Below are 54,409 nucleotides of genomic sequence, written 5' to 3'. Positions count from 1 at the left end.
CGCGATGCCTCCGTAGCTCAGGGGATAGAGCACTGGTTTCCGGTACCAGGTGCCGCAGGTTCGAATCCTGCCGGAGGCGCATCCGAAGGGCCCCGCCCGCCGATGTCGGCGAGCGGGGCCCTTCCGTTTCCCCGCGCCCGTGGCAGGGTGGTCCCCCACCGGCAGCTCGGCCCCGGGAGGACCGATGGCGTTCGATCGCACGCTCTGGGAGCACCACGCGGCCGCATTCGGCGTGCTCGGCCGCCTGCACCGGGAGCCGCCGTCGGACGAGGCGCTGACCGCGATCGGCGCGCTGCTCGACGAGTGGCCGCTCCCGGACGGTCCGGACGCGGCGGCCGGGCTGGCGCGCCTGCGCTGCTCCCGCGACGCGGGCGAGGACGCCGCCCGGGTCCGCGCCGACCACGACCGCCTGTACGGCGTCTCCGCCGTGGCGCTGGTCGCGCCGTACGAGTCGGTGCACCGCGGCGAGGACCGCCTGGTCTTCGACACGGCCACGCTGGAGGTGCGCGAGGCCTACCGCGCGCTCGGGCTCCAGGCCCCCCAGCTCAACCTGGAGCCCGACGACCACATCGGGCTGGAGCTCGACTTCATGGCCCAGGCGCTGCTGCGGGCCGTCGGCGCGCCGGACGACGCCCTCGCGGAGGCCGCGCTGGCGCCGGCACGCGCCTTCCTGGCCGACCACCTGCTGCCCTGGGCCCCGGCGGTGCTCGCGCGGGTGGAGGAGGCGGCCCGGACCGACTTCATGGCGGGCGTCGCACTGCTCACCCGGGGCGCCCTCGACTCGTGCCGCTCGGCACTCGGGTTGCCCGAGAGCGACGCCGCCCGACGCTGAGTCCCCCGCGGTTCCTCCCCCGAGGGGCTAGCGCCGTCCCGCCGCCGGTGTTACACAAGATGAGCGATCTATGGCCGTCCTACTCGGAGGACCCACCATGACGATCAACACCGACGCCCCGGACGAGCCCGGCACGACGGGCAGCGACCGGCGCACGTTCCTGAAGTGGTCGGCCGCCGTCGGCGGCACCGCGGCGCTCGTCCCGACCGCGACCCAGCTCGGCATGCCGGGGCGCGCCTCCTCGGCGCCCGCCGAGGAGGACACGACCGTCTACTGGTCGGCCTGCACGGTCAACTGCGGGTCGCGCTGCCCGGTGCGGCTCGAGGTCAAGGACGGCACGGTGGTCCGCGTCCTGCCCGACAACACCGGGACCAACGAGCTCGGCAGCCAGCAGGTGCGGGCCTGCGTCCGCGGCCGGTCCATCCGGCACCGGATCTACAACCCGGACCGGCTGAAGAAGCCGATGAAGCGCAAGGCGGGGACGAAGCGCGGCGACGAGGAGTGGGAGACCATCTCCTGGGACCAGGCGCTCGACGAGATCGCCGAGAAGATGGAGGACATCAAGGCCCGGTTCGGCAACGAGGCCATCTACATCAACTACGGCACCGGGACCCTCGGCTCGGTGATGGCGAAGTCCTGGCCGCCCGACCAGAGCCCGTTCGCCCGGCTGATGAACACCTGGGGCGGCTACCTCGACCACTACGCCGACTACTCGACCACCGAGATCACGGCCGCCTACCCGTACTTCTACGGCACCTGGGTCGACGGGAACACCTTCGACGACGTCAAGAACTCCGAGCTGCAGGTGATGTTCGGCAACAACCCGCTCGAGACCCGGATGTCGGGCGGCGGCCAGCTGCTGGTCTCCCAGCAGACCAGGAAGGAGCACGGGGTGCGCACGATCATCGTGGACCCCCGCTACTCCGAGACCGCGGCCCTGCTCGGCGACGAGTGGGTCCCCCTGCGGCCGGGCACCGACGCCGCGCTCATCGCGGGGATGATCCACGTGATGGTCACCGAGGACCTCCACGACCAGGAGTTCCTCGACAAGTACTGCGTCGGGTTCGACGAGAAGACCCTGCCGAAGGGCGCGCCGAAGAACTCCTCCTACCGCAGCTACCTGCTGGGCAAGGGCCCGGACACGACCGAGAAGACGCCGGAGTGGGCCGCCGACATCACCGGGATCCCGGCCGTCAAGATCCGCCAGCTGGCCCGGGAGATCGCCGGCGCCAAGCCGTGCGCGATCACCCAGGGCTGGGGCCCGCAGCGGCACGCCAACGGCGAGAACTCGGCGCGGGCGATCTTCCTGCTGGCCGCCGCCACCGGCAACGTCGGCATCCCCGGCGGCGGGACGGGCGCCCGCGAGGGGGCCCAGTACCTCTCCATCGTCGAGCCGTTCAACACCGAGCTGATCAACCCGTCGGAGAAGATCATCTCGGTGTTCGGCTGGCTCGATGCCATCCAGTACGGCGAGCAGATGGACACCTTCAACGCCGGCGTCCTGAAGAAGCCGGCACCGGGGGTCCGCGACGGCGAGGTGCCGGTCGACGAGAAGGGCAACGCGACCAACACCCGGCTCGAGGTGCCGATCAAGATGGTCTGGCAGTACTCGGGCAACTCGATCGTCAACCAGACCGGCGACAACAACGCCTCGATCAAGATCCTCCAGGACGACACGATGTGCGAGCTGATCGTCGTCTGCGACATCCAGTACACGGTCTCCGCCCGGTACGCCGACTACATCCTGCCCGGGACCTCCACCGCCGAGGAGGACGACATCCACCCCGGCGAGAACGGCGGCCCGATGGCGTACGGGATCATCTCCAGCCAGGCGATCGAGCCGCTCTACGAGTGCCGCAGCATCTTCGACATCTGCACCGACCTGGCCGAGCGCCTCGGCACCAAGGACGAGTTCACCGGCGGGAAGACCCGCGAGGAGTGGCTGCGCGAGGCGATCAGGCAGAGCCGCGAGGTCGATCCGACGCTCCCCGACTACGACGAGTGGAAGGAGATGGGCATCTACCGCCGCGACCTCGGTCCGGGGGTCTCGCTCGCCGACTTCCGCAAGAACCCGAAGGCCAACCCCCTGCCCACGCCGTCCGGCAAGATCGAGATCTACTCCGACCGGCTCGCCGCCATGGCGGAGAAGTGGGTGTTCGGCGTCTTCCACCCGGAGCAGGCCGGCGACCGCCTGGTCCCGCTGCCGGAGTACGTGGAGACCTGGGAGGGGCCGCTGGAGACCCGGGCGTCGGACGAGTACCCCTTCCAGGTCATCGGCCACCACTTCAAGGGGCGCACGCACTCCTCCTACGGCAACGTCGACTGGCTGAAGCAGGCGCACCACCAGACGGCGTGGATCAACACCGTCGACGCCCAGGACCGCGACATCGAGAACGGCGACCTGGTCTTCGTCTACAACGACCGGGGCACGATCCGGCTGGAGGCCCGCGTCACCGAACGGGTGATGCCGGGAGTGATCTCGGTCCCGCAGGGCGCGTGGTTCGACCCGAAGGGCGCCGACGAGGTCGAGCCACCTCCCGAGGCCAACCCCGACCACCCGGTGGACGTCGGCGGGAACACCAACTCGCTGACCTCGCTGCATCCCTCGGCGCTGGCGAAGGGGAACGCCCCCCACACCACCGCCGCCAACGTCGTCAAGGCATGACCGGCAGGGCCTGACCGTCCGAGGAGCACGACATGACCGAGACCCCGAGCCCGACCCCGACCACCGGCCCCAGCGAGTCCGTCAGCGGGACCGGGACCATCACGAGGAGCGGGAGCGGGACCGACGCGGGCGCCGACTACGGCTTCTACTTCGACCAGTCGCTGTGCACGGGCTGCAAGGCCTGCGGGATCGCGTGCAACGACAAGCACGACCTGCCGGTCGGCATCATGTGGCGCCGCGTCGTGGAGTACTCCGGCGGGTCGTGGTTGCTCAACGAGGACAACACCGTCACCCAGGACGTCTTCACCTACTACACCTCGATCGCCTGCAACCACTGCGAGGACCCGATCTGCGTGGAGGTGTGCCCGACCACCGCGATGACCAAGCGCGAGGACGGCACGGTCTACGTCGACGACGACAAGTGCGTCGGGTGTCGCTACTGCGAGTGGGCGTGCCCCTACAGCGCGCCGCAGTTCAACGCCGAGATCGGGCACATGACGAAGTGCGACCTGTGCTTCGACTACCGCTCGGAGGGGCTGACCCCGGCCTGCGTCGCGGCCTGCCCGTCCCGGGCGCTCGACTGGGGCCCGATCGACGACATCCGGGCGATGTACGGCGACCAGAGCGGCCTCGCGCCGCTGCCCGACCCGAGCCTCACCGACCCGCACCTGGTGATCACACCGCACCGCGACTCCGAGCGCTGGGACCACGCGTCGGGCCGCATCGCCAACCCCGACGAGATCTGACGGAGGAGCACAGATGAGCCTGCACGACCTCCCGATGGTGCTGTTCACGGTCTTCACGCAGATGGCCGTCGGCACCTTCCTCGCGCTCGGCGTGGTGTACCTGGCCACCCTCGGCAAGGCGCAGCCCGACCGGGTCGTCGACCCGGTGCTCTACGCGATCGGCCCGGCCATGGTCTTCGGCCTGGCGGTGTCGACCCTGCACATGCATGACATCACCCACACCCTCAACGTGATCCGGCACTGGGACTCCTCCTGGCTGACCCGGGAGATCCTCTTCGGCGTGGCGTTCGCCGGCGCCGGCTTCCTCTTCGCGTTCCTGGCCTGGTTCCAGATCGGCAGCCGGGCGATGCGGCAGGTCGTGGCGTTCGTCGCCGCGCTGCTCGGGATCGGGCTGGTCTGGGCGCAGTCGATGGTCTACTACTCGCTGCGCACGGTCCCCGCCTGGAACACATGGGAGGTCCCGTTCTTCTTCTTCGCCACGACCGTCCTCCTCGGGGCGCTCGCGGTGGGCGCGGCGATCATGGTGACGACCGGCGTCCGCGCCTGGCACGCGTCCCGGGGCGCTGCCGAGGAGGCCGACGAGGACGCGGACGGAGGAACCGCCCCGGAGACCGACGCGGAGGCCGACACGGGTGCCGAGGCCGGCGGCGCCAAGGGCGGGCTCGCGGTCCAGACCCGCGCCCGCGTCGCGGAGATCAACGCCCCCACCACCGAGGAGGAGTGGCAGCTGACCGTGCGGATCACCCGGGCGATCGCGGCCGTCGGCGCCGCGACCTGCGTGGCGATCCTGGTGGTCTACTCGATCTACCTCGCCCGGCTCGGCCAGGGCGACGCGGCGGCGCAGGCCACGCTCGCGGAGATGACCGACGGCCCGATGCTGTGGATCCGCCTGGTGCTGCTCGGCCTCACCGCGGTCGTCCTCGGCGTCTTCGTGTACCGGATGGCCGAGACGACCCCGCTGACCCAGGCGAGGTCGCTGGCCATGATGGTGCTGCTCTGCTTCGCGCTGGCACTCGCCAGCGAGCTGCTCGGCCGCACGCTCCACTACACGACCCAGCTCCGGGTCGGGATCTGACGAGCGGGCGGGACGGACCGGGTGGACGCCGGAGTCGCCGTCGCGGCCGCGGGATTCGCGGTCGCCCGACTGCTGATCACGCCGCCCGACGAAGCGTTCCTGGGGCGGCTCGCGGACCCGGCCGGCCGGCAGTCCTGGCCGATCCGCAACCCCACCACCCTGCTCGGGCTGCGATCCCTCGGGGAGCCGTTCGAGGTCGCCGCCGTCCGCGCCGACTGGGCCCGGCTCCGCGACCCGGCCGATCCGGTTCCCCTCCGCGAGTCCGACTGGGTCGACGTCCCCGACGGCGTCGACGGGCTCGTGGCCGCGCTCGAGGCGCGCTACGCCGCCGGCGGCGTGCTGCGGGCGCACGTCGGCACCTGCCCGGCGGACCACTTCTCCCGGGAGCTGATGTACCTCTCCCACCTCGCCGCGCGGATCGGGCGGGAGCCGCCGGGACCGGTGCGACCCGAGGACGAGATCCTCGACTTCGCGAGCTCGCACATCGACCAGTTCGCCTCGCCGATGCTGGAGGCGATCCGGGCGCGCGCCTCGACGCCGCCGATGCGCGCGCTCCCGGACCTCGCGCTCGGGGTGCTGGACTCCCTGGCGGCGCTGGTCGCGACGTCCGCGGCCGGGGGCCGGTGAGCGTGCCCGGGTCGGGCCCCGACCCGGCGCCCGACCACAGCCTGGCCCTGGTGCGGTGGCTGCTCGGCTCGGGGGCGCCACCGCTGGCGGTGCTGGCGTGCCGCCACGCGCCGGCGCCCCGGGTCCCGGCGGACGCGGTCGGCGTGGTGCTGCCCGGGTGCCTCGACGACCTGGACGTCGGGCTGCCGGCCCAGCTCCTGGCGTGCGGCGTGCGGGAGGTGCGGGTGGCGCCGTGCCCCGAGCACCCCGCGGCGGCCGAGGGGCTCGCTCGGCGCTGGTCACGCACGCTGGACGGCGTCACCCACGGCGACGTCGGCGCCGCCGGACGGCCGCGGCGCTCCGGCACCGTCGTCGCCCTCGAGGACGGCCCGCCCGTCCGCGCCTCCGTCTCCCGTCGCGGGCTGCTCGGTCTGGCGCGCGGGGGCGAGCCACCGTTCGACCTCTCCCTCGACGAGCCGGGCCGCGGGATCGCGGCCCTCGCGGCGCTGCGCCGGGAGGGTCGTGCGCGGGCGTCGGCGCCGTCCCCGGACACGGGGCCGTCGGGGCTGCCCGCGCCCGACGGGGAGGCGCCCGTGGCCACCCTGCTGGTCGCCTCCGGCTGCATCGCGTGCGGCGTCTGCGTGCGGGGCTGCCCGCACGACGCGCTGCACCTGACCGAGCCCGGCACGCGCGCGGGATTCGCCGTCCTGCGGCACCGGCGGGCGGACTGCCGCGGGGAGCAGGAGTGCATCCGGCTCTGCCCGGAGGACGCGCTCGCCTCGATCGGGTCCCTGTCCCTGCTCGACCTCGCCGCCTCCGGGGACGTCGAGCTGACCCGGGTCGAGACGCGGGCCTGCGCCCGGTGCTCCACACCGCACCCCGCCGGCGAGGGCGACCTGTGCCCGACCTGCGCCTACCGGCGGGCGCACCCGTTCGGCTCGGTCGTCCGCGCCGGCCCGCGCCCCGACCCGCCGCCGACCTGACCGCGGCGTCCGCGCGTCACCGGTGCTGGTCCGGGCGGTGCTCGGCCTCCCAGGCGCGGGCCTCCGGAACGATCGGCTCCGGAGGGTCGAGCGGCAGCAGCGCGGCGGGCGTGACCTCGTGCTTCCGCCGGGCCAGCCGGTGTCCCGCGAGGGAGAGCGTGACCTCGACGGTGCACCGGCCGCTGCGCACCCCGACCAGGTAGCCGTTGCGGAACGCCGCCTCCGCCGAGGAGACGGCGAACCCGGCGGTCAGGTCGAAGGTGAACGTGCGCACCGGCACCCCGTCCACCAGCAGGTTCACCCGCGGGTGCCGGGTCGCGACGACGTCGTGGGAGACCAGCACGACGTCCTTCTCCTTGCCGGGCTGCTCCCACGACTCCCGGGCCGCCCGCATCACCGCCCACCAGTCGCGCCAGCCGTCGACCAGCATCGAGCCGAGGTCGTGCTCGAGCTGGTTCACCGCGGCGGCCGCGACCCGGTCGTCCGCGGCGCGCGCGGAGGTGCTCGACACCCGGTGGTGCGACTGCCGCAGCGCCGAGGCCGCGATCCCGTGCCGGTGCAGCTCGTGCCCCAGGTCCCGGGCCGCCATCGGCCCGGGATGGTCCGGGTACAGGAACGACCGCGCGGTGATCCCGCCGACCGGTGTGCCCGCCGTGCCCGGCCTCATCGGTCCCCCTCGACGAGCACGTGGGTCTCGACCTCCACCGCGCCCGGCGGTGGCCGCCCCGGGACCGCCGTGACGTGCTCGAGCACCCAACGGCGCTGCCTCCGCACGCGGAGCACCCGGTCCACCCCGGTGGCGACGGCGGCGAGGGCGAGCAGGGCGACGACCACGAGGACCGAGCGCCACCACGGCGCCGAGACCGTGTCGACGGGCTCCGGGGACGTCGCGTCGGTCGGGGGCGCGGTGGTCACCTCCGGCGGGAGCACCGTGGTCGCCTCGGTCGGCACCGTGGTCACCTCCGTCGGCGGCGTGGTCACCTCGGTCGTGGGCGTGGTCACATCGGACGGGGTCGTGGTGGTCTCCCCCTCGCCGGCCGGCGTGACCTCGAAACGGGTGCCCGCGTCCACGAACTCCTCGTCCGCGCAGGTCACGACCACCTCGTGCACCCCCGGCGAGGCGTCCGCGGGAACGACGAGCACCACCTCGGCCCGGCCGCCGTCCAGGACCACCCGAAACTCCTCCCGGCCGTCCCAGAGGACCACCAGGGTGCCGGTCCCGGCCCCGCAGACCTCGAAGCCGGTGGCCTCCGCTCGGACCGTGCTCCCCGCGGGGCCCGAGGGGGGATCGAGGGTCAGGCCGGGGGTGGCCGCCGCCGGCTGCGGGGGCCCGAGCACCAGCAACACCGACGTGACCACGAGCCCCACGAGCCCCGCGAGCAGCGTGGCCCCCCGCCCCCAGGTCCATCGCGCCCCTCGCGGCGTGTTGCCTCCGCTGGTGTCCACCACCGCCTCGCTCCCAGCGACCCCTCGACAAGCACCACCGTCGTTCCGGATGCGGAGCCGGTCAAGGGCCGTTCGGCCCGGGGCGTCAGCAGAAGTCGAGCATCTCCCCCAGCGCCGCCACCTCGCTGGCGTCGGCGGCCAGGCCCCAGCGGTACTTGGTGGTCACCCAGCGGACGGCGTACTCGCACTGGTAGCCCTTGCGCGGGCGCCAGGCGGCCGGGTCGTCAGCACCCTTGGCCGCGTTGGTCGGTCCGTCGACCGCGAGCAGCACGCCCAGGTCGTTGGCGTAGGCCTTGCGGCGCTCGTCGCTCCACGCGGCCGCGCCGGAGATCCACGCCTCGGCCAGCGGCACCACGTGGTCGATCTGGATCGCCTGGGCCTGGCGAGGGTCCTTGAGGTCGTCGAAGGTCAGCGTGGCACCCGTGTAGGGGTCGATCCAGGTGCCGGCCAGCACGTCGTGGTCGCACGAGCCCTGCTGCTGCACCGTGGTCGACTCCGGCACCGAGTCGCGCAGCAGCACGTCGTCGCGCTGGTTGCAGCCGTCGCCGTCGGTGTCGGCCCAGGCCGTGCCGAACGCGTCGCGCCGGTACGCCGGCACGCCGGCCGGGTGCCGGTCGACCCGGCCGAGCGCCTCGAGGTGCCGGCGGGCGGTGCGGACGGTCGCCCGGTCGAGCGGCTCCGCGGCCGCCTCCGCGCCGACCGAGGTCCCCTCGCCCGTCGGGTCGCTCGCCGGGTCGTCCGTGCAGCCGACGACGGAGGTGGCGACCGCGCACCCGAGCCCCACCGCGACGAGGATCACCCGGACCGACCTGCGCGACACCATGGGGCGACCCTCGCACGAGGGCACGGCACTACTATCCGCAGGTGCCTGTCTCACCCGCCGACGCCGCCGCCGACACCCCCGACCCGACCGCCGAGGAGCTGGTCGTCACCGTCTACACCGACGGGGCCTGCCTCGGGAACCCCGGCCCCGGCGGCTGGGGCGCGGTGCTCACCTACGGCGCCCACGAGCGAGAGCTCTACGGGGGCGAGCCGGCCACCACGAACAACCGGATGGAGCTGATGGCGGCCATCCAGGCACTGGAGACGCTCAACCGCCCCTCGCGGGTGGAGCTGTTCACCGACAGCAGCTACGTCCGCAACGGGATCCTGTCGTGGGTCGCCAAGTGGAAGGCGAACGGCTGGCGGACCGCGTCGAAGCAGCCGGTCAAGAACGAGGACCTGTGGCGCCGCCTCGACGAGGCGGCGGCGCGCCACGACGTGACCTGGAACTGGGTCAAGGGGCACGCCGGGGACCCCGGCAACGAGCGCGCGGACGAGCTCGCCGGCCGGGGGGCCCGCGAGGTCAGCAGCTCGTGATGACCGCGTCGTCGCGCGCGTCGTCGCCGTAGGCGCGCGCCGTCGACGTGCTCGGGATGACCACGCTGGCGCCGCCGACGTTGCCGATCCCACCCGGGACCACGCAGCCCGTGATCTTGCCCGGGTCGACCTGGGCCACCGCCTGGGCGAGCTTGAACAGCTCCGCGGGACCGAGGTCGGTGTCCAGGTGCTGGAGGACGCTGAGCACGCCCTCCTCGATGAAGCCGGGCTCGTCGGCGCGCCCGGCGACCTGGGCCTGGATGCCCCTGAGCACGCGCTGCTGGTTGGCCGAGCGGTCGAAGTCGCCGCCGGGCAGGGACTTGCGGATCCGACCGAACGCGGTCGCGCCGTGCCCGTTGAGGCGCAGCGTCCCCTCCCGGAACCCCTGGGGCCACAGGTAGACGTCGGAGAACGCCCTCGGGTTCTGGACCGTGATCCCGCCGATGTCGTTGACCATGTCCCGCAGGCCCCAGAACGTGGTCACCATGACGTAGTCGGGGTCGATGCCGATCAGGTCGCCGACCGTGTCGCCGAGCAGCTGCGGTCCGCCGTAGTAGAGCGCCGCGTTCACCCGGTTCGATCCGTAGCCGGGGATCGACACCCAGCTGTCCCGCGGGATCCCGATCGACGTCGCGGCGCCGGTCCTCGTGTTCATCCCGACCAGCTGCAGGGCGTCGCCGCGGGAGCGCAGCGGGTTCTCCCCCATCCGGGCGTCGGAGCCGACGGCGAGGATCCACACGGTGTCGGGGTCGACGTCCACGCCCTCGGCGTGGTCGATCTTGACCAGGGTGAACGCGGTCGGCGCCGGGCTGCCGTCCGGCACCAGCAGCACCGTGAGGGCCAGCACCATCGCCAGTACGGCGGACTTCAGGATGCGCATCACTCCTGGCCCTTCTTGCCCGCGTCGTCCTTGCTCGCGTCGTCCTTGCTCGCGTCGTCCTTGCCCGCGGCCTTGGCCGGGGCGGCGCCGCGGTCCACGGAGTAGCCGAAGACCTGCCAGCCGCGCTTGACCGGGGTCAGCATCAGCCGGCCGCTGACCAGCTCACCGCGCTTCCTGTCGGCGGTGTCGAAGGCGATGCGGAACCGCGCGGTGGCGCCGGCGACCTCCCCGCCGGGGGCGAGCACGTCGACCTTCACGGTGGCCCGCCGGGGCACCACGTCGCCGGCACCCCGCAGCGCCGCGTTGCTCAGCAGCGACCGATCGCGCCTGGCCTGCGCCGCGGCGTCGTCGGAGAAGCGGGCGAGCGCGGCGTCCAGGTCCACCTGCTTGCCGGCGCTCAGGTACGAGGCCTCCATCCAGTCGCCGACGACGCGGCCGACGTCCTTGACGACCTCGCGACGCTCCGAGCGGCCGACCCGGCCCGTGATCTTGCCCACATCGGAACGGACGACGAACTCGACCGGCTCCGCCGTCGGGCTCGCCGACGCGGCGGCCGGCTCGAGGGGCTCGTCGTCGCCGGAACACCCGGCAGCGAGCGGGCTGAGCGCCGTGATCAGGGCCGCGGCGAACGCGGTGCCGCGGCGCGGGAGTCGGGTCATGGGGATACCTCCTGAAAGCGCAGACTCTGTCACTTCCCCGACACCGAGTCCGAACGGGGGGCACGCCTGCGGCTTTTGCTGGGCCATGGGACTAGCCTTGAGTGCCGGCACCGCTCGGTCCTGAAGGACGCGCGCGGGCAGCGGTCAGAGGCACGGGTCAGTTCATTCGGAAGAGGCGAAGCAGGTCGTGACGCAGTCGTCGGAGAAGTCCACCCCCACCACCCAGGGCACGGTCGAGCCCGCGGGCGGCGACTTCGGGGCCAACGAGTGGCTCGTCGAGGAGATGCGGGCGCGGTTCGACGCCGACCCCGGAAGCGTCGACGAGGCCTGGGCGCGCTACTTCGGCGGCAAGCCCGCCGCATCGCCCGCGAGCGGCTCCAACGGCGCCGGGCCGGCCACGAGCACCGCCCCCCAGCCCGCGCCCGCCGCCAAGCCCGCGCAGGCCACCAGGCCCGCCCCGGCCGCCACGCCCACGCCCGCCGCGAAGCAGGCCTCGGCCACGCCCGCCGCCCCGGCCGCCAAGCCCGTACCCAAGGCGACCCCGGCCCCGCGCGTGAGCCCGGCCTCGGCCACCACCCCGAAGTCCTCGGCGGCCAAGCCGACCCCGAAGGACGCCCCGCGCCCCGCCCCCGTCGCCGCGAGCGACGAGCCGAAGGTGACGGTGCTCCGCGGCATCCCGGCGGCCACCGCCAAGAACATGGACGTCTCCCTCGGCGTCCCGACCGCGACCTCGGTCCGCGAGATGCCGGTCAAGCTGCTGTGGGACAACCGGATCGTCATCAACAGCCACCTCGCCCGCGCCCGCGGCGGCAAGGTCTCGTTCACCCACATCATCGGCTACGCCCTGGTCCGGGCGCTGCGCTCGATGCCGGAGATGAACAACTCCTTCACCGAGGTCGACGGCAAGCCCGCGATGGTGACCCCGGCGCACGTCAACCTCGGCCTCGCCATCGACCAGCGCAAGCCCGACGGCACCCGTCAGCTCGTCGCGCCCTCGATCAAGGGCTGCGAGAACATGGACTTCGCGGGCTTCTGGACCGCCTACGAGGACATGATCCGCAAGGCGCGCGACAACAAGCTGACGATGGAGGACTACTCCGGCACGACGGTCAGCCTGACCAACGTCGGCGGTCTCGGCACCGTCCACTCCGTCCCCCGGCTGATGGCCGGCCAGGCCGCGATCATCGGCGTCGGCGCGATGGAGTACCCGGCCGCCTGGCAGGGCGCCTCGGAGGAGGCGATCGCCAAGAACGGCATCAGCAAGGTGATGACCATCACCTCGACGTACGACCACCGCGTCATCCAGGGCGCGCAGTCGGGCGAGTTCCTCAAGCGGGTGCACCAGCTGCTGCTGGGCGAGGACGGGTTCTACGACGAGATCTTCCGCTCGCTCCGGATCCCCTACGAGCCGATCCGCTGGAACGCCGACATCGCGACGTCCCACGACGACGAGATCGACAAGCAGGCGCGGATCCTCGAGCTGATCCACGCCTACCGGGTCCGCGGCCACCTGATGGCCGACACCGACCCGCTGGAGTACAAGCAGCGCAGCCACCCCGACCTGCGGATCGAGTCCCACGGCCTGACCCTGTGGGACCTGGACCGCGAGTTCCCGACCGGCTCCTTCGGCGGCGCGCACCGGCGCTTCATGAAGCTGCGCCACATCCTCGGCATCCTGCGCGACTCCTACTGCCGCACCACCGGCATCGAGTACATGCACATCATGGATCCCGAGCAGCGCCAGTGGATCCAGGAGCGGGTCGAGCAGCCGCACACCAAGCTGCCCCGCGAGGAGCAGCTGCGGATCCTGCTGAAGCTCAACCAGGCCGAGGCCTTCGAGACCTTCCTGCAGACGAAGTTCGTCGGCCAGAAGCGGTTCTCCCTGGAGGGCGGCGAGACCACGATCCCGGTCGTCGACGAGATCGCCGAGGCCGCCGCCAACGCGGGCCTGGACGAGGTCGCCATCGGCATGGCGCACCGCGGCCGCCTCAACGTGCTGGCCAACATCGTCGGCAAGTCCTACAACCAGATCTTCCGCGAGTTCGAGGGCAACATCGACCCGCGCACGGTCCAGGGCTCCGGCGACGTGAAGTACCACCTGGGCGCCGAGGGCGCGTTCAGCGCGGAGACCGGCGAGACCATCAAGGTCTCGGTCGCCGCGAACCCCTCGCACCTGGAGACCGTGGACCCGGTGCTCGAGGGCATCGCCCGCGCCAAGCAGGACGTGCTCAACCAGGGCGAGGCGTTCCCGGTGCTGCCGCTGCTGCTGCACGGCGACGCCGCGTTCGCCGGCCAGGGCGTGGTCGCCGAGACGCTCAACCTCTCGCAGCTGCGGGGCTACCGCACCGGCGGCACGATCCACCTGGTCATCAACAACCAGGTCGGCTTCACCACCTCCCCGGGCTCGTCCCGCTCCTCGCTCTACGCCACCGACGTGGCCCGGATGGTGCAGGCGCCGATCTTCCACGTCAACGGCGACGACCCGGAGGCGTGCATCCGCGTCGCCCGGCTCGCGTTCGAGTACCGCCAGGCGTTCCACAAGGACGTCGTGATCGACCTCGTCTGCTACCGCCGCCGCGGCCACAACGAGGGCGACGACCCGTCGTACACCCAGCCGCTGATGTACGACCTGATCGAGCAGAAGCGCTCGGTGCGCAAGCTCTACACCGAGTCGCTGATCGGCCGTGGTGACATCACCATCGGCGAGGCCGAGCAGGTCCTGCGCGACTACCAGCAGCAGCTGGAGCGGGTGTTCACCGAGGTCCGCGAGGCGACCGCCGCGCCGTCGGAGTGGACCACGGTGCCGGAGTACCCGGAGAAGCCCGCGGGCGAGACCGAGACCGCCGTGACCGACGAGACCCTCAAGGTCATCGCGGACGCCTACGTCTCCCCGCCCGAGGGCTTCACCGTGCACCCGAAGGTGATGCCGCAGCTGCAGCGCCGCGCCAACGCCATCGTCAACGGCCCGATCGACTGGGGCACCGGCGAGATCCTGGCCTTCGGCTCGCTGCTGATGGACGGTCGCCCGGTGCGCCTGGCCGGCCAGGACAGCCGCCGCGGCACCTTCGTGCAGCGCTTCGCGACGATCATCGACCGGACCAACGCCGACGAGTGGACGCCGCTGTCGCACCTGTCCGAGGACCAGTCGAAGTTCTTCGTCTACGACAGCCTGCTCTCGGAGTACGCCGCGCTCGGGTTCGAGTACGGCTACTCGGTCGCCCGCCCCGACGCCCTCGTCCTGTGGGAGGCGCAGTTCGGCGACTTCGTCAACGGCGCCCAGACCGTGATCGACGAGTACATCAGCTCCGGCAAGACCAAGTGGGGCCAGGACTCGGGCGTCGTGCTGCTGCTGCCGCACGGCTACGAGGGCCAGGGCCCGGACCACTCCTCCGCCCGGATCGAGCGGTTCATGACGCTGTGCGCCGACGAGGCGTTCGTGGTCGCCCAGCCGTCCACCCCGGCCTCGCACTTCCACCTGCTGCGCCGCCACTCGCTGGGCGACGAGCACAAGCCGCTGATCATCTTCACCCCGAAGTCGATGCTCAAGCGCAAGGAGGCCGCGTCGCAGCCGGCGGACTTCACCGAGGGCACGTTCCAGCCGCTGATCCCCGACACCACCGCGGACCCGGCCAAGGTCGAGACGCTGCTGCTCTGCTCGGGCCGGATCACCTGGGACCTGATGGTGGAGCGCGGCAAGCGCGAGAACGGCGAGTCGTTCGCGATCGCCCGTGTCGAGCAGCTCTACCCCGAGCCCGCCGCCGAGCTGGCCGCCGAGATGGCGAAGTACCCGAACCTGAAGTCGGTGCGCTGGATCCAGGACGAGCCGGCGAACATGGGCCCGTGGCCCTACTACGGCCTCAACGTCTTCCCGAAGCAGGAGCACACGGTCGAGCTGGTCAGCCGCGCCCCGTCGTCCTCGCCGTCGGTGGGTGCCGCCAAGCGCCACCTGGAGGAGCAGAAGGACCTGCTCGGCCGGGCGTTCGCCTGAGGCCCGAGGAGGACCGGATGTACTTCACCGATCGAGGGATCGAGGAGCTAGAGAAGCGCCGGGGTGACGAGGAGGTCACCCTCGCGTGGCTCGCCGAGCGCCTGCAGGAGTTCACCGACACCCATCCGGAGTTCGAGAACGCCGTGGAGCGGTTCGCTACCTGGCTGGCTCGGCTGGACGATCCCGAGGACTGATCGGCCCGAAGGCGCCGACAAGCAGCACCGACGACGAGGCCTGACCCGCGCGGGTCAGGCCTCGTCGTCGTCCCGGTCCTGGTCGGCCGCGGCCCGGCGGACGTCGTCGCCGATCGCGAACAGCTCGGTGGCCAGGCCGCCGACCGCCTGGGCGACCTCGCCCACCGCACGGGTCACGATGGTGGCGACCTCGCCGACGGTGTGCGCGCCCGCCTGCGCGCCCGCCTGGAGGGCGTCCTTGGCGATCTCGCCCTTGCTGAGGTGGTCGCGGCCACCGCCGATGCCGTCGCTCATGCGGCCAGTCTCCCCCGTCCGGGCTCAGGCCGCCACCGGGTCGGCACCGGCCGTCGGCACGGGGTCGGGCCGCCGGCGTACCGGACCGGGGAGGGCGTAGCGGCAGATCTTCTTCGCGACGCTGAGCAGCTGGCGGTGCAGCGGACCCGTGTTGTAGGCGAGCCCGTAGCGCTCGCAGATCTCGCGCACCTCGGCCGCGACCTCGGGGTAGCGGCGGGCGGGCAGGTCCGGGAACAGGTGGTGCTCGATCTGGTGGGAGAGGTTGCCCGACATCAGGTGCAGCAACGGCCCGCCGGAGATGTTGGCCGACCCCAGCAGCTGGCGCAGGTACCACTGGCCGCGGGTCTCCTCCTCGGTCTCCTCGACGGAGAACGAGGCGACGCCGGCCGGGAAGTGGCCGCAGAAGATGATGTTGAACGCCCACACGTTGCGGACCAGGTTCGCGGTCGCGTTGCCGGCCAGGGTGAGCGGAGCCAGCGGGCCGGTCAGCGCCGGGAAGAGCAGGTAGTCCTTCACGGCCTGGCGCCGGATCTTGCGCAGCAGCCCCGGGTAGAGCGGCTTGTTGTCGGCCAGCGACCGGCGCCCGGCGACGATGTTCTCCACCTCGAGGTCGTGGAGCGCGACGCCCCACTCGAAGAGGAGCATCAGCGCGAGCGCGTAGACGGGGTTGCCCAGGTAGTACGGGTGCCACTTCTGCGCGGGGTCCATCCGCAGGATGCCGTAGCCCACGTCGCGGTCCTTGCCGACGATGTTGGTGAAGGTGTGGTGGATGTAGTTGTGGCTGTACTTCCACTGCTCGCCCGGGCAGACGTTGTCCCAGTCGAACATCCGGCTGTTGAGGCCGGGGTCGCCCATCCAGTCGTACTGGCCGTGCAGCACGTTGTGGCCGATCTCCATGTTGTCGAGGATCTTGGAGATGCTGAGGCTGGCCACGGCGAGCGGCCAGGCGGGCGGCAGGTAGAAGAGGGCGCGGCCGGCGACCTCGAACCGGCGCTGGGCCCGCACGACGCCGCGGATGTACGCCGCGTCCTCCTCGCCGAGGTCGGCCAGGATGCGGCGCCGGATGGCGTCCAGCTCGCCGCCGAACGCCTCGAGCTGCTCGGGGGTGAGCCCGGCGCGCTCGGCGATCCGGGAGTGGGCTGTGGTCTCGTCGGGCGTGGTGGTCATGTTCGCCTCCGGGATGGGTGCGGGGAAAGCGCGAGTCGGCACGGGCCTTCTGCCGGCTCGCGGGTGGTCAGAGATCGACGTGGCAGTCGCCGACGGGCCGGTTGACGCAGATCCGGATCTGCTCGTCCGGCAGCGACGACTCCTCGCCGGTGAGGATGTTGCGGACCGTGCCGGCCGCCTTGGTCGAGGTGCAGGAGAGGCAGATGCCCATCCGGCAGCCCGACTCGGGGCGCAGGCCCGCCGCCTCGGCCTGCTCCAGCAGGCTGGCGGCGGTGGCCGGCGCCGCGACGCCGGAGCGGGTGAAGGAGACGGTGCCCGCGACCCGCTCCTCGGCACCGCCGGCCGCGCGCGCGACCGCCGGCTTGAAGAACTCGGTGCGCAGGCGCGGCGAGCCGCGGTAGGCGTCGGTGACCAGCTCGACGAGGCCCGCCGGGCCGCAGAGCCAGGTGTCGGCCTCGACGAAGCGCGGCACCAGCCGCCGCAGCTCGAGCTCGCTGAAGCGGGCGTCGCCGTGGCGCAGGTGCACGGCGACGCCGTTGTCGCCGGACGCGATCTCGTCCAGCTCGGCGGCGAAGATCTGGTCCGCCTCGCTGCGGGCGTAGTGCAGGAACGTCACCCGGCGGCCCGCGTGGCCGTCATAGCCGTCGCGCAGGAGCGTGCGCAGCATCGACATCGCGGGCGTGATGCCGGAGCCGCCGGTGAGGAACACGAGGTGGTTGTTGGTGGGGGTCGCGGGGCTCTCCTCCAGGCAGAACGACCCCTGCGCCTGGCCCAGGTGCAGCACGTCCCCCGGCCGGGCGTCCTCGACCAGGTGCCGGGAGACCTGCCCCTCGGGATGGGCGCGCACGGTGAGCGTGATCCGCTCCCCCGGCGCCGAGGCGGCCGAGGAGATCGAGAAGGCGCGGGTCAGCCGGCGGGCCGAGCCGGGCAGGTCGACGCCGACGAGGACGTGCTGGCCGGCCCGGTGCCCGCGCCAGGTCGCGGTCGGCTGCAGGGTGAGGGTGGCGACCGGCGGGCCCACCGCGTCGGGGCGGGTCTCGCGGGTGACGTCGAGGACGCGGGCGCGCACCTCGTGCGCGGCCCACATCGGGTTGACCTGCTCCAGGTAGCGGTCGACGCCGTGGGGCGCGGCCAGCGCGGCGAGCAGGCGGGAGCGAAGCACCCGGCCGAGCGGGTCCCGGCCACGGGTGAGGTGCGGAGCAAGGAGCGACACGGCGCCTCCAGGGCTGCGGATGTCGGATCGTCACATTTCAGTGAACACTCGTACACCCACCAGACTGCGGGCGACGCGGCGATGCGTCAACCACCCCGGGAGTGAAAGAGCACACATGTGCACTGTCCTACGATGCGTCCGTGACCGAGCCAGCCGCCTCCCGCGCCGAGCAGAAGGAGCGCACCCGACGCGCGATCCTGGACGCCGCGCTCGAGCTGTGCGACGACACACCCCTGGCCGCGCTCTCCCTGCGCCAGGTCGCCAAGCAGGTGGGCATCGTGCCGACGGGCTTCTACCGCCACTTCGCCTCGATCGAGGACCTCGGGCTCGCCCTCGTCCAGGAGTCGCTGGTCAGCCTGAGGGCGGTCCTGCGCGACGTCCGCCAGGGCGGCGAGCCCGAGTACCGGGCGATCATCGATCGCTCCGTCGGCGTGCTGGTCGACCACGTGCGAGGCCGGCGGGGCCACTTCGCGTTCATCGCCCGCGAGCGGACGGCCGGGCCCGAGCCGGTGCGCGAGGCGATCGCGGACGGGCTCGCGCTGTTCGAGGCGGAGCTGGCCGCCGACCTGGCCCGGCTGCCCGGGACGTCCCCGTGGTCCGCGGCGGACCTGCGGATCCTGTCGAACCTGATCGTCTCGGCGATGGTCGCCACGGCCGAGCGCCTGCTCTCGGTCGAGCCGGACTCCCCCGCCGAGACGCAGATCGCCCACGAGGCGCGCACCCAGCTCCGCATGCTGATGGTCGGTGCCACCCGCTGGCGCTCGACCTGACCCGCGACCCGGCGTCAGTGGGGGGCGGGGGCACCTTCGGGGGCGTCGACGCGGGACGGGAGCAGCAGCGACGTGACGACCACGACGACGCCGATCACCGCGCCCGCCACGAACGCCCACTGCAGGCCGCCGATCGCGGCCGCCTCGGCGTCGGCGCCGCCGGCGGCCAGCGAGCCGGCACGGTTGTCCATCACCACGATCAGCAGGGCCGTGCCGATGGCGCCGGAGACCTGCTGGAGCGTGCCCAGGAGGGAGCTGCCGTGGGAGTACAGGTGCGGCGGCAGGTCGCCCAGGCCGATCGTGAACACCGGCGTGAAGACCATCGCCAGGCAGCCCATCAGCACGACGTGCAGGGCCAGGATGACGGCGTACGGCGTGCCGAGGTCGACGCGGCTGAGCAGGCCGAGCGCGGCCACCATGCCGAGCGCGCCGGGGATCACCAGCGGGCGCGAGCCGTACCGGTCGTAGGCCCTGCCGACCTGCGGGCCGAGCAGGCCCATCGCCAGTCCGCCGGGCATCACCAGGAGCCCCGCCTGGAGCTCGGTGAGGCCGCGCAGCTGCTGCAGGTAGAGCGGCAGCAGGATCATCGACCCCAGGAACGCCATGAAGCCCGCGGACATCAGCAGCAGCGACAGCGCGTAGGTGCGGTGCCGCAGCGTGCGCAGGTCCAGCAGCGGGCGCTCGGAGGCCTGCAGACGCACCTGGTACGCCGCGAACAGGGCCACCAGCGCCACGCCGGCCCCGATCAGGGCGGCCGGGCTCACGCCGCCGTCAGCGCCGATCTGGGACAGGCCGTAGACCAGGGTGCTGAACCCACCGGCCGCCAGCACCACGCTCAGCCAGCTCGGGCTGCCCGCGCGGGTCCGGCCGACGTTCTGCAGCAGGCGCATCCCCCACAGCCCGACGCCGATCGCGACCGGCAGCACGAACACGAAGATCAGCCGCCAGGAGCCGAGCTGGAGGATCACGCCGGAGACCGCGGGGCCGAGCGCCGGGGCGCACGACATCGCGAGCGTGACGTTGCCCATCACGCGGCCGCGGTCGTGCGCGGGGACGACAGTCATCAGCGTCGTCATCAGCAGCGGCATCATCACCGCCGTGCCGGCGGCCTGGACGACCCGGCCGGCCAGCAGCACCTCGAACGTCGGCGCGACCGCCGCGAGCGCGGTGCCGATCGAGAACGTGGTCATCGCGGCGGCGTACGCCGTGCGCGTGGTGACCCGCTGCAGGAACCAGCCGGTCATCGGGATCACCGCGGCCATGGTCAGCATGAAGACCGTCGAGAGCCACTGCGCGGCGCGGGCGTCGACGCCGAAGTCGGCCATCAGCCGCGGGATGGCGTTGACCATGATCGTCTCGTTGAGGATCACCACGAACGTGGCGGCCACCAGGAGGGTGACCACCAGCGGCGTGCGGCCGGCCCGCCCGGTGGCGAGCTCGCCCTCGAGGTCCCCGAGCGCGTCGCTCGGCGACGCGGTCGCGGTCGGTTCGGGCGCGGTCATGTCAGGTTCCCATCGGTCGTGCGGTCGGCGCAGCGTGGGCGCTGCCGCCGTGAGGTCGCTCTGGTGGTGCCACGAACGCGCGGCTACCGATACGACAGCCCGCGGCCGCCGTACTCATCGCCGGGCCGGCCCGTCCCCGACCTCAATGCTGACGGACGCCGGTTGATTCCGCCTCCCGTTATTCGCTCAGCGGGTGAGCACGATCTTGCCGAAGAGGTCGCCGGCAGCCATCGCCTCGAAGGCCTCGCGGGCGCGCTCCATCGGCAGCTCCCGGTCCACCAGCGGGCGGGCGCCGGTGGCGTCGAGCATGGTCACCAGCGAGCCCAGCTCGGCCCGGTTGCCCATGGTCGAGCCGATCACGCTCATCTGCTTGAAGAAGATCTGCGGCAGCAGCGCGTCGTCCAGCCTCGGGCCCGAGGTGGCGCCGGAGATGACGAGCTTGCCACCGGGGCGCAGCGAGCGGATCGAGTGCTCCCAGGTGGCCCGGCCGACGGTCTCCATCACCGCGTCCACCTTGGCCGGCAGGCGGGTGCCGGAGGGGTACGCCTCGTGCGCGCCGAGCTCGAGCGCGCGGGCGAGCTTGGCCTCGTCCCGGCTGGTCGCCACCACCCGCAGGCCGGCCGCGCGCGCCAGCACGACCAGCGCCGTCGCGACGCCGCCGCCGGCGCCCTGCACCAGCACCGTGTCGCCCGCCTTGAGGCCGCCCTGCGTGAACAGCATCCGGTACGCCGTCAGCCACGCCGTCGGCAGGCACGCGGCCTCGACGAAGGACAGGCCCGCGGGCTTGGCCACCACGTTGCGTCGCGGCACCACCACCTGCTCCGCGAAGGTGCCCTGGTGCACCTCGGTGAGCAGCGAGCGGCGCGGGTCCAGCGTCTCGTCGCCGTCCCAGTCGGGGTCGGAGATGACCGCGTGCACGATCACCTCGTTGCCGTCCTCGTCGAGGCCGGCGGCGTCGCAGCCGAGGATCATCGGCAGGCGCTCCTGCTTGATGCCCACCCCGCGCAGCGTCCACAGGTCGTGGTGGTTGAGTGAGGCCGCCCTCACGGTGACCGTGGTCCACCCCTCGGGGGCGACCGGCGCGGGGCGCTCACCCACGACCAGCCCCCGGAGCGGGTCCTCGGGGTGGAACGACTCGGCGTAGACGGCGAACACGGGGCCTCCTGGGGTTGCGCTGCTACGACGGGCGCGAGTCGGCAGAAACTTTCTGCCGACTCGCGCCACGCTCTGTCAGTTTGTGCCGACTCGGCGGTCAGTTTGTGCCGACTCGGCGGTCAGTTTGTGCCGGCTCGGCGTCAGGCGCGGGCGACGCCGTCGCGGCGGGCCGCGGCGGCGACCGCGGCGGCGACGGCGGGGCCGACCCGCGGGTCGAACGGCGACGGGATGACCAGCTCCTCGGTCAGGTCGTCGCCCACCAGCGCGGCCAGCGCCTCGGCGGCGGCGACCTTCATCCCCTCGGTGATCGCGGTGGCGTTCGCGTCGAACGCGCCGCGGAAGATGCCCGGGAACGCCAGCACGTTGTTGATCTGGTTCGGGAAGTCCGAGCGGCCGGTGGCGACGATCCGGGCATGGCGGTGGGCCACGTCCGGGTGCACCTCCGGGTTCGGGTTCGCCATCGCGAAGATGATCGCGTCCTCGGCCATCGTGGCCACGACCTCCTCGGGGATCGTGCCGCCGGAGACGCCGATGTAGACGTCGGCGCCGTCGAAGGCCTCCGCCAGGGAGCCGCTGCGGCCGGTCTGGTCGGCCGTGAGCGCCGCGAGCTCGCGCTTCACCGGCGTCAGGTCGTGGCGCTCGGAGCTGACCACGCCCTTGCGGTCGGTCACGGCGATGTCCTTCACGCCCGCGGCGAGCAGGATCTTGGCGATCGCGACGCCGGCGGCGCCGGCGCCCGAGATCACCACGCGGGTCGACTCCGGCGTGCGGCCGGTCAGCCGCAGCGCGTTGGTGAGCGCCGCGAGCGTGACCACGGCGGTGCCGTGCTGGTCGTCGTGGAAGACCGGGATGTCGAGGCGCTCCTTGAGCCGGTCCTCGATCTCGAAGCAGCGCGGCGCCGAGATGTCCTCGAGGTTGATCCCGCCGAAGCTCGGGGCCATCCGGACCACCGTCTCGATGATCTCGTCGACGTCGGTGGTGGCCAGGCAGATCGGCACGCCGTCGACGCCGCCGAACTGCTTGAACAGGACGGCCTTGCCCTCCATCACCGGCATCGCCGCGGACGGGCCGATGTCGCCCAGGCCGAGCACGGCGGTGCCGTCGGTGACGATCGCGACCGTGTTGGGCACCCACGTGTAGTGGCGGGTCAGGTCGGGGTCCTCGGCGATCGCGGTGCAGACCTCCGCGACGCCGGGCGTGTAGGCGAGGGACAACTGGGCCTTCGTGCTGACCTCGGCCGTGGCTACGGTCTCCATCTTCCCGCCGAGGTGCAGGTCGAAGACCGGTTCGCCGGCCCGTGGATGAGAGTTGGAGACGTCGATCACGATCAACGATCCTCGCACATCGCCGCGTCGGGTCCGAGCCGTCCCATGACCCGACCGACACGCCGGGGAGACCCACCTCACACCGGAGGCGCGACCGGCCCGCGCCGGACCGACCCGGCGCTCACGCCGGGCGGCGCGGGCGCCCCGGCCGCGGCCACAGCCGGAGCCGCACCACCCCGAGGACCGAACCGTCCGGGACCGGCCCCCGGTGCCGGGAGTCGACGCCGACCGGGGCGGCGTCGCCGAGCAGCCACCAGCCCGCGCCACGGCGCTCCACGGCCCGCTTCACCACGACCGTGCCGTCGGCGAACCGGGCGACCACGACGTCGCCGGGCACCGGGCGGGCGTCGTACCGGACCAGGAGGCGGTCGCCGGGGGCGAGCGTCGGGCGCATCGAGTCGCCCCGCACCACGGCCATCCCGAGCCGCGGCAGCCGGCGGCCGGATCCTCGCGTGGCGGCGGCGGACGCCCCCGTTTCCTGACGGTCCATGCCGGGTAGTGTCGCAGCAGCACGCTCCATCACGTTCAAGACAGTGACGAGGCGGTCGCCCGCGGCGGCCGCCGACCTCCAGAGAGGATCAAGGAATGCTCTCCCGCCTGTTCGCACCGACCATCGAGGTCTCGGCCCACTGCGACCTTCCCTGCGGCGTCTACGACCCGGCCCAGGCCCGGATCGAGGCGGAGTCCGTCAAGGCGATCATCGCCAAGGCCGCCGACAGCGACGACCCCGACTTCCGCACCCGCGCGGTGCTGATCAAGGAGCAGCGCTCCGAGCTGGTCAAGCACCACCTGTGGGTGCTGTGGACCGACTACTTCAAGCCGCCGCACTTCGAGAAGTACCCGCAGCTGCACACGCTGGTCAACGAGGCCACCAAGCTCGCCGGCGCGGCCGGCACCAAGGGCACCATGGACGCCGACGCGGCCGACCAGCTGCTCGCCAAGATCGACGAGATCGCCGAGATCTTCTGGGCGACCAAGCAGGGCTGAGACCCGTCTCAGCACACGACGACGGCCGCCGAGCACGAGCTCGGCGGCCGTTGCCGTACTGTCGGCCCCGCAGGGCGATCGAACCGCGATCGCCGGGACGTGCGTGCGGAGGATCCGATGTCCGGGACCAGCAGCCTCACCGTGGGAAGTGCCGGCGGCACCGACGCGGGTTCGACCGTGGAGCTCCGGCTGCCCGCCGACGGCGCGTTCGCCTCGGTGCTGCGCACCCTGGCCGCCGGCCTCGGCGCCCGCCTCGACTTCACGATGGACGACATCGAGGACCTGCGGGTCGTCGTCAGCGAGGCCGCGGCCCTGGTCATCGAGCAGGCCGACGAGGGCGGCGACCTGCACTGCACCTTCCGCCTCTCGCCCGACCGCGTCGAGATCACGGCGTCGACCGACGCGGCCGCCCCCGCGGCGGCCGACTACGAGAACTTCGCCTGGCAGGTCCTGGCGGTCCTCACCGAGGACGCCGCGATCGACTCCTCCCCCGGCAACTACGCGATCCGCGCGACCGTGACGTCGTCGCTCGCGGCCGGGGAGTGAGATGAGCACCAGCACCGCGGCCGGGGAGGGACCACCCACCACGGCCGACCGCACCCGGGCACGCAGCGCGGAGCTGTTCGCGGAGCTCCGTGACGCCGACGCCACGGAGGCCGAGCAGGAGTCGGCCCGCGAGGCCCTGGTCCACCTCCACCTGCCCCTGGTCGAGCACTGCGCGCGCCGGTTCCGCAACCGCGGCGAGCCGCACGAGGACCTGGTCCAGGTGGGCACCATCGGCCTGATCAAGTCCGTCGACCGCTTCGACACCGACCGCGGCGTGGAGTTCTCCACCTACGCGACGCCGACGATCATCGGCGAGATCAAGCGCTACTTCCGCGACAAGGGCTGGGCGATCCGGGTGCCGCGCCGGCTCCAGGAGCTGCGCCTGCAGATCACCGGTGCGACCGCCGAGCTGACCCAGTCCCTGGGGCGCTCCCCCACGCCCCGCGAGCTGGCGGACTCCATCGGGTGCTCGGTGGAGGAGATCATCGAGGGCCTCGAGTCCAGCAACGCCTACGCCACGCTCAGCCTCGACGCGAGCGAGGACAGCGAGGACGGCGCCGGCCAGACGATGCTGGACGCGATCGGGATGGACGACGAGGCGCTGGAGCAGGTGGAGCTGCGCGAGTCGATCAAGCCGCTGCTGGAGCGGCTGCCGGCCCGGGAGAAGAAGATCCTGCTGCTGCGGTTCTTCAAGAACATGACCCAGTCGCAGATCGCCGAGGAGATCGGCGTCTCCCAGATGCACGTGTCCCGGCTGCTCACCCGGACCCTGGCGCAGCTGCGTCAGTCGCTGGAGCCCGAGGCCTGACCCGCGTCGGCCTCGTCGCCCGGGTCCCCCTCGGCACCGGCGTCCCGGGCGCCGCCCAGCGCGGCGATGCTGGCGGGGTGCAGCATGCCGGCCAGCGCGACACCGCCGACGGCGGCGAGGGCGAGGGCGACCGCCACCTCCTCGCGCAGGCTCCAGGCGAGCCCGAGCAGGATCAGCTGGGTGATCAGCACCGGCCCGCGGGACCAGGCGGCGCCGCGCCACAGCGAGATCGCGGCGACGACCAGCAGGACCCCGTACGCGCCGAAGAAGAAGGCCGTCGAGGCGCCGAAGCCCAGCCGGTCGGTGGAGATCTCGACGGCCTCGAGCACCGCCAGCAGCACCAGTACGACGCCCTCGACCGCGGCGAGCGAGGCGGCCACGGTCAGCGGGGCCGGCGGGCGGTGGGACGACGGTGCGAGCGATCCGGACACCGATCCAGACTACGTTCGCGGGACACCCGGAACGACTTCGCGGCACCCTTCCCTTTGGGACCGGGTTGTGCTGTGATCCAACGAACGGCGTTTGACCCTTGATTCACGACCGGTTCCTTGCGAACCTTGAGGGCGCGATCGTGAAACCGTTCACTTTTGCGGTTTTTTGTGTGCCCGAAAACCCGGGCCGCATCTCACGGAGGAAAGAGGGATTCCCCACCCATGGATTGGCGTCACCGTTCCGCATGCCTCGACGAGGATCCGGAGCTGTTCTTCCCGATCGGCAACACCGGGCCGGCGATCCTCCAGATCGAGGAGGCCAAGCAGGTGTGTCGCCGCTGCGACGTGCGCGAGCAGTGTCTCGCCTGGGCGCTCGAGTCGGGCCAGGACCATGGAGTCTGGGGTGGCCTCAGCGAGGACGAGCGGCGCGCGCTGAAGCGCCGCAACGCCCGCGCCCGGGTGCGCACGCCCGTCTGATCCGCAGCGACTGCCGAGCCGGCGCCACCATCGGGGGTGGGCCGGCTCGTTCGCGTCCCCGGGAAGATCCCCGAGCGACGCGCCCTAGTCCAGCGGCAGGGTGAGGTCGGCCCGGGTGCCGCCGTCCGGCGCGCGCCCGATCACCAGGTGTCCGCCGAGCTCGGACTCCACCAGGGTGCGCACGATCGAGAGCCCCAGGCTGCTCGACGTCTCCAGGTCGAAGTCGTCCGGCAGCCCCCGGCCGTCGTCGGTGACGCTCACCTCCAGGACGGCGCCGCGGCGCTGCGCGCCGAGGACGATGTTGCCCACCGGCCGTTCGGCGGGCACGTCCCCCGGCTCCCCCACGGCGCCCTCCGCCGCCACGTCCGGCGTGAAGCCGTGCTCGGCCGCGTTCTGCATCAGCTCCATGACGACCATCGCCAGCGGGGTGGCCTGCTCGGAGTCGAGCTGCCCGAACTCGCCCTCGCGGCGCACCTGGACCGCCGCGGTGGCGGCGCCCACGTCGGTGACCAGCCGGGCCAGCCGGTCGGCGATGTCGTCGAAGGCCACGGTCTCCTCGACGGCCTGGCTCAGGGTCTCGTGGACGATCGCGATCGACCCCACCCGGCGTACGGCCTCCTCCAGCGCCGCCGTCGCCTCCGGGGAGCCGATCCGGCGCGCCTGCAGCCGCAGCAGCGCGGCGACGGTCTGCAGGTTGTTCTTCACCCGGTGGTGGATCTCGCGGATCGTCGCGTCCTTGGTGACCAGCTCGCGGTCGCGCCGGCGCAGGTCGGTCACGTCGCGCAGCAGGATCAGGCCGCCGGTGTGGGCCCCCTGCGCGTCCCGGAGCGGGATCGAGCGCACGATCAGCGCCACCGCGTCGGCGCTGGCGGTGCCGCCCAGCTCGGTGTCGCGGGCGGCACGCGCCCCGAGCACGACGCTCAGCGTCTCCTCGTCGGGACGCCGGCGCGGCGGCACCAGCTCCCGGGTGAGGTCGGCCAGCCGGTGGCCGGTGAGGTCGCCGGCCAGGCCGAGCTTGCGGTAGACCGACAGCGCGTTCGGGCTGGCGTAGACGACCCGGCCCGCGGCGTCCACCCGCAGGAAGCCGTCCCCGACCCGCGGCGAGTCGGCATGGTCGCTGCGCTGACCGGCCTCGGGGAACAGGCCCGCGGCGATCATCGCACCGAGGTCGGAGGCCGTCTGCAGGTAGCTGATCTCCAGCCGGCTCGGCGTGCGCACGCCCAGGACGCTGGTGTTGCGGCTGATCACCGCGATCACGCGGCCGCCATGGCGCACCGGGATCGCCTCCACGCGTACCGGGACGTCGTCGCGCCACTCGGTGGCGCCCTCCCGCATGACCCGGCCGAGCTCGAACGCCGCCTCCACGAGCGGCCGGCGCCCCGGGGCCGCGAACGTGCCGACGATGTCGTCGACGTAGGCCGTCGGGCCGGTGTTCGGACGCACCTGGCCGGCGACCCAGAAGCCGGCCCCCGCGCGGTCCGGCAACCACATCACCAGGTCGGCGAAGGCGAGGTCCGCGATGATCTGCCAGTCCGCCTGCAGCAGCTGGAGCCAGGCGATGTTCTCGTCGTCGAGATCGGTGTGACGCCGGGCGACGGCGGGCAATGACGGCACGGGGCCACGTTAACCCCAACTCTTCTGCACGAGTCTCGGGGTCCACCCATCATGACCCGGGACCCCTTTGGCAAGATACGGGACATGCTCCCGGCTGACTGGCGACGTCTGCGTGCGGCGGACTACCCGGTCCCCGCCGACGCGCCGCTCTCCGACCTCACCGCGGACCTCACCGAGCTGCTCGGACATCCCGACCCGGAACTGCGCGCCGACGTCGCGCTGCCCGCGCTGCAGGCCTGGATCCGCCGCGGCGTGTACGACGACCTGCTGGTCGGGCTCGGCGACGGGATCGCCACCGGCCTCACCAAGGGGCTCGGCGAATCGGGCACCGACTCCGTCTTCCGCCGCGTCGGCTCGGCCACCGTGCTCGCCGCCTGCGTGGCCCGCGACGCGCGCCGCCCGCTGCTGCCCGGGGGCAAGGTCCTGGACTGGGCCGACCGGATCGCCACCTGGTTCCTCTCCGAGCGCGACCTGCGGGGGCACGTCCCGGGCCGCGGCTGGGCACAGTCGCTGTGCCACGGCGCCGACGCCATCGGCGTCGTCGCCGCCTCGCCGCACTGCGGCCGGGCCGAGCTCAGCGTGCTGCTCGAGGTGATCGGAGAGCGCGTCACGGCGCCGACCGCCGCCGCGTGGAGCACCGACGAGGCCGACCACCTCGCCGCGGCCACGCTGCGGCTGCTGCGCCGCGACCTGGTCCCGCTGGACCAGGTCGAGATGTGGGTGGCCACCATCGGCGACCGCGCGTTCGGGATCACCGCCGGCACCGGCACCCCGGACCCGGTCGCGGCCAACGTGGACGCCTTCATCCGGGCGCTCTACCTGCACCTGGCACTGGCCCCGCGGCAGCCCGTCGTCCGGCCGGACCTGCTGCTCACCCTCGTCGCGGTGCTGCGCGAGCTGCACCCGTCGTTCCTCGGCACGGCCGGGTTCGACGGCCCGGCCGCGTCGCCGTCGTACACCCGCTGACCCGCCGGTCGCCGAACCGCCGGTCGCCGCGCCGAAAACGTCGAACCCCCCGCCCACAGGGGCCGGGGGGTTCGATCAGCGGCTGAGCGCCTGCCTCGAGGGCGTGCTCAGCTGTTGGGGCGCTTGCCGTGGTTCGCGCCCTTCTTGCGACGCGCGCGGCGCTTGCGGCCGGTCTTGCCCATGGTTCCTCCTCAGAAGCGATACCCGGTCAGTCTCTCAGCATCGGCCCCGATGTGGTGAATCGGGGCCCGGGACCGCTGCCGTCACTCCTCGCTGATGCGGACCTGGACGGCGCGGATCTGGATGCGGACGCGCTCGCGCAGGTCGGCCGGCGCGGTCTCGGAGCACGAGCGCGCCACGATCGCCTTGACGGTGCGCTGCAGGTCGTAGCGCTCCAGGCACGGGCTGCAGGTGTCGATGTGGGCCCGCACGATGGTGCAGTCGCCCTCCTCGAGCTCGTTGTCGATGAGACGGACGATGCGCTCGAGGAAGTCGGCACACTCCTCGTTCGTCGGCTCCTCGGAGGGCCCGCTGGTCGGCTCGTCCGCCGGCGCGCCGTGGTGCGTGTGGGTGGACATCATCGGCCTCCCTCGAGCGGCAGGTCGCCGCCGCTGCGGGCGTAGTCCGACAGCATGTCCCTCAGCTGGCGCCGGCCGCGGTGGAGGCGGGACATGACGGTCCCGATCGGGGTTTCCATGATCTCGGCGATCTCCTTGTAGGCGAAGCCCTCGACGTCGGCCAGGTAGACGGCGAGCCGGAACTCCTCCGGCAGGCGCTGCAGCGCCTGCTTCACCTGGGTGTCGGGGAGGCGCTCGAGCGCCTCCATCTCGGCGGACTTCAGCCCCGAGGAGGTGTGCGACTCCGCACGCGCCAGCTGCCAGTCCTCGATGTCACCGGTGTCGCCGGCCAGCGCCTGCTGGGGCTGCCGCTGCTTCTTCCGGTACGAGTTGATGAACGTGTTGGTCAGGATCCGGTACAGCCAGGCCTTCAGGTTGGTGCCGGGCTTGAACTGGTGGAAGGCCGAGAACGCCTTCGCGAAGGTCTCCTGGACCAGGTCCTCGGCGTCCGCGGGGTTGCGGGTCATCCGCATCGCGGCCGAGTAGAGCTGGTCGAGGTAGGGCAGCGCGTCGCGCTCGAAGCGCGCCGAGCGCTCGGCGTCGGTCTCGGTCGCCAGGTCGACCACAGGGTCGACCACAGGGTCGGCCCCGGGGTCGAGGGTGGGGTCGAGCGTGGGGTCGACGGCCACGTCGGGGGTCTCAGTCATCACCGTCCAGCCTACGGGCCCCGCGTCGCGGGGTCGTTCCAGCACGCCCATCATGCTCACACGAACGCCCGGGCGGGCGCCGGCATTCCCGGGACTCCCCCGGCCTCCCGCCGCCCCCGGTCAGTGCAGGTCGGCGCCGACGACGTCGCGCACGATCCACTCCAACGTGGTCTCCACGACCAGGGCCCAGGCCTCGTCCTGGGTCAACGACCCGCGCTTGGGCACCGCCAGGCCGTGGTCCCCACCCGGTACGACGGCGAGGTCGACCAGCGGCGGCAGCGGGTCCGGGAACTCCTCGGGGCGGCCCATCGGGTCGCGGTCGCCCTGGATCACCAGCGTCGGCACGCCGGCCCCCGCCAGCTCGTCGAGCCGGGAGCGCTCCGGCTTGCCCGGCGGGTGCAGCGGGAACGCCAGCGCCAGGCAGCCGCTGGCGCCCAGGGACTGGCCGCAGCGGACCGCCGAGCGGGCGCCGGCCGACCGGCCGCCGACGATCAGCGGGGTGCGCAGCCGCAGCGTGTCGAGCACCGCCCGGAGCACCACGTCCAGCGATGCCGGCGGCGGGGCGACCTTGCGCCCCTGGGCCACCCACGGCTGCTCCAGCAGCGCCACCGTCACGCCGTTGCGCGGCAGGGCCGCGGCCAGCGCGACCAGGTCCGGCGCGTCGATGCCGCGGCCGGCGCCGTGGCCGAGCACCAGCGTGGCGCTGGCGTTGCGGGCGCGGTGCACCTCCAGCCGGGCCGGCCCCTGCGGCGTCTCGATCACACGTTCCTGGGTCACAGCAGCGTCTCCTGCCCGTCGTCGCCCTGGTCCGGTGTGCCCCGCTCGCCCTCGGCGGGCAGCGGCTCCACCAGCTCGGGCCCGTTGTTGCGCACGTTGCCGACCGCCGTGGAGACCGGGTGCGCGACCAGCCCGGTCTGCTGGGCCGGCACCAGCAGCTCGGCCAGGTCGCCCTTCGCGGTCCCCGGCGCCAGCCAGGCGTCGCGCCGCTCGCGCGGCACCAGCAGCGGCATCCGGTCGTGGATCCGGCCCAGGTCGTCGGGCGCGTCGGTGGTCAGCACCGTGCAGGTCCAGCGGAACCGCTCCGGGTCGTCCTCGTCGCGCGTCGGGTCCTTCCAGATCTCGTAGAGGCCCGCCATCGCCATCACCCCACCGTCCGCGGGGTGGATGTAGAAGGGCTGCTTGAGCGGCTTGCCGGACTTCCCGAGCTGCTCGGTCGGGTACCACTCGAAGTACCCGTCCGCCGGCAGCAGGCAGCGGCGCGCGGCGAACGCGCGGCGGAACGCCGGCTTCTCCGCGACCGTCTCCATCCGGGCGTTGATCATCCGGCTGCCGATCCCCGGGTCCTTCGCCCACGACGGCACCAGGCCCCAGCGCAGCGACCGCAGCTGGCGGGTGATCTCCGGCTCCGCGTCGTCGGCCGCCGCCTCGCCCTCGCGACGCCGCGGCCGCTCCAGGACGGCGTAGACCTCCTTGGTCGGAGCGACGTTGTAGTCGGGGGGCAGCACGTGGTCGAGCCGGGAGTCGACGACCTCGAACTCCTCGGCCAGGTCCTCCGGCGACCGGCTGGAGGCATAGCGCCCGCACATGCGCATCAATCTAGGGCACGGCCGACGCCCTAGACTTCGCGACGACATGAGCGCACCGACGACGACCCAGTTCTGGCCCTCCCCCACCGTCACCGGCCCGGTGGACACCGTGGTGACGCTGCCGGGCAGCAAGTCGCTGACCAACCGGGCACTCGTCCTGGCCGCCCTGGCCGACGGGCCGTCCGTAGTACGGCGGGCGCTGCGGTCGCGCGACACGCTGCTGATGGCCCGGGCGCTCGACGCCCTCGGCGCGCGCGTGGACACCTCCGGCGAGGACTGGGCCGTGACCCCCCTGCCCCCGGGCGCTGCGGTCGGCGGGCCCGACGGCGCACTGGTCGACTGCGGCCTGGCCGGGACGGTGATGCGGTTCGTGCCGCCGGCCGCCGGCCTGGTCGACGGCCCGGTCCGCTTCGACGGCGACCCGCACATGCGCAACCGTCCCGTCGGCGAGATCCTCACCGCGCTCGCCGCGCTCGGCCTGGAGATCGACGACGCCGAGGAGGGCACGCCGGGCGCGCTGCCGTTCACGGTGCGCGGCACCGGCGCGGTCCCCGGCGGCACGGTGGTGATCGACGCCTCGGCCTCCTCCCAGTTCGTCTCCGCGCTGCTGCTCGCCGGCGCCCGCTTCGACGCGGGCGTGGACGTGCGCCACGACGGCAAGCCGATCCCCTCGCTGCCGCACGTGGAGATGACGGTGGCGATGCTGCGCGAGCGCGGCGTGGCCGTCGACGAGTCCGACGCGAACCGGTGGGCGGTCGCGCCCGGGCCGATCGCCGCGCTCGACGAGACGATCGAGCCCGACCTGTCCAACGCCGCACCGTTCCTGGCGCTGGCCGCGGTCTCCGGCGGCAGCGTCACCGTCCGCGACTGGCCCGCCGCCACCACCCAGGCCGGCGACGCGCTGCGGGACCTGCTGTCCCGGATGGGCTGCAGCGTCGCGCTCGGCGATGACGGGCTGCGGGTCACCGGGCCGGCCGGCGGCTGGCGCGGGCTGCAGGGCCTGGAGGCCGACCTGCACGACGTCGGCGAGCTCGCCCCCGCGGTCGCCGCGCTCTGCGCGCTCGCCTCCACCCCCTCGCACCTCACCGGCATCGCCCACATCCGCGGCCACGAGACCGACCGGCTGGCCGCGCTCGCCACCGAGCTGGGCCGGCTGGGCGCCGACGTCGAGGAGCTGCCCGACGGGCTCCGGCTGCGCCCCGCGCCGCTGCACGCCGGCCGGTTCCACACCTACGCCGACCACCGGATGGCCCACGCCGGGGTGATCGTCGGCGCGGCGGTCCCCGGCGTCGAGGTCGAGGACATCGCCACCACCAGCAAGACCTTCCCCGACTTCGCCGGCTTCTGGTCCGGGCTCTTCGGGCAGGCCTGAGGGGCGGCGGGATGGCGCGCGGCTACACCGACCAGGACGTCGAGCACTACGAGCGTCCCCGGCGTCGCACGAGACCGCGCACGAAGGACCGCCCGGAGCACGCCGACGCCGTCGACGGCGTCGTGGTCACCGTCGACCGGGGGCGGTTCACCCTGGTCGTCGAGGGCCGCTCGGTGTACGCGATGAAGGCGCGCCCCCTCGGCCGCAAGGGCGTCGTGGTGGGCGACCGGGTCCGCGTCGTCGGTGACGTCTCGGGGCGGGAGGGCTCGCTGGCCCGGATCGTCGAGGTGACGCCCCGCACGACCGTGCTGCGCCGGACCGCGGACGACGACGACCCGGTGGAGCGGGTGCTGGTCGCCAACGCCACCCAGCTCGTCGTGGTCACCGCGCTCACCGACCCCGAGCCGCGGCCCCGGCTGATCGACCGCGCCCTCGTCGCCGCGTACGACGCCGGGCTGGCGCCGCTGCTGGTGCTGACCAAGGCGGACCTGACGTCGCCGGACGAGCTGCTGTCGACGTACCGGTCCCTCGGGGTGCCGTGGGTGGTCACGCACCGCGGCCCGGACCGGGAGATCGTCGGCCTGGAGGGGATCCGGGAGCGGCTCCAGGGGCAGACGAGCGTGCTGGTCGGCCACAGCGGCGTCGGGAAGTCGACGCTGGTCAACGCGCTGGTGCCGGACGCGGACCGGGAGACCGGGCACGTCAACGCGGTCACCGGCCGCGGGCGGCACACCTCGACCTCGGCGGTGATGCTGCCGCTGCCCGACGAGGCGGGCTGGATCATCGACACCCCCGGCATCCGCTCCTTCGGGCTGGCGCACGTGCAGCCGGAGCACCTGATCGAGGCGTTCCCGGACCTGGACGAGGTCACGGAGGACTGCCCGCGCGGCTGCACCCACGGCGAGGAGGAGCCGGAGTGCGGCCTCGACGAGGCGGTCGAGGCCGGCGAGGCCGACGCCGAGCGCGTCGCCTCCTTCCGCCGCCTCCTGGCCGCCCGGTCGGTCACCGACTACTAGCGCGAACCGGGGCTAGGGGGCCCAGGTGGCGCGGGCGCCGGCGTCGCCGGTGAGGACCACCAGCACCAGGGTGAGCAGCGCGGCGAGGGCGGTCGCGGCGACCAGGGCGACGCGGGCGGGGCCGGAGCGGTCGTGCAGCCAGACGGTGATCAGGGCCAGCGCCGCGAAGGCGGTGGCGCCGCCGCGCAGGCGGGTGCCCCAGGTCTGGTGGGTGTCGAGGCGGTCCGCGAACTCGCCGGTCGCGGTCGAGAAGCGGTCGGTGCGCAGGGTCTGGCCGGAGAGGTACGCGACCCAGACGGCGACCGCGGCGATCACGACCAGCACCACCAGCGGCCAGCGCAGCCGGTCGCGCCAGCCCGGCACGGCGTACCCGATCCCGACCAGCGCGGCGAGCGGCGTGAACACCACCGCGGCATGGACGACGAGCGGGTGCAGCGGCACCCCGTTGATCTCCATGGTGGAAGTCTGCACCAGCCCCGACCGTCGCCGCGTCCACCAACTAGGGTGAGCGCCGTGACCGCCCCCGACTACACCGACGACCTCCGGCTCGCCCACCTGCTCGCCGACGACGCGGACTCGTTGACCCAGACCCGGTTCCGGGCCCTGGACCTGCACGTGATGAGCAAGCCGGACCTGACCCCGGTCACCGACGCCGACCGGGGCGTCGAGGAGTCGATCCGCCGCACCCTCTCCCGCGCGCGCAGCCGCGACGCGGTCACCGGCGAGGAGCAGGGCACCACGGGCCACTCGCAGCGCCGCTGGATCGTCGACCCGATCGACGGCACCAAGAACTTCGTCCGCGGCGTCCCGGTCTGGGCCACGCTGATCGCGCTGGCCGTCGACGAGGAGGTCGTGCTGGGCGTGGTCTCCGCGCCCCAGCTGCAGCGCCGCTGGTGGGCGGTCAAGGACGGCGGCGCCTGGACCGGCAAGTCGCTGATGAAGGCGACGCGCTGCCAGGTCTCCGACGTACGCCGCCTCGAGGACGCCTCGCTCTCCTACTCCTCCCTGAGCGGGTGGGAGGAGCGCGGCATGGCCGACGACTTCCTGGCGCTGATGCGCCGGGTGTGGCGCACCCGCGCCTACGGCGACTTCTGGTCCTACATGCTCCTCGCGGAGGGCGCGGTCGACATGGCCGCCGAGCCCGAGCTCGAGGTCTACGACATGGCCGCGCTCGACATCATCGTCCGCGAGGCCGGCGGCCGGTTCACCTCGCTGGACGGCCGCGACGGCCCCTGGGGCGGCAACGCGGTCGCCACCAACGGCCACCTCCACGACGCCGCGCTCTCCTTCCTGGGCAGCGTCACCGACGACGGCACCGACCCCGACTGGCCCTCCCAGGGCCCGGGCTCCGTCTCCGACCTGCGCTCGCGCCGGGCGCAGCGCCAGCAACCGGAGACCACCGGCCCCGAGGCCTGAGCACCCGGTCTGGACCAGCCGGGGGCGCGCAGAACGCCTCTGGTCGCGGGCCACGGCGGCCGGTAACGTGGATCACATGCACATCCGCGACGTGCTCCAGGCGAAGGCGATCCACGAGGTCGTCACCATCACCCCTGCCGCCGGCGTTCGCGAGCTGATCGCGACCCTCGCCGAGCGCAACATCGGCGCCCTGGTGGTGAGCGCCGACGGCACCAGCCTCGACGGCATCGTCAGCGAGCGGGACGTGGTCCGGCACCTGCACCACGACGGCACGGTCATCAACAACACCGTCGGCGCGATCATGACCGACGTGGTCCGCACCTGCTCGCCCGCCGACTCCCTCGACGAGGTCATGCACGCGATGACCGAGAAGCGGGTGCGGCACCTGCCGGTGGTCGACGAGGGGCAGCTGGTCGGCATCGTCAGCATCGGCGACCTGGTCAAGCACAAGATCGACGAACTGCAGTTCGAGCGCGACCAGCTCGACCAGTACGTGCACCAGAGCTGACCATCCGGGCTGAGCCCCCGCGGCCCGGGCCACCGAGCCCCCGACGCGTAGGGTGGTCGGCATGGAGAAGCCTGAGATCGACTTCGTCGACCCGACCCCGCCCACCGACCTGGTGGTCACCGACATCACCGTCGGCGACGGCCCCGAGGCCGCCGCGGGCTCGACCGTCAGCGTGCACTACGTGGGCGTCGCCCACAGCAGCGGTGAGGAGTTCGACGCCTCCTACAACCGCGGCGCCCCGCTCCAGTTCCGGCTCGGCGTCGGCATGGTCATCGCCGGCTGGGACCAGGGCGTCCAGGGGATGAAGGTCGGCGGCCGCCGCCAGCTCGTCATCCCGCCGCACCTGGGCTACGGCGACCGCGGTGCGGGCGGCGTGATCAAGCCCGGCGAGACGCTGATCTTCGTGGTGGACCTGCTCGGCGTCAGCTGAGCCCGACCCTCGACCGACACCGGGGCCGGCCCGCCCTCACCAGGGCAGGTCGTCCTCGTACGTCGACTCGTCGACGACCCGCGCGGCCTGGCCGCCGAACCGGACGACGTCGCCGACGTGCAGCTGGCGGCCGCGGCGGGCGTCGACCTCGCCGTTGACGGTCACCGCACCGCCGGCGATGACCTCCTTGGCCTGCGCCCCGTCCTCGACGAGGCTGGCCAGCTTGAGGAACTGACCGAGCCGGATCATCTCCTCGCGGATCGGGACGTCCATCACGACCTCGGCGGCCGGGGTCTCCCCCGCCGGCTCCTCCTGGGACTTGCGACGCTTGAACACAGGGATCAGTGAACCACCAGCGTGGTGGCGTGGATCAAGACCCCGACCAGGCCACCCACGATCGTCCCGTTGATCCGGATGAACTGCAGGTCCCGGCCCACGTGCAGCTCGATCCGCCGCGCCGCCTCCTTGCCGTCCCAGCGCTCGATGGTGTGCGTGATCACCGCCGTCACCTCGGCTCCGTAGCGCTCCACCGCGAACACCGCGAAGTCCGCCGCGGTGCGGTCCAGCCGCTCGCGCAGGGCCGCATCGGCGTCGAGCCGGTCGGCGAGCGCCGCCACCTCGACGAGCGCGCGGCGTCGTACCGCCCCGTCGGGGTCGGCCAGCGAGGACTGCAGCGCGCGGCGCAGCGCGTTCCACAGCGTGATCGCGGTGGCGATCACCGCGGGGTGGTCGAGCACCCGCTCCTTGAGCCGCTCGGCCCGCTCCTGCGTGGACGGGTCGTGCTGCAGGTCGTCGGCGAGCTGCTTGAGCAGCGAGTCCAGCGCGAGCCGGGCCCGGTGCGAGGGGTTGGCCCGGATCTCGGCCAGCCAGCGCAGCATCTCCAGGTGCAGCCGGTCGATGACGATCTCGTTGAGCCGCTCCGGCGCCCACCACGGCGCCCGCTCGCCCAGCACCTCGTGCACCGTGTCGGGGTGGGTGACCAGCCAGTCGTGCATCTCGTCCAGGGCCAGGTCGACCAGCCCGTGGTGCAGGTCGTCGGCGAGCGCCTCGCCCAGCAGCCCGCCCAGCAGCGGGGCCACCTGCTCCTCCCGGAAGCGCGGCACCAGCGCCTCGGTGACCAGCGCCTCGACGTGCTCCTCACGCACCTTCGACAGCCCGATCGCGACGAGGTCGGCGGCCTCGTCGACGAGCCGCTCGGCGTTCGCCGGCACCGCCAGCCAGTCCGCGACCCGGCGCGAGACGCCGACCCCGAGGACGCGGTCGCGGACGATGTCGGCGTGCAGGAAGTTCTCCCCCACGAACTGCTCGAGCCCCTTGCCGAGGTCGTCCTTGCGCTTGGGGATCAGCGCGGTGTGCGGGATCGGCAGGCCGAGCGGGTGCTTGAACAGCGCGGAGACCGCGAACCAGTCGGCGATCGCGCCGACCATCGAGGCCTCGGCGCCGGCGTTGACGAAGCCGAGGAACCCGGTCTCGTCGAGCGTCAGCACGTAGACGGCGGCGGCGAGCAGCAGCAGCCCCACCGCCAGGGTCCGCATCCGGCGCAGCGCGGCGCGGCGCATCTCGTCCGCGGACGGATCGGTCGGTAGCAGCGGGCCGGTCACGGCGTCATCCTGCCCGAGCGGCGGTGACCGGGGCGGGCAACAGGGCCGGTAACGATGCGTGCCGCCCGGCGTTGCGGTCCCACAGTCGCGCCGCCGCGCCTGCTGTACTCGGCTCCGGTCACCTTCCCCGGACCCTGGAGTACCGCATGCCCTCGCGCCTGGCACGCAGCACCGCCCTGTGGTGCGCCGCGCTGTGCCTGGCGGCCGCGGTCACGGCACTCTCGCCGACGCCCGCGGGAGCGGCCGGCGACGGGCAGAGCGGCGGGCAGGGCGGCGGGCAGGGCGGCGGGCAGGGCGGCGTGCAGGAGCAGGGCGGCGGGACGGCGCTCAGCCACGAGCGGGACTTCACGCTCCAGCTGCGCGACGTCTTCGTCGCCCGGCCGGAGCTGACCTTCTTCGCCCGCGCCCGCGCCGAGATGCTGCTCGCCCGGCCCACCGACGGCAACGCCGACCCCGGCGGGGAGGGCTACCGCACCAAGGCCTCCAGGCGCTGCGGCAAGCGGATCTGCGTCCACTACGTCACCAAGGGTGCCGACGCGCCCGACGGCGAGCGCTGGGTCCGCCGCACGCTCACGGTGCTGAACCGGGTCTGGCGGCACGAGGTGGACACCCTCGGCTTCCGCCCGCCGCCCGCCGACGGCCGCCGCGGCGGCGACAAGCGCTTCGACGTCTACCTCACCGACCTCGGCGCCCGCGGCCTGTTCGGCTACTGCACGCCCGAGCGCCGGGTGAAGGGCGAGCGCGAGGCCGCGTCGGGCTACTGCGTGCTCGACGACGACTTCGCCCGCGACCAGTACGGCGCCAAGCCCACGGTCTCGCTGCGCGTCACCGCCGCCCACGAGTTCTTCCACGCCATCCAGTTCGGCTACGACTTCCGCGAGGACCCGTGGCTGATGGAGACCACCGCGTCCTGGGTGGAGGAGAGCTTCGCCGACGACGCCAACGACAACCGCCGCTACCTGCCCTACGGCAACGTGCGGCTGCCCGGCGTCCCGCTGGACACCTACTCCAACACCGGGTGGGCCCAGTACGGCAGCTGGCCGTTCTGGACGTTCGTCACCCAGCGCTACGGGGAGAACGTGGTGCGGGCCGTGTGGCGCCAGGCCGACTCGACGGCCGGGGCGCCCGGGCTCTCGTCGATCAGGGCGCTGCGGACCGTGCTCGAGCGCCGCGTGGGTGAGCCGGATGCCCTGCGCAGGGTGCTGACGTCGTACGCCGTCGCGAACCTCGACCCGGCCCGCGCCTACGACGAGGGGAAGCACTGGCCGCCGGCGCGGGTGCGCAAGCGGGCCCACCCCGATGAGCTCGGCCAGACCGGCACCCGGCACCTCACCGTCGACCACCTCGCCGCACGCCACGTCGCGCTGCGACCCCCGAACGCGAAGGGCCGCAGGGCCAAGGCCCGCACCGCGGGCTGGCGGCTGGCGCTGACCGCGGACGCCCCGCGTCGCAGCGCGGTCGCGATCACCGTGCGCCGCGTCGACGGCACCCAGCGACGGACGGTGCTGACCGACCGCACCGCCCGCACCGTCGTCGGCTTCGACCCGGCGAAGGTCTCGACGGTGGTGGTCACGGCCGTCAACACCTCCGCCCGCTACCGCTGCGACCGCGACACCACGTGGGCGTGCGGCGGCAGGCCGCGCGACGACGGCGCGGAGTTCACGATCGGTTACGAGGTGCTGAAGAAGCGGCGCTGAGCCGTTCGCGCACGGGGCCGCTGTCGGCGGCGCGGTCTACGTTGGTGGGGACGCGATCGCCCGACCAACGAGGTTCACCATGCCGAACGAGTCGCACGTCCCCACCACTGCTCCCGCGCCCGGCCCGGACTGGGACCCGACCGCGCTGCTGGACCGCTACGACACGGTCCGCGCCCACACCGAGACGCTGGCCCGGCCGCTCTCGCCCGAGGACCAGACGGTCCAGTCGATGCCGGACGTCTCCCCCACCAAGTGGCACCGCGCCCACGTGACGTGGTTCTTCGAGACGTTCGTGCTCGCCGAGAACGAGCGCGACTTCGCGCCCTTCCAGGACCAGTACTGGTTCCTCTTCAACAGCTACTACGAGGCCGTCGGCCCCCGCTACTCGCGACCCGAGCGCGGGGTGATCAGCCGGCCGGGCGCGCACGACGTCGGCGTCTACCGCGGCAACGTCGACGACCGGATGCGCCAGCTGATCACCGGCCTCGACGAGGGCACCCTGACCAAGCTCGCCGGCACCATCGAGCTCGGCTTCCACCACGAGCAGCAGCACCAGGAGCTGCTGCTGATGGACATCAAGCACGTGCTCTCCCGCAACCCGCTGCAGCCGGTGTACGCCGGGCGGCCGACCGCCGTCTCCGAGCCCGACCGGCTCGGCTGGGTCGGGTTCGACGGCGGCCTGGTCGAGATCGGCAGCGAGGGCGGCGGGTTCTGCTTCGACAACGAGCTGCCGCTGCACCAGCAGTGGCTGGCGCCGTACCGGCTGGCGGACCGGCTGGTCACCAACGGTGAGTGGCTCGAGTTCATGGCCGACGGCGGCTACCGGCGCCACGACCTGTGGCTCTCCGACGGCTGGGCGAAGGTGACCACCGAGGGCTGGGCGGCGCCGTTCTACTGGACGGAGCTCGACGGGGTCTGGTTCGAGCACACGCTGCACGGCACGTTCCCGGTCGACCCGGGGCTGCCGGTCAGCCACGTCAGCCACTACGAGGCGGACGCCTACGCCACCTGGGCCGGCAAGCGGTTGCCGACGGAGGCGGAGTGGGAGCACGCGGCGCGCACGGTGGACGGGCCCGGAGCGCGGTCCGGTCCCGGGAACAACCTCGCCAACCAGACCAGCTTCCACCCCGAGGCGGCGCCGGCCGCCCACGGCGGCCTGCGGCAGATGTTCGGCGACTGCTGGGAGTGGACCGGGTCGGCCTACCTGCCCTACCCGGGCTTCCACGCGGCCGCCGGCGCGATCGGCGAGTACAACGGGAAGTTCATGTCCGGCCAGATGGTGCTCCGCGGCGGCTGCGCGCTCACCCCGGCGGGCCACGCCCGGGCGTCGTACCGGAACTTCTTCCCGCCCGGCGCCCGGTGGGCGCTGAGCGGGGTGCGGCTGGCGGACGGGGCGGGCTCGTGAACGCCCCGCACGTCTCGGTGCTGCTCGAGCCCGACTGGGCCGCCGCCGCGCTGGTCGCCGACGTGCGCCGCGGGCTCGGCTCGGTGCCGCGGTCGCTGCCCCCGAAGTGGCTCTACGACGACGCCGGGTCGCTGCTCTTCGACCGGATCACCCGCCTCGAGGAGTACTACCCGACCGAGGCCGAGCGGTCCATCCTCGCCACGTTCGCGGCGTCGATCGCGAAGTCGTGCGACGCCACCACCGTGGTCGAGCTCGGCAGCGGGACCAGCGACAAGACCCGGCTGCTGCTGGAGGCCTTCGAGGAGGCGGGGCACCTGGCGCGGTTCGTCCCGGTGGACGTCTCCGAGGGGGTGATGCGGGAGGCGGCGGCGCAGATCGCGCGGCGCCACCCGGCGATCGAGGTGGAGGCGGTGGTCGGCGACTTCACGCTGCACCTGGGCCACCTCGCGCGCTACGAGCACAAGCTGGTGGCGTTCCTGGGCGGCACGATCGGCAACCTGTACGTCGAGGAGCGCGCCGCCTTCCTCGGGGCGCTGAGCGACTCGATGGGCGAGGGCGACTGGCTGCTGCTCGGCACCGACCTCGTCAAGGAGGCCGACCGCCTGATCGCGGCCTACGACGACGCCGAGGGCGTCACCGAGGCGTTCGTGAAGAACGGCCTGGCGGTGCTGAACCGGGAGCTCGGCGCCGACTTCGACGCCGACGCGTTCGGCTACGTGCCGTTCTGGGACCCGCGGCTGCAGCGGATGGACCTGCGGCTGCGCTCGGAGGTGCCGCAGCGGGTCCGGATCCCCGGCGCGGACCTCGACCTCGACCTGGCCGCCGGGGAGGAGATCAGGATCGAGATCTCGACCAAGTTCACCCGCGAGCGGATCGCGGGCGAGCTCGGCGCGGTCGGCTTGGACGTGGCCGAGCAGTGGACCGACGCGGCGGGCGACTTCGCGGTGACCCTGGCCCGGAAGGGGTCGCTCACTCCTCCGTGAGCGGGGCGAGCGCGCGCCGGAGCGCCTCCCGCTCGGCGGCCAGGAACTCCACCACCGACGGCGCGCCGGGACGCACGCCGTCGGCGCCGTGGTACATGCCGGGGACCACGGTGAGATCGACCGGCACGCCGGCGGCCGACAGGCGCTCGGCGTAGGCGCGGGACTCCTCCAGGAAGAGGTCGGCGTCGCCGATCCCGATCCACGCGGGAGGCAGGCCGGCGAGGTCGCTCGCACGGGACGGCACCGCGTACGGCGGCGGGGTGCCGTCCGCCGCCCGCGACCCGCCGAGGTAGTAGTCCCACGCGGTGCGGTTCGACCGCGGCGTCCACACGAAGTGACGCCGGGTGGCCGGCTCGGTGCGGTCGTCGAGCATCGGGTAGCGCAGCGCCTGGAAGCGGATCCGGTACTCCCCCCGGTCGCGCACCAGCTGGCACAGCGCCGCGGCGAGGCCGCCGCCCGCGCTGGCGCCGGCGACCGCGATCCGGTCGGGGTCGACACCCAGCTCGTCGGCCCGGCGGACGACGTCGGCCAGGACGGCGTACCCGTCCTCGAGGGCGGCGGGGAACGGGTGCTCGGGCGCCAGCCGGTAGTCCACCGCCACCGCGACCGCGCCGAGGTCGTGGGCGAGGTCGGTGACGTGGTCGGTGTGGGCGTAGCCGCTGCCGACCACGTAGCCGCCGCCGTGGAACCACAGCACCGCGCCCGACGGTTCGGTGCGTCCCTCGGGCACGACCTCGATGTGGGCGCCCTCCCCGCCGCCGCCGACCTGGCGGCGCAGCGTCCGCAGGCTCGCCTCGTCGCGCAGCTCGAAGGGCTTCAGCAGCCACACCGACCGCAGCTCGCGAGGGGTCCGCACGTAGGCGGCGAGGGCCGGGAGGCGCACGGCGCCAGCCTAGTGACCTGCGCGCGAAATCCGTGCCCTCAGTCGTGCTCCGAGTGCGTGCATCGCAAGGCGGCGGAGCGCTGGGCCACCGGGCGTACCTCAAGCTCTGCCAACGCGGCGAGGTGCGTGCTCGGGGTGCGACTCAGGGTGCGGATTTCAAGCGCAGGTCGCTAGGAGACCGCCCCACCTTCCGGAGCCGAACCCTCGACCGTGGCGAGGCGCGGCCACCAGTCGGGGAGCAGCGCGCCGTAGACGTCGAGGAAGTCCTCCGCGCGGGTGGAGTCCGTGGCGATCCACTCGGCCAGCAGTCCGACCGTGCCGTCGGCGATGAAGCGCGCGGCCGACGCGGCGACGGCAGCGTGGGGATGGCCGGCGACGTCCACCTCGATGTCCACGCCGGAGACCTCGCGCAGGATCCGCCCGCTCTCCCGGAAGTGGCGCGAGAGCATGCCCGGGAGTCCGTAGCCCGGGGCCCCGTCGCCCAGGCCGACGCGGTAGATCGCGCGGTGCCGCAGCACGTGGTCGACGACGCCACGGGTGATCTCCGTGACCGCCCGGGCCACCTCCTCAGGGATGGCGCCCGGCTCCGGCAACCCGGCGCGCAGGACGTCCAGCTCGGCCGACAGCGCGGCGCGCACCAGCTCTCCGGGCGAGTCGGCGTGGTCGTGCACGGTCGAGCGGTGCACCCCGGCCGCCTCGGCGATCGCGGTCATCGTCACCTCGTCGACGGGCCGGCTCGCGGCGAGCTCGAGGACGGCGCGGTGCAGCCGGTCCCGACTGCGGCGCTGGCGTGGGTCCATGGACGATCTCCTCTCACCGGGAATCTTATCCGTCACGTGTCGGTTACACTCAGTAACCGACACCTGTCGCCTAGATACCGGCGCGAGGATGCGCCGAGAAGGAGTACCACCATGGCCACCTACGACGTCGCAGGACGCTCCGCCATCGTCACCGGCGGTGGATCGGGCATCGGCGAGGCGATCGCCCTCCTCCTGGCAGCCAACGGCGCGTCCGTCCTGGTCGCCGACATCGACCCCGCCGCGGCCGAGCGGGTCGCCAAGGAGATCACCGCCGCCGGCGGCACCGCCGCGCCCTTCGCGGGCGACGTCGCCGACCCCGCCGTCGCCGACGCGATGGTCGCCGCGGCCGAGGAGCTCGCACCGCTCCGGATCGCGGTCAACAACGCCGGCATCGGCGGCGCCAACGCGCCCGTCGGCGAGTACCCCCTCGACAGCTGGCAGCAGGTCATGGACGTCAACCTCAACGGGGTCTTCTACGGCATGCGCGCCCAGATCCCGGCCATGACCGCCCACGGCGGCGGCTCGATCGTCAACATCGCCTCCGTCCTCGGGTCGGTCGGCATCGCCGGCTCCTCGGCGTACGTGACCGCGAAGCACGGGCTGCTGGGCCTGACCAAGAACGCCGCGCTCGAGCACAGCGCCGCCGGCGTCCGCGTGACCGCGGTCGGCCCCGGCTTCATCGGCACCCCGCTGCTGCGCGCCAACCTCGACCAGGAGACGCAGGACTTCCTCGCGGGCCAGCACGCCACCGCCCGCCTGGGCACCTCGGAGGAGGTCGCCGCCCTGGTCGCGTTCCTCGCCTCGGACGCCGCCTCCTTCATCACCGGCAGCTACCACCTGGTCGACGGCGGGTACGCCGCCTCCTGACCCCGGCACCGACCCGGCACGGGTGCACGCGGGCCGTTGGCTAGCGTGGACCCGTGCCGGAGCAGTACCTCGCCTTCCTCCTCGTCACCGGGCTGCTCACGCTGACCCCCGGCCCCGACATGGCGCTGGTGCTGCGCAACGGCATCCGCGGCGGCGCCTCCGCCGCGTGGTGGACCGGGCTCGGGTGCTGCACCGGGATCGCCGGGTATGCCGCCGCGTCGGCGCTCGGGCTCGCGGCCGTGCTCGCGGCGTCCGCCACGGCGTTCACCGTCGTCAAGCTCGCCGGCGCCGCGTACCTGGTCTACCTCGGCGCACGCGCGCTCTGGCAGGCGCGGCCCGGGCAGGTCGAGCCGCCGCTGACGACCGACGTCGCCCCCGCCGCGGTGCTGGACCGCCGCGCCGCGTTCCGGCAGGGGCTGCTCAGCAACCTGCTGAACCCGAAGATCGCGCTGATCTTCCTCACCCTGATCCCCCAGTTCGTCTCCCCCGGCGAGCCGCCGCTCGCCACCACGGCCGTCCTCGCCGGGTCGTTCCTGGCGATGGCGGTGCTGTGGTGGCGGACCTTCTCGCTCGCCGTCGGAGGCCTGGGCCGGTGGATGGCGCGGGACCGCGTCCGGCTCACGGTCGAGCGGCTGACCGGCGTCGTACTCGTCGCGCTCGGCCTCCGCGTCGCCTTCACCGACCACTGACGGCGCGAGTCGGCACAAACTTCAATCAGTCGACAGGCGCGAGTCGGCAGAAAGTTTCTGCCGACTCGCGCCGGCCGGCGGCCTGAGCCCCTGTTCGCGCTGCCCCAAGCCCCTGTTCGCGCTGCCCCAAGCCCCGGTTCGGGCTGCCCTAAGCCCCGGTTCGGGCTGCCCTAAGCCCCGGTTCGCGGGTAGGTGCGGGTGAGCCAGGCGTCGAACGTCTCGGTCCCGTAGGACGGCGCGCCGGCCCCGCCGCCGAGCAGGTCGCCCGAGGGGTCGGTCGGCAGCAGCCCGCCCGCGGCGACCTGCTTGCCCATCCGGCCGAGCATCGGGATCGCCACCACCCGGCGCTTGATCCCCCGAGCCTCCATGACGCGGCGCACCAGGTGGTCCATCCGCTGCTCCTCCGGGCCGCCGAGGTCGGGCAGCCGGCCGGCGGCCGCCCCCTCGGCGACGTCGAGCAGGCGGGCCGCCACCTCGGCGGCGGCGATCGGCCGGCAGCGCATCTGCTGCGTGACCACGGTGCCGGCGACCGGGTGGTCGATGGCGAGGTTGGCGAACTCGTGGAACTGGGTGGAGCGCAGGACCGTCCACGGGAGCGGGCCGGCGGCCAGGGCCGCCTCCTGGGCGCGCTTGCCGACGTAGTACCCGAGGTCGACGCGGTCGCAGCCGACGACCGAGAGCGCGACCACGTGGCCCACCCCGGCACGCTCGGCGGCGCCGACCAGGTGGGTGGTGGCCGCCTCGAAGAACGCGACCGCGGGCTTGGCCCGCAGCGTCGTCAGGTTGGTGACGTCGACGACCCTCTCGACCCCGGCGAGCGCCTCGTCGAGGCCCTCGCCGGTGGTCAGGTCGACGCCGGTCGACCGCGCCAGGACGCGCACGTCGTGGCCGCGGCGCCCGGCCTCCGCCACCACCATCCGGCCGACGAGGCCGGTGCCCCCGGCCACCGCGAGCGAGACCATCGGCACGACCTTCCCGGGCGGGTGAGGAGGCGGGTGGGGATCAGCGGGTGCGGCGCCCCAGGGCGTCGGTGAGCAGGGCGACCAGCGCCTCGGTCTGGACGTCGATCGAAGTCTCCACCGTCTCCCCGGCACCGTCCAGCGCCCGCGCCGCCAGCCCGGCCTTGCGGTCGATGAGCTCGGCGATCCGGGTGTCCAGCGTCTGGGTCGCGATGACCCGCCACGCCGTGACCGGCTCGGTCTGGCCGATCCGGTGCACCCGGTCGATCGCCTGGGTCTGCTCGGCGTCGGTCCAGGACAGCTCGGCGAGCACCAGGTTGGAGGCGACCTGCAGGTTGAGGCCGACACCGGCGGCGGTCAGCGAGCAGACCGCGACGGCGACCTCGGGGTCCTTGACGAACGAGTCGATCTGCTTCTGGCGCACCGTCGAGGACTGGTCGCCGCGGATCGAGGAGTACTGGATCCCGCGCTGGGCGAAGACCTCCTCGGCGGCGTCCATGACGTCGATGTGCTTGGCGAAGAAGACGACCTTGCCGACGTTGCGGGCCAGCTGCGCGGTGTAGTCCGCGGCCAGCCCGGCCTTGGCCTGGCCGATCCGGCGCAGCATCCCGAAGACGTTCTCGCCGGTCTTGGTGGCGTTGTCCTCGCGCTCCCAGGTGGCCACCTGGCGGACCAGGTCGTGGTCGATGCCCTCGACGACGGCGCCCTGGCGGCGGGTGGCCAGCGCGGTGTCGTACCGCTCGACCATCCGGCGAGCCAGCTCGGCCTCGGCCTTGCGGATGGAGCGGCCGGCCTCGCCCTCGAGCTCGACCGGCAGGTCGGCCACGCGGCGGGCGGGGATGTCGGAGGCGACGTCGATCTTGCGGCGGCGCACGATGCCCTGGTCGACCACGATCCGGCGCGCGGCCGGGTAGAAGGACGGGTCGGCCGGAGTCAGGCCGGTCTCCTCCAGCGCCTTCATCAGCGGGCCGAGCGGGACCTTCTCGTCGATCCAGCCGAGGAACTGCCAGATCGCCCGGAAGTCCTCGATGTCGTTGATCAGCGGGGTACCGGTCAGCGCCATCATCAGCGGCCGCGCCGTGCGGGCGCGGATCCGGTCCGCGATCTCCAGCACGTGCTGGGAGCGCTGCGAGGTCTTGTTCTTGATGTAGTGGGCCTCGTCCACGATCATCCCGCGGAAGCCGTGCTTGCCCAGCCAGCCGATGTGGCGGTCGAGGATCTCGTAGTTGACCACGAACACGTCGGCGAAGCCGTTGACGTCCTCGCCGTCACCGTGGACCACGGTCGCGGTCCGGTTCGGCGTCCACAGCGCGACCTCGCGGGCCCAGTTGGTCTTGACCACGTTGGGCACGGCGACCAGCAGCGGGAACGCCCCGGCGGCCTCGGCGGCCAGCAGCGCCTGCGCGGTCTTGCCCAGGCCGGGCTCGTCGGCCAGCAGGAAGGTGCGGTGCCCCTCGGCGGCCGACTGCACGACCTGCGCCTGGTGGTGCATCATCTCGCGACCGGCCGGGGTGCGCAGGCTGGTCGGCTCGGGCAGCTCCATCACGGCGGCCGCACCCTCGGGGGCGCGCTCGAAGGAGCGGAACAGCGGCTCCAGCAGCTCCCAGCCGGCCAGGCGCTGCGGGCGGACGGGCGCCTGGGCGCCGGCGAAGTCGGGGACCAGGAACGGGTTGGCCAGCTGGCTGGCGGCGACCGACTGCGGGAGCACGCGGCGCTCGGCGAGCGCCAGCGCGGCGACGTCCGGGGTCGGCTCGGGCTCCTCCTCCTCGACCTCGATGCCGGCCTTGGCCAGCAGCTCGCGCCGCAGGTCGCGGGCGTCGTCGGAGATCTCGGCGTCCGGGTCGAGCAGCGTGAACAGCGTCGAGTCCCGGGCGGCGGTCTGGGCCAGGATGGTGGCGATGCCGTCGAGCCGCTTGAGCTCCTCGGCGCGGCGGGAGTCCGACAGCGTCTCGTCGGCCTTCACCCGGGCCCGCTCCTCGCGGACCAGGAGCGCGATCACCTGGAACTTGGTGCGGACCGAGATCACCGTCGAGCGCCGCTGGACGGCAGCCTCCACCTCGCGTACGACGCGGGCGAGGACGGGGATGATCCCCTCTTCGTTCCGGTGCTTCTGTCCCGCGTTTCCGCGACCGCGTCGCTGCTGCGACGAGCCTCGCTGGCTTCCTCGAGCCACAGATGTCCTTCCTGGATCGCCCGGACGCTGCGACGACGTCGTCGTCGCGCGCCCCTGCGCGTTGGATCAACGATCCTGATCGGTGCCGCCGCTGCCGCTCTCGTGCGGTGCCGACTGTTTCAGTCAGAACTGGGGAACAGCCCGCGGCGTCATCCGATGTTACCAGCGCCACCCGGTCCCGGGCGCAATCCGGTCGAGAACGCGCAGGTCGCGGCGCAGGTCGCCGCCGCCGATCAGTCCCGTTCGAGCACGAAGAAGTACGGCGCCGGGTGGGCGCGCAGGTCCATCACCCCGAGCACGGTGTCGGCGTCGACCCGGCGGAAGGTGTCGATGATGGGCAGGTGGTCGTAGACCATCGCCGTGGTGTCCACACCCCGGTGGTGCACCTGGCGCAGCCGGGCGCGCGGCTTCCGGGTGCGCAGCACCGGTGCGAGCAGGTCGATCGCGAACCGCCCGCGCGCGAGCGTCCCCGGCGCGACCCGGCCGGCGATGCCCATCGGCGCCCAGCGCGGGTCGACCGAGACGATCTTCCCGTGGGCGCCGCGCCCGGTCCGGAAGAGCAGCGGGTGCACCGCGTCGTCGTCGTCGAACCGCTTGCCGTACCAGCCGGTGGCGTCCAGCAGCCCGTCCATCGGGTGGCCGGTGGCCAGCTCCCTGCCGTGCCACCGTCCGCGGAGCTCGCCGGCCCCGACCCCCGGCAGCGCGTCGAAGAGCGCGAACGCCTGCTCGGTCGTGCAGGCGGGCTCCAGCGCGGCCAGGGCGGCGGCGGGCGTCGTACCTGTCTCGGCGCCGACGGGGGTCGGATCGGTGGTCATGTCAGCCCATCCTGCCCTCAGACGGGCGTGATCGGCAGCCGCAGCGCGCCCGGGGCGGCGCCCGGGACGGCGGGGGCGGCCGGGGCGACCGGCGCGATCCGCTGGTAGGCCTCCCCCAGCGCCGGGCGCGGGTCCTCCTCGCCCTTGTTCGGCCAGAACGCCATCGCCCGCTCCGCCTGCGCGGTGATGGTCAGCGACGGGTTGACGCCGAGGTTGGCGGTGATCGCGCTGCCGTCGGCCACGTGCAGGCCGGGGTAGCCGTAGATCCGCTGGTAGCCGTCGACGACGCCGGTCTCCGGGCCGTCGCCGATCGTGCACCCGCCGATGTAGTGGGCGGTGGCGGGGATGTTGAAGGCGTCGGTGACCACGGCGGCCGCGACCCCGTCCACCTTCTTCTCCCAGCGCCGCGCCACGTCGTGGGCCAGCGGGATCCAGTCCGGGTTGGGCTCGCCGTCGCCGGGCTTGGTGAGCAGTCGCTTGCCCTTGCGGAACGAGGTGAGCGAGTTGTCCAGCGACTGCATCACCAGCAGGATCACCGACCGCTCCGAGGCCCGGCGCAGGTTGTAGGTGCGGACGGTGCGGGCCGGGTGCAGCAGCATGAACAGCAGGAGCCGCAGGAACCGGAAGGCGCCGCCGTCGATCATCGGCGCGAGCTGGGCGAACATCGCGTTCTGCCCCTTGCCGTAGCCGACCACCTCGACGTGGGTCTGGTCCTCGGGGTGGATCGAGGAGGAGATCGCGACGCCCTGGGCGAAGTCGTCACGGTCCTTCGCGGCGACGCCGAGGATCGCCTCGGAGTTGCTGCGGGTCAGGTGGCCCAGGTGCGGGCTGAGGTCGCCGAGGGTGCCGTCGTCGCGGAGCTGGTGCAGCAGCTTCTGCGTGCCCAGCGCGGCGGCGGCGAAGACCACCTGGCGCGCGGTGAAGGTGCGCTCGCGCTTGCGGAGCACCGCACCCGGGCGCTGGGTCTCGACCCGGTAGCCGCCGTGGCCGTCCGGGGCGACCGAGGTGACCTTGGTCAGCTCGTGCACCTGCGCGCCGTTCTTCTCGGCCAGGTAGAGGTAGTTCGTCGTCGTGGTGTTCTTCGCGTTGTGCCTGCACTGGGTCATGCACTCGGCGCAGTGGATGCAGCCGCGGCGGCGCGGCCCGGCGCCACCGAAGTACGGGTCGTCGACCTCCTCGCCCTCGCGGCCCTCGTTGAAGAAGACGCCCACGTCGGTGCGATGGAAGGTGCCCTCCTTGCCGAGGTCGCGGGCGATGTCGAGCAGCACCTCGTCCTTCGGGCCGATCCGCGGGTTGGTCTCGACGCCGAGCATCCGCTTGGCCTGGTCGTAGAACGGCGCGAGCTCGGAGCGCCAGTCGGTGATGTGGGCCCAGGCCTTGTCGGTGTAGAACTCCGGCAGCGGCTCGTAGAGCGTGTTGCCGTAGATGAGGGAGCCACCGCCGACGCCGGCGCCGCTGAAGACCATGCACTTGCCGAGCACGCTGATCTGCTGCGGGCCGGTCATCCCCAGGCGGGGCATCCAGATCGACTTGCGCAGGTTCCAGTTGGTCCTCGGGATGTCGTCGGCGTTCCAGCGGCGCCCCGCCTCGAGCACCCCGACGGTGTAGCCCTTCTCGGTCAGGCGCAGCGCGGTCACGCTGCCGCCGAACCCGGATCCGATCACGAGCACGTCGTAGTCGTACCTGCCGGTCGGCTCGCCGACCGACCCCGACGGCGTGGGGATCGTCGTCATCTATGCAACCTCTTCGTAGTCGCCCGGCCGGAACCGGGCCTGGTGGTGGTACTGGCTGCCGAGCAGCGGCCAGTTGGTGGTGATCCGCCCGGTGCCGCCGACGCGGTACCAGGACGTGCAGCGGCTCCAGACGCTGCTCGACAGTCGCTCCTGGACCCAGTGGTCGTAGGCGCTCTCGACGTCGGGGCGGACCGCGAGCGGGGCGTCACGACGGACGACCTCGTCGACCAGGTCGCCGAGGTAGCGGGCCTGGGCCTCGAGGAAGTAGACGACCGAGCCGGCGCCGGTGTTGGTGTTCGGGCCGTACATCAGGTGCAGGTTCGGGAAGTGCGGCACCGACATCCCGTAGTAGGCGCGGGCGCCGCCGGCCCACTCCGCGTCGAGCAGGCGGCCGCCGGCCCCGGTGACCTTGATCGGGGCCAGGAACTCGGTGGCCCGGAACCCGGTCCCCCAGATCAGCACGTCGGCCGGGTGCTCGGTCTCGCGGCCGGCCCGGTCGACCGTGACCACCCCGGCGGGCGTGATCCGCGAGATCGGGTCGGTGACCAGGTCGACGTTCGGCCGGGCCAGCGCAGGCACGTAGTCGTCGGAGAAGAGCACCCGCTTGCAGCCGATCGGGTAGTCCGGCCAGACCTTCGCGAACAGCCCGGGCTTGGCCTTCGCACCGTGCCGCATGTGCAGCCACGAGCAGCCCTTGAGCACGCCGGCGACCAGCCGGGAGTAGATCCAGGCGACGCCGAGGATCTCCAGCATCCCGAACCAGAAGCCGCGCTCGGCCAGCTGGACGGCGGGCAGCGCGCTGAACAGGCGGTGGTGGGCGCGGGAGAAGCGGCGGTCGGGGCGCAGCAGCAGGTACGGCGCGGAGCGCTGGTAGACCGTCATCGAGCCGACCTCGGGGGCGATCGCGGGGACGAACTGCACCGCGCTGGCGCCGGTGCCGACCACCGCCACCCGCTTCCCGGTCAGGTCGACGTCGTGGCGCCACTCGGCGGAGTGGAAGGAGGGACCGTCGAAGGTCTCGCGGCCCGGGATGTCGGCGAAGCCCGGCCGGGAGAGCTGGCCGACCGCGGAGACGAGCACGTCGACCTCGAGCTCCTCGTCGTGACCGTCGGCCGTCCGGAGGTCGACGTGCCAGCGGCGGTCGCCGTCGTCGTACGTCGCCGCGACGACCTCGACGCCGAACCGGATGCGGCGGCGCACGTCGTACTTGTCGGCCACCGATCGCAGGTAATCCAGGATCGCGGGCTGCCGGGAGAAGCGGTGCGGCCAGCGGAGGTTCGGCTCGAAGGAGAAGGAGTAGATCGGCGAGGGGACGTCGCAGGCGGCACCGGGGTAGGTGTTGTCGCGCCACACGCCGCCGACCTCGTCGGCCCTCTCCAGCAGCACGACGTCGTCGTAGCCGCGCCTCCGCAGCTCGATCGCGGCGGCCAGGCCACCGAAGCCGCTGCCGATGATCGCTATCGACGGACTGCGCCCCATCGCTCGCCCCCAGATCTCACAAACCGTTACCGCGTACGGTTTTAGAGTGGCGTAGGCCACAGTTGGTCGTCAAGGGGTCCAAGGTCCCGCCCTTCCGCGGGCTCCGTTGACCCCGTTACCGTCACGCCGTACGGTCGCCGGGTGGCTCCCGACGACGCGCACGCCGCGGCACCCGCCGCACCGCCCAGCGCCCGGCCCCGCCGTACCCAGGCGGAGCGGCGCGCGACCACCCGGGCCCGGATCCTCGACTCGACGGCGGACTGCCTCCTCGAGCGGGGGCTGGCGGCCACCACGGTCTCGGAGGTCCAGGAGCGCACCGGGCTGGCGCGCGGCACGATCCAGCACCACTTCCCCACCCGCGCCGAGCTCCTGGTCGGGGCCGTCTCGCACCTCGTCGACGCCCGGATCGAGCGGTTCCGCAACGACGCGGCGCTGATCGACGAGGGCGCCGACCGGATCCAGGCCGTGGTCGACCTGATCTGGCGCGACCTGACCAGCCCGATCTTCTTCGCGGCGCTGGAGCTGTGGGTCGCCGCCCGCACCGACGCCGACCTGCGGACCGCGCTGATCCCCGAGGAGGCACGGCTGCTCTCCTCGATGCGGGCTCTCTACGCGGAGACGCTGGGCGAGCCGTACGTGAGCGACCCGCGGACCGAGTCGCTGGTCGAGTTCACGGTCGACCTGCTCACCGGCCTGTCGGTGCTCACCATGCTGGCCGGGCAGGACGGCACCCGGGAGGCCACCGTCCGCACCTGGAAGCGGGCGATGGCGGTGCTGGTCGGCCAGCTGCCGGCCGACGGGCTGCTGCCCGGGCCGCGACGCGCCGACTGACGGGACCGGCCGCCCACCCACCGACGCCATCGGGCAGGATCGGCCGCGTGACCGAACGCTCCCGCTGGCCCGGCTGGGTCTACTCCGACGGCGAGGAGCCGGACTACCGGTTCAGCTTCGCCAACGAACGCACGTTCCTGGCCTGGATCCGGACCGCGCTCGCGCTGCTCGCCGCGGCGGTCGCGGTGGACCTCGTCGAGCTGAACCTCCCCGCGGCCCTGCGGGTCACGCTGGTGGTGGTGCTCGCCGGCCTCGGCCTGGTCTGCGCGATCTCGGCGTGGGTGCGGTGGGCGCTCTCGGAGCGGGCGATCCGGCGGCGCGAGCCGCTGCCGGCGTTCGGTCCCGCGGTGCTGCTCGTGGTCGGCCTGGCGCTGATCGCGCTGATCATCCTGCTCTTCGCGATCTGAGCACGCGCGCAGAGATGTCCGACGAGCAGCCGGAGCAGGCCGACACCGGGATGGCCAACGAGCGCACGGCGCTCGCCTGGCAGCGCACCGCCCTGTCGCTGACGGTGGCCGCGATCGTGCTCGCCCGCTTCACCTTCGACCGGCTCGGACTCTTCGCCGCCGGCACGCTCGGCGCGGCGGCCGTGCTGTCGGCCTGGGTCTTCCTGGAGAGCCAGGGCCGCTACCTCACCCACCACGCGACGCCGCGGCGCGGCCGGGCGCGCGGCGGGCGCGCCGCGTTCGCGCTGGCGCTCGCGACCGCGCTGCTGGCGGTCACCGAGCTCAGCGCGCTGCTCGCGAGCTGAGCCGAGCTGAGCCGACCGGGGCAGGGCGGGGCGGGGCGGGGTGGCGCCACCATCCGCCGGGCCCCGGTTCAACTCGCCGCTCCGGCCTTCACTAGCCTGACGATATGACGACTTATGTCGCCCGTGGCGCCCTGACAGTGTTCCTCACCGCCGCTCTGGCCTCCGGCTGCGGCTCGCAGGGGGCCCCCGAGTCGGAACCAGAGCGGGTCGTCGACCAGTCGGGAACGGCGGCTCTCGCAGGCGCCTTCGCAACGGCCGGCGAGGCGACCAGCTACCGACTGTCCACGTTCACCGCACAGAAGCTCTCGTCCTCGCTGCTCGGGATCGACACCGAGACCGAGATCGACGAGGACGAGCCCGCACTGGTGGCCGAGATGACGCCCGCGGTGAGCCATCTGGCGGTCGACGTCTCCGCGATGCTGGGTCCGATCGCCGGGGAGGGCACGGACATCGGGTTCGAGCT

Annotated in this window: 58 protein-coding genes and 1 tRNA gene (1 of these 59 cut by a window edge); 30 read left to right on the top strand and 29 right to left on the bottom strand. The window is 73.1% G+C overall.

The window, feature by feature from the left end; all coding sequences use genetic code 11:
• The first annotated feature begins 6 nt into the window (after nucleotides 1-6).
• From ABLM29_RS03200 to ABLM29_RS03170, 7 genes are all read left to right on the top strand, one after another.
• Nucleotides 7-79: transfer RNA gene (locus ABLM29_RS03200), tRNA-Arg, on the top strand.
• Between the two features lie 105 nt (nucleotides 80-184).
• A complete protein-coding gene (locus tag ABLM29_RS03195; RefSeq protein ID WP_349712360.1) occupies nucleotides 185-832 on the top strand; it encodes a TorD/DmsD family molecular chaperone in 648 nt (215 codons plus the stop codon).
• Between the two features lie 97 nt (nucleotides 833-929).
• On the top strand, nucleotides 930-3,497 hold the full coding sequence (locus tag ABLM29_RS03190; protein WP_349712359.1) for a DMSO/selenate family reductase complex A subunit: 2,568 nt from the start codon (nucleotides 930-932) through the stop codon (nucleotides 3,495-3,497).
• Nucleotides 3,498-3,529: 32 nt separating this feature from the next.
• The gene (locus tag ABLM29_RS03185; protein ID WP_349712358.1) at nucleotides 3,530-4,243 is read left to right on the top strand and encodes a DMSO/selenate family reductase complex B subunit; all 714 of its coding nucleotides are present in this window, start codon (nucleotides 3,530-3,532) and stop codon (nucleotides 4,241-4,243) included.
• Nucleotides 4,244-4,256: 13 nt separating this feature from the next.
• Nucleotides 4,257-5,318 (top strand): dimethyl sulfoxide reductase anchor subunit family protein, encoded by a 1,062-nt coding sequence (locus ABLM29_RS03180; RefSeq protein ID WP_349712356.1) that lies wholly within the window; start codon nucleotides 4,257-4,259, stop codon nucleotides 5,316-5,318.
• 21 nt (nucleotides 5,319-5,339) lie between these two features.
• On the top strand, nucleotides 5,340-5,945 hold the full coding sequence (locus ABLM29_RS03175; protein WP_349712355.1) for a TorD/DmsD family molecular chaperone: 606 nt from the start codon (nucleotides 5,340-5,342) through the stop codon (nucleotides 5,943-5,945).
• Nucleotides 5,942-6,907: a 4Fe-4S dicluster domain-containing protein gene (locus tag ABLM29_RS03170; RefSeq protein ID WP_349712354.1), complete on the top strand. Its 966-nt coding sequence runs from the start codon at nucleotides 5,942-5,944 to the stop codon at nucleotides 6,905-6,907. Before ABLM29_RS03175 ends, ABLM29_RS03170 begins: the two co-directional genes overlap by 4 nt.
• A 16-nt stretch (nucleotides 6,908-6,923) precedes the next feature.
• Here ABLM29_RS03170 and ABLM29_RS03165 read toward each other — a convergent pair whose 3' ends face one another.
• The 3 genes from ABLM29_RS03165 to ABLM29_RS03155 form a co-directional block, all read right to left on the bottom strand.
• Nucleotides 6,924-7,574, bottom strand: a complete 651-nt coding sequence (locus ABLM29_RS03165; RefSeq protein ID WP_349712353.1) for a hypothetical protein — start codon at nucleotides 7,572-7,574, stop codon at nucleotides 6,924-6,926.
• The gene (locus ABLM29_RS03160) at nucleotides 7,571-8,353 is read right to left on the bottom strand and encodes a hypothetical protein (RefSeq protein ID WP_349712352.1); all 783 of its coding nucleotides are present in this window, start codon (nucleotides 8,351-8,353) and stop codon (nucleotides 7,571-7,573) included. Before ABLM29_RS03160 ends, ABLM29_RS03165 begins: the two co-directional genes overlap by 4 nt.
• Before the next feature lie 85 nt (nucleotides 8,354-8,438).
• Nucleotides 8,439-9,176 carry an HNH endonuclease family protein gene (locus ABLM29_RS03155; protein WP_349712351.1) on the bottom strand — a complete coding sequence of 246 codons (738 nt, stop codon included), beginning with the start codon at nucleotides 9,174-9,176 and terminating at the stop codon, nucleotides 8,439-8,441.
• A gap of 41 nt (nucleotides 9,177-9,217) precedes the next feature.
• Between ABLM29_RS03155 and rnhA the strand changes: the two genes are divergently transcribed.
• Nucleotides 9,218-9,712 (top strand): ribonuclease HI, encoded by a 495-nt coding sequence (rnhA, locus tag ABLM29_RS03150; protein WP_502889154.1) that lies wholly within the window; start codon nucleotides 9,218-9,220, stop codon nucleotides 9,710-9,712.
• Here rnhA and ABLM29_RS03145 read toward each other — a convergent pair.
• The gene (locus ABLM29_RS03145) at nucleotides 9,699-10,592 is read right to left on the bottom strand and encodes an LCP family protein (protein ID WP_349712349.1); all 894 of its coding nucleotides are present in this window, start codon (nucleotides 10,590-10,592) and stop codon (nucleotides 9,699-9,701) included. The two genes, rnhA and ABLM29_RS03145, sit on opposite strands and share 14 nt — an antisense overlap.
• Nucleotides 10,592-11,251, bottom strand: a complete 660-nt coding sequence (locus ABLM29_RS03140) for a hypothetical protein (RefSeq protein ID WP_349712348.1) — start codon at nucleotides 11,249-11,251, stop codon at nucleotides 10,592-10,594. Before ABLM29_RS03140 ends, ABLM29_RS03145 begins: the two co-directional genes overlap by 1 nt.
• A 187-nt stretch (nucleotides 11,252-11,438) precedes the next feature.
• Between ABLM29_RS03140 and ABLM29_RS03135 the strand changes: the two genes are divergently transcribed.
• Entirely contained in the window at nucleotides 11,439-15,239 is a 3,801-nt protein-coding gene (locus ABLM29_RS03135; RefSeq protein WP_349712346.1) for a multifunctional oxoglutarate decarboxylase/oxoglutarate dehydrogenase thiamine pyrophosphate-binding subunit/dihydrolipoyllysine-residue succinyltransferase subunit, read from the top strand.
• A gap of 17 nt (nucleotides 15,240-15,256) precedes the next feature.
• Complete coding sequence (locus ABLM29_RS03130; protein ID WP_349712344.1) at nucleotides 15,257-15,433, top strand: DUF6104 family protein; 177 nt, start codon at nucleotides 15,257-15,259, stop codon at nucleotides 15,431-15,433.
• 54 nt (nucleotides 15,434-15,487) lie between these two features.
• On the opposite strand, the gene ABLM29_RS03125 is transcribed toward ABLM29_RS03130, so the two are convergent.
• From ABLM29_RS03125 to ABLM29_RS03115, 3 genes are all read right to left on the bottom strand, one after another.
• A complete protein-coding gene (locus tag ABLM29_RS03125; protein WP_349712343.1) occupies nucleotides 15,488-15,727 on the bottom strand; it encodes a hypothetical protein in 240 nt (79 codons plus the stop codon).
• Nucleotides 15,728-15,751: 24 nt separating this feature from the next.
• Nucleotides 15,752-16,894, bottom strand: coding sequence for a fatty acid desaturase family protein (locus ABLM29_RS03120; RefSeq protein WP_349712341.1), 1,143 nt, complete (start codon nucleotides 16,892-16,894; stop codon nucleotides 15,752-15,754).
• Nucleotides 16,895-16,961: 67 nt separating this feature from the next.
• Nucleotides 16,962-18,056 carry a flavin reductase family protein gene (locus tag ABLM29_RS03115; RefSeq protein ID WP_349712340.1) on the bottom strand — a complete coding sequence of 365 codons (1,095 nt, stop codon included), beginning with the start codon at nucleotides 18,054-18,056 and terminating at the stop codon, nucleotides 16,962-16,964.
• Nucleotides 18,057-18,247: 191 nt separating this feature from the next.
• Between ABLM29_RS03115 and ABLM29_RS03110 the strand changes: the two genes are divergently transcribed.
• Complete coding sequence (locus ABLM29_RS03110) at nucleotides 18,248-18,877, top strand: TetR family transcriptional regulator (protein WP_349712338.1); 630 nt, start codon at nucleotides 18,248-18,250, stop codon at nucleotides 18,875-18,877.
• A gap of 14 nt (nucleotides 18,878-18,891) precedes the next feature.
• On the opposite strand, the gene ABLM29_RS03105 is transcribed toward ABLM29_RS03110, so the two are convergent.
• From ABLM29_RS03105 to ABLM29_RS03090, 4 genes are all read right to left on the bottom strand, one after another.
• Nucleotides 18,892-20,379 (bottom strand): MDR family MFS transporter, encoded by a 1,488-nt coding sequence (locus tag ABLM29_RS03105; RefSeq protein ID WP_349712337.1) that lies wholly within the window; start codon nucleotides 20,377-20,379, stop codon nucleotides 18,892-18,894.
• A 186-nt stretch (nucleotides 20,380-20,565) separates the two neighbouring features.
• Nucleotides 20,566-21,534, bottom strand: a complete 969-nt coding sequence (locus tag ABLM29_RS03100) for a zinc-binding dehydrogenase (protein WP_349712336.1) — start codon at nucleotides 21,532-21,534, stop codon at nucleotides 20,566-20,568.
• Nucleotides 21,535-21,674: 140 nt separating this feature from the next.
• The gene (locus ABLM29_RS03095) at nucleotides 21,675-22,790 is read right to left on the bottom strand and encodes an NAD(P)-dependent malic enzyme (RefSeq protein ID WP_349712430.1); all 1,116 of its coding nucleotides are present in this window, start codon (nucleotides 22,788-22,790) and stop codon (nucleotides 21,675-21,677) included.
• 190 nt (nucleotides 22,791-22,980) lie between these two features.
• Nucleotides 22,981-23,379: a S24/S26 family peptidase gene (locus ABLM29_RS03090; RefSeq protein ID WP_349712335.1), complete on the bottom strand. Its 399-nt coding sequence runs from the start codon at nucleotides 23,377-23,379 to the stop codon at nucleotides 22,981-22,983.
• Nucleotides 23,380-23,444: 65 nt separating this feature from the next.
• Here ABLM29_RS03090 and sodN point away from each other — a divergent pair, with 65 nt between their 5' ends.
• From sodN to ABLM29_RS03075, 3 genes are all read left to right on the top strand, one after another.
• Entirely contained in the window at nucleotides 23,445-23,846 is a 402-nt protein-coding gene (sodN, locus tag ABLM29_RS03085) for a superoxide dismutase, Ni (RefSeq protein WP_349712334.1), read from the top strand.
• Between the two features lie 117 nt (nucleotides 23,847-23,963).
• Entirely contained in the window at nucleotides 23,964-24,392 is a 429-nt protein-coding gene (locus ABLM29_RS03080; protein ID WP_349712332.1) for an ATP-binding protein, read from the top strand.
• Between the two features lies 1 nt (nucleotide 24,393).
• Entirely contained in the window at nucleotides 24,394-25,200 is an 807-nt protein-coding gene (locus ABLM29_RS03075; RefSeq protein WP_349712330.1) for an RNA polymerase sigma factor SigF, read from the top strand.
• Here the strand turns inward: ABLM29_RS03075 and ABLM29_RS03070 are convergent.
• Nucleotides 25,176-25,631 (bottom strand): hypothetical protein, encoded by a 456-nt coding sequence (locus ABLM29_RS03070; protein WP_349712327.1) that lies wholly within the window; start codon nucleotides 25,629-25,631, stop codon nucleotides 25,176-25,178. The two genes, ABLM29_RS03075 and ABLM29_RS03070, sit on opposite strands and share 25 nt — an antisense overlap.
• Before the next feature lie 222 nt (nucleotides 25,632-25,853).
• Here ABLM29_RS03070 and ABLM29_RS03065 point away from each other — a divergent pair, with 222 nt between their 5' ends.
• Nucleotides 25,854-26,108 (top strand): WhiB family transcriptional regulator, encoded by a 255-nt coding sequence (locus tag ABLM29_RS03065; protein WP_136593254.1) that lies wholly within the window; start codon nucleotides 25,854-25,856, stop codon nucleotides 26,106-26,108.
• Between the two features lie 84 nt (nucleotides 26,109-26,192).
• Here ABLM29_RS03065 and ABLM29_RS03060 read toward each other — a convergent pair whose 3' ends face one another.
• Nucleotides 26,193-27,722 carry a sensor histidine kinase gene (locus tag ABLM29_RS03060; protein ID WP_349712324.1) on the bottom strand — a complete coding sequence of 510 codons (1,530 nt, stop codon included), beginning with the start codon at nucleotides 27,720-27,722 and terminating at the stop codon, nucleotides 26,193-26,195.
• 84 nt (nucleotides 27,723-27,806) lie between these two features.
• Here ABLM29_RS03060 and ABLM29_RS03055 point away from each other — a divergent pair, with 84 nt between their 5' ends.
• A complete protein-coding gene (locus tag ABLM29_RS03055) occupies nucleotides 27,807-28,688 on the top strand; it encodes a DUF2785 domain-containing protein (RefSeq protein WP_349712322.1) in 882 nt (293 codons plus the stop codon).
• Nucleotides 28,689-28,795: 107 nt separating this feature from the next.
• On the opposite strand, the gene ABLM29_RS22300 is transcribed toward ABLM29_RS03055, so the two are convergent.
• The 5 genes from ABLM29_RS22300 to ABLM29_RS03035 form a co-directional block, all read right to left on the bottom strand.
• The gene (locus ABLM29_RS22300) at nucleotides 28,796-28,870 is read right to left on the bottom strand and encodes a 50S ribosomal protein bL37 (protein ID WP_370249596.1); all 75 of its coding nucleotides are present in this window, start codon (nucleotides 28,868-28,870) and stop codon (nucleotides 28,796-28,798) included.
• Between the two features lie 81 nt (nucleotides 28,871-28,951).
• The gene (rsrA, locus tag ABLM29_RS03050) at nucleotides 28,952-29,266 is read right to left on the bottom strand and encodes a mycothiol system anti-sigma-R factor (protein WP_349712320.1); all 315 of its coding nucleotides are present in this window, start codon (nucleotides 29,264-29,266) and stop codon (nucleotides 28,952-28,954) included.
• Nucleotides 29,266-29,952, bottom strand: coding sequence for a sigma-70 family RNA polymerase sigma factor (locus tag ABLM29_RS03045; RefSeq protein WP_349712319.1), 687 nt, complete (start codon nucleotides 29,950-29,952; stop codon nucleotides 29,266-29,268). The genes rsrA and ABLM29_RS03045 overlap by 1 nt, the downstream gene beginning before the upstream one ends.
• Before the next feature lie 120 nt (nucleotides 29,953-30,072).
• Complete coding sequence (locus tag ABLM29_RS03040) at nucleotides 30,073-30,729, bottom strand: alpha/beta hydrolase family protein (RefSeq protein ID WP_349712317.1); 657 nt, start codon at nucleotides 30,727-30,729, stop codon at nucleotides 30,073-30,075.
• A complete protein-coding gene (locus ABLM29_RS03035; RefSeq protein ID WP_349712315.1) occupies nucleotides 30,726-31,538 on the bottom strand; it encodes an SOS response-associated peptidase in 813 nt (270 codons plus the stop codon). Before ABLM29_RS03035 ends, ABLM29_RS03040 begins: the two co-directional genes overlap by 4 nt.
• Nucleotides 31,539-31,584: 46 nt before the next feature.
• Between ABLM29_RS03035 and aroA the strand changes: the two genes are divergently transcribed.
• Entirely contained in the window at nucleotides 31,585-32,910 is a 1,326-nt protein-coding gene (gene aroA / locus ABLM29_RS03030) for a 3-phosphoshikimate 1-carboxyvinyltransferase (protein ID WP_349712314.1), read from the top strand.
• Nucleotides 32,911-32,921: 11 nt separating this feature from the next.
• Nucleotides 32,922-33,926 carry a ribosome small subunit-dependent GTPase A gene (gene rsgA / locus ABLM29_RS03025; RefSeq protein ID WP_349712312.1) on the top strand — a complete coding sequence of 335 codons (1,005 nt, stop codon included), beginning with the start codon at nucleotides 32,922-32,924 and terminating at the stop codon, nucleotides 33,924-33,926.
• A gap of 12 nt (nucleotides 33,927-33,938) precedes the next feature.
• Here the strand turns inward: rsgA and ABLM29_RS03020 are convergent, their stop codons facing one another.
• Nucleotides 33,939-34,382, bottom strand: coding sequence for a DUF2231 domain-containing protein (locus ABLM29_RS03020; RefSeq protein ID WP_349712310.1), 444 nt, complete (start codon nucleotides 34,380-34,382; stop codon nucleotides 33,939-33,941).
• Nucleotides 34,383-34,439: 57 nt separating this feature from the next.
• Here ABLM29_RS03020 and hisN point away from each other — a divergent pair, with 57 nt between their 5' ends.
• The 3 genes from hisN (at nucleotide 34,440) to ABLM29_RS03005 (ending at nucleotide 36,280) form a co-directional block, all read left to right on the top strand.
• Nucleotides 34,440-35,342 carry a histidinol-phosphatase gene (gene hisN, locus ABLM29_RS03015; RefSeq protein ID WP_349712307.1) on the top strand — a complete coding sequence of 301 codons (903 nt, stop codon included), beginning with the start codon at nucleotides 34,440-34,442 and terminating at the stop codon, nucleotides 35,340-35,342.
• A 76-nt stretch (nucleotides 35,343-35,418) separates the two neighbouring features.
• Nucleotides 35,419-35,850: a CBS domain-containing protein gene (locus ABLM29_RS03010; RefSeq protein WP_349712305.1), complete on the top strand. Its 432-nt coding sequence runs from the start codon at nucleotides 35,419-35,421 to the stop codon at nucleotides 35,848-35,850.
• Between the two features lie 61 nt (nucleotides 35,851-35,911).
• Nucleotides 35,912-36,280 (top strand): FKBP-type peptidyl-prolyl cis-trans isomerase, encoded by a 369-nt coding sequence (locus ABLM29_RS03005; protein WP_349712303.1) that lies wholly within the window; start codon nucleotides 35,912-35,914, stop codon nucleotides 36,278-36,280.
• A gap of 36 nt (nucleotides 36,281-36,316) precedes the next feature.
• On the opposite strand, the gene ABLM29_RS03000 is transcribed toward ABLM29_RS03005, so the two are convergent.
• Both ABLM29_RS03000 and ABLM29_RS02995 read right to left on the bottom strand, forming a co-directional pair.
• Nucleotides 36,317-36,553, bottom strand: a complete 237-nt coding sequence (locus tag ABLM29_RS03000; RefSeq protein ID WP_349712428.1) for an RNA-binding S4 domain-containing protein — start codon at nucleotides 36,551-36,553, stop codon at nucleotides 36,317-36,319.
• Between the two features lie 68 nt (nucleotides 36,554-36,621).
• The gene (locus ABLM29_RS02995; RefSeq protein WP_349712301.1) at nucleotides 36,622-37,881 is read right to left on the bottom strand and encodes a DUF445 domain-containing protein; all 1,260 of its coding nucleotides are present in this window, start codon (nucleotides 37,879-37,881) and stop codon (nucleotides 36,622-36,624) included.
• Nucleotides 37,882-38,027: 146 nt separating this feature from the next.
• On the opposite strand from ABLM29_RS02995, the gene ABLM29_RS02990 reads away from it, so the two are divergent.
• The 3 genes from ABLM29_RS02990 to egtD all read left to right on the top strand — a co-directional run bounded on the left by ABLM29_RS02990 (nucleotide 38,028) and on the right by egtD (nucleotide 41,966).
• Nucleotides 38,028-39,578, top strand: coding sequence for an MXAN_6640 family putative metalloprotease (locus ABLM29_RS02990; protein ID WP_349712299.1), 1,551 nt, complete (start codon nucleotides 38,028-38,030; stop codon nucleotides 39,576-39,578).
• A gap of 79 nt (nucleotides 39,579-39,657) precedes the next feature.
• Nucleotides 39,658-40,983, top strand: coding sequence for an ergothioneine biosynthesis protein EgtB (gene egtB / locus ABLM29_RS02985; protein ID WP_349712298.1), 1,326 nt, complete (start codon nucleotides 39,658-39,660; stop codon nucleotides 40,981-40,983).
• The gene (gene egtD / locus ABLM29_RS02980; RefSeq protein WP_349712296.1) at nucleotides 40,980-41,966 is read left to right on the top strand and encodes an L-histidine N(alpha)-methyltransferase; all 987 of its coding nucleotides are present in this window, start codon (nucleotides 40,980-40,982) and stop codon (nucleotides 41,964-41,966) included. Before egtB ends, egtD begins: the two co-directional genes overlap by 4 nt.
• On the opposite strand, the gene ABLM29_RS02975 is transcribed toward egtD, so the two are convergent.
• Nucleotides 41,953-42,849 (bottom strand): alpha/beta hydrolase, encoded by an 897-nt coding sequence (locus ABLM29_RS02975; RefSeq protein WP_349712294.1) that lies wholly within the window; start codon nucleotides 42,847-42,849, stop codon nucleotides 41,953-41,955. The two genes, egtD and ABLM29_RS02975, sit on opposite strands and share 14 nt — an antisense overlap.
• Before the next feature lie 170 nt (nucleotides 42,850-43,019).
• Entirely contained in the window at nucleotides 43,020-43,649 is a 630-nt protein-coding gene (locus ABLM29_RS02970; RefSeq protein ID WP_349712292.1) for a TetR/AcrR family transcriptional regulator, read from the bottom strand.
• A 111-nt stretch (nucleotides 43,650-43,760) separates the two neighbouring features.
• Here ABLM29_RS02970 and ABLM29_RS02965 point away from each other — a divergent pair, with 111 nt between their 5' ends.
• Both ABLM29_RS02965 and ABLM29_RS02960 read left to right on the top strand, forming a co-directional pair.
• Complete coding sequence (locus tag ABLM29_RS02965) at nucleotides 43,761-44,516, top strand: SDR family NAD(P)-dependent oxidoreductase (protein ID WP_349712290.1); 756 nt, start codon at nucleotides 43,761-43,763, stop codon at nucleotides 44,514-44,516.
• Nucleotides 44,517-44,569: 53 nt separating this feature from the next.
• Nucleotides 44,570-45,205 (top strand): LysE family translocator, encoded by a 636-nt coding sequence (locus ABLM29_RS02960; RefSeq protein ID WP_349712287.1) that lies wholly within the window; start codon nucleotides 44,570-44,572, stop codon nucleotides 45,203-45,205.
• Nucleotides 45,206-45,375: 170 nt separating this feature from the next.
• Here the strand turns inward: ABLM29_RS02960 and ABLM29_RS02955 are convergent, their stop codons facing one another.
• From ABLM29_RS02955 to ABLM29_RS02935, 5 genes are all read right to left on the bottom strand, one after another.
• Nucleotides 45,376-46,167: an SDR family oxidoreductase gene (locus ABLM29_RS02955; RefSeq protein ID WP_349712285.1), complete on the bottom strand. Its 792-nt coding sequence runs from the start codon at nucleotides 46,165-46,167 to the stop codon at nucleotides 45,376-45,378.
• A gap of 40 nt (nucleotides 46,168-46,207) precedes the next feature.
• Nucleotides 46,208-48,337 carry a DEAD/DEAH box helicase gene (locus ABLM29_RS02950; protein WP_502889152.1) on the bottom strand — a complete coding sequence of 710 codons (2,130 nt, stop codon included), beginning with the start codon at nucleotides 48,335-48,337 and terminating at the stop codon, nucleotides 46,208-46,210.
• 233 nt (nucleotides 48,338-48,570) lie between these two features.
• Nucleotides 48,571-49,152 (bottom strand): DUF4334 domain-containing protein, encoded by a 582-nt coding sequence (locus tag ABLM29_RS02945; protein WP_349712279.1) that lies wholly within the window; start codon nucleotides 49,150-49,152, stop codon nucleotides 48,571-48,573.
• A gap of 17 nt (nucleotides 49,153-49,169) precedes the next feature.
• Nucleotides 49,170-50,885: a GMC oxidoreductase gene (locus ABLM29_RS02940; RefSeq protein WP_349712278.1), complete on the bottom strand. Its 1,716-nt coding sequence runs from the start codon at nucleotides 50,883-50,885 to the stop codon at nucleotides 49,170-49,172.
• The gene (locus tag ABLM29_RS02935) at nucleotides 50,886-52,364 is read right to left on the bottom strand and encodes a flavin-containing monooxygenase (protein WP_349712276.1); all 1,479 of its coding nucleotides are present in this window, start codon (nucleotides 52,362-52,364) and stop codon (nucleotides 50,886-50,888) included.
• 141 nt (nucleotides 52,365-52,505) lie between these two features.
• Here ABLM29_RS02935 and ABLM29_RS02930 point away from each other — a divergent pair, with 141 nt between their 5' ends.
• The 4 genes from ABLM29_RS02930 to ABLM29_RS02915 all read left to right on the top strand — a co-directional run.
• Nucleotides 52,506-53,195 carry a TetR/AcrR family transcriptional regulator gene (locus tag ABLM29_RS02930; protein WP_349712274.1) on the top strand — a complete coding sequence of 230 codons (690 nt, stop codon included), beginning with the start codon at nucleotides 52,506-52,508 and terminating at the stop codon, nucleotides 53,193-53,195.
• A gap of 47 nt (nucleotides 53,196-53,242) precedes the next feature.
• Nucleotides 53,243-53,602, top strand: a complete 360-nt coding sequence (locus tag ABLM29_RS02925) for a YidH family protein (RefSeq protein WP_349712271.1) — start codon at nucleotides 53,243-53,245, stop codon at nucleotides 53,600-53,602.
• Nucleotides 53,603-53,616: 14 nt separating this feature from the next.
• Entirely contained in the window at nucleotides 53,617-53,946 is a 330-nt protein-coding gene (locus ABLM29_RS02920) for a DUF202 domain-containing protein (protein WP_349712269.1), read from the top strand.
• Nucleotides 53,947-54,050: 104 nt separating this feature from the next.
• On the top strand, nucleotides 54,051-54,409 hold the beginning of the coding sequence (locus tag ABLM29_RS02915) for a hypothetical protein (protein ID WP_349712267.1). It continues 688 nt past the right edge of the window; the window shows 359 of its 1,047 coding nt (coding positions 1-359); it begins with the start codon at nucleotides 54,051-54,053; its stop codon lies off the right edge, out of view.

It is taken from the genome of Nocardioides sp. YIM 152588 (assembly GCF_040191335.1).
Taxonomy (GTDB): Bacteria; Actinomycetota; Actinomycetes; order Propionibacteriales; family Nocardioidaceae; genus Nocardioides.
The sequence above is the reverse complement of the archived record's forward strand: the minus strand, read 5'-3'. Positions and strand labels throughout refer to the sequence as shown.

Excerpts from the sequence above, each read along its gene's own strand:
- ABLM29_RS03195 (WP_349712360.1), top strand. The coding sequence starts at position 185 with ATGGCGTTCGATCGCACGCTCTGGGAGCACCACGCGGCCGCATTCGGC.
- ABLM29_RS03190 (WP_349712359.1), top strand. The coding sequence starts at position 930 with ATGACGATCAACACCGACGCCCCGGACGAGCCCGGCACGACGGGCAGC.
- ABLM29_RS03185 (WP_349712358.1), top strand. The coding sequence starts at position 3,530 with ATGACCGAGACCCCGAGCCCGACCCCGACCACCGGCCCCAGCGAGTCC.
- ABLM29_RS03180 (WP_349712356.1), top strand. The coding sequence starts at position 4,257 with ATGAGCCTGCACGACCTCCCGATGGTGCTGTTCACGGTCTTCACGCAG.
- ABLM29_RS03165 (WP_349712353.1), bottom strand. The coding sequence starts at position 7,574 with ATGAGGCCGGGCACGGCGGGCACACCGGTCGGCGGGATCACCGCGCGG.
- ABLM29_RS03155 (WP_349712351.1), bottom strand. The coding sequence starts at position 9,176 with ATGGTGTCGCGCAGGTCGGTCCGGGTGATCCTCGTCGCGGTGGGGCTC.
- ABLM29_RS03145 (WP_349712349.1), bottom strand. The coding sequence starts at position 10,592 with ATGCGCATCCTGAAGTCCGCCGTACTGGCGATGGTGCTGGCCCTCACG.
- ABLM29_RS03140 (WP_349712348.1), bottom strand. The coding sequence starts at position 11,251 with ATGACCCGACTCCCGCGCCGCGGCACCGCGTTCGCCGCGGCCCTGATC.
- ABLM29_RS03130 (WP_349712344.1), top strand. The coding sequence starts at position 15,257 with ATGTACTTCACCGATCGAGGGATCGAGGAGCTAGAGAAGCGCCGGGGT.
- ABLM29_RS03125 (WP_349712343.1), bottom strand. The coding sequence starts at position 15,727 with ATGAGCGACGGCATCGGCGGTGGCCGCGACCACCTCAGCAAGGGCGAG.
- ABLM29_RS03120 (WP_349712341.1), bottom strand. The coding sequence starts at position 16,894 with ATGACCACCACGCCCGACGAGACCACAGCCCACTCCCGGATCGCCGAG.
- ABLM29_RS03105 (WP_349712337.1), bottom strand. The coding sequence starts at position 20,379 with ATGACCGCGCCCGAACCGACCGCGACCGCGTCGCCGAGCGACGCGCTC.
- ABLM29_RS03095 (WP_349712430.1), bottom strand. The coding sequence starts at position 22,790 with ATGGAGACCGTAGCCACGGCCGAGGTCAGCACGAAGGCCCAGTTGTCC.
- ABLM29_RS03090 (WP_349712335.1), bottom strand. The coding sequence starts at position 23,379 with ATGGAGCGTGCTGCTGCGACACTACCCGGCATGGACCGTCAGGAAACG.
- sodN (WP_349712334.1), top strand. The coding sequence starts at position 23,445 with ATGCTCTCCCGCCTGTTCGCACCGACCATCGAGGTCTCGGCCCACTGC.
- ABLM29_RS03080 (WP_349712332.1), top strand. The coding sequence starts at position 23,964 with ATGTCCGGGACCAGCAGCCTCACCGTGGGAAGTGCCGGCGGCACCGAC.
- ABLM29_RS03075 (WP_349712330.1), top strand. The coding sequence starts at position 24,394 with ATGAGCACCAGCACCGCGGCCGGGGAGGGACCACCCACCACGGCCGAC.
- ABLM29_RS03065 (WP_136593254.1), top strand. The coding sequence starts at position 25,854 with ATGGATTGGCGTCACCGTTCCGCATGCCTCGACGAGGATCCGGAGCTG.
- ABLM29_RS03055 (WP_349712322.1), top strand. The coding sequence starts at position 27,807 with ATGCTCCCGGCTGACTGGCGACGTCTGCGTGCGGCGGACTACCCGGTC.
- rsrA (WP_349712320.1), bottom strand. The coding sequence starts at position 29,266 with ATGTCCACCCACACGCACCACGGCGCGCCGGCGGACGAGCCGACCAGC.
- ABLM29_RS03045 (WP_349712319.1), bottom strand. The coding sequence starts at position 29,952 with ATGACTGAGACCCCCGACGTGGCCGTCGACCCCACGCTCGACCCCACC.
- ABLM29_RS03035 (WP_349712315.1), bottom strand. The coding sequence starts at position 31,538 with ATGTGCGGGCGCTATGCCTCCAGCCGGTCGCCGGAGGACCTGGCCGAG.
- aroA (WP_349712314.1), top strand. The coding sequence starts at position 31,585 with ATGAGCGCACCGACGACGACCCAGTTCTGGCCCTCCCCCACCGTCACC.
- rsgA (WP_349712312.1), top strand. The coding sequence starts at position 32,922 with ATGGCGCGCGGCTACACCGACCAGGACGTCGAGCACTACGAGCGTCCC.
- ABLM29_RS03020 (WP_349712310.1), bottom strand. The coding sequence starts at position 34,382 with ATGGAGATCAACGGGGTGCCGCTGCACCCGCTCGTCGTCCATGCCGCG.
- ABLM29_RS03010 (WP_349712305.1), top strand. The coding sequence starts at position 35,419 with ATGCACATCCGCGACGTGCTCCAGGCGAAGGCGATCCACGAGGTCGTC.
- ABLM29_RS03005 (WP_349712303.1), top strand. The coding sequence starts at position 35,912 with ATGGAGAAGCCTGAGATCGACTTCGTCGACCCGACCCCGCCCACCGAC.
- ABLM29_RS03000 (WP_349712428.1), bottom strand. The coding sequence starts at position 36,553 with ATGGACGTCCCGATCCGCGAGGAGATGATCCGGCTCGGTCAGTTCCTC.
- ABLM29_RS02990 (WP_349712299.1), top strand. The coding sequence starts at position 38,028 with ATGCCCTCGCGCCTGGCACGCAGCACCGCCCTGTGGTGCGCCGCGCTG.
- egtB (WP_349712298.1), top strand. The coding sequence starts at position 39,658 with ATGCCGAACGAGTCGCACGTCCCCACCACTGCTCCCGCGCCCGGCCCG.
- ABLM29_RS02970 (WP_349712292.1), bottom strand. The coding sequence starts at position 43,649 with ATGGACCCACGCCAGCGCCGCAGTCGGGACCGGCTGCACCGCGCCGTC.
- ABLM29_RS02965 (WP_349712290.1), top strand. The coding sequence starts at position 43,761 with ATGGCCACCTACGACGTCGCAGGACGCTCCGCCATCGTCACCGGCGGT.
- ABLM29_RS02955 (WP_349712285.1), bottom strand. The coding sequence starts at position 46,167 with ATGGTCTCGCTCGCGGTGGCCGGGGGCACCGGCCTCGTCGGCCGGATG.
- ABLM29_RS02945 (WP_349712279.1), bottom strand. The coding sequence starts at position 49,152 with ATGACCACCGATCCGACCCCCGTCGGCGCCGAGACAGGTACGACGCCC.
- ABLM29_RS02940 (WP_349712278.1), bottom strand. The coding sequence starts at position 50,885 with ATGACGACGATCCCCACGCCGTCGGGGTCGGTCGGCGAGCCGACCGGC.
- ABLM29_RS02935 (WP_349712276.1), bottom strand. The coding sequence starts at position 52,364 with ATGGGGCGCAGTCCGTCGATAGCGATCATCGGCAGCGGCTTCGGTGGC.
- ABLM29_RS02920 (WP_349712269.1), top strand. The coding sequence starts at position 53,617 with ATGTCCGACGAGCAGCCGGAGCAGGCCGACACCGGGATGGCCAACGAG.